The organism is Polynucleobacter sp. QLW-P1DATA-2 (genome assembly GCF_001870365.1).
Lineage (GTDB): Bacteria > Pseudomonadota > Gammaproteobacteria > Burkholderiales > Burkholderiaceae > Polynucleobacter.
On record NZ_LZMQ01000003.1, the window covers coordinates 168,427 to 226,097 of the forward strand.

Sequence of the window (57,671 nt, forward strand, 5' to 3'; positions counted from 1 at the left end):
ATAGTTTCCGTATACGCCTGCAGCAAGCATGCGCTCCTGAACATCAGGACGTTGCAAGATGGTCTTGATGTTAGCGCTCAATTTATCAATGATGGGTTTTGGGGTTCCAGCGGGTGCTTCAATACCAAACATACTCACCACATCAAAGTTAGGCAAGCCTGTAGCTTCGGTAATGGTTGGTACATCTGGTAATTGGCTGATGCGTTTAGAGGTGGTGACAGCGAGGGCTCTTAATTGACCGGCTTGAATAAATTGCAAAGCCGCTGGTACGGTTTCTGACATCGTTAGAACCTGTCCACCAACTAAATCTGTCATGGCGGGACCGCTACCTTTGTAAGGCACATGCAATAAGTCAAGACCTAGTTGATAGCGGAACATTTCCATTGCCAAGCGCTGAGGAGCGCCAGCACCAGAGGATGCAAAGGTCAGTTTTCCTGGATTGGCTTTGGCATAAGCAATGAACTCTTTCATATTCTTAACAGGGACAGAAGGATTTACAACAAAAACTAAGGGGACAACACCCACAACTGCCACTGGTGTGAAATCTTTCTCAAGGTTGTACTTAATTCGGTCTTTATCAAGAATGGCATTAATGGAGTGAGAGGTGAGTGCACCCATTAATAAGGTATAGCCATCAGCAGGTGACTTGGCAACCATATCGGCGCCAATATTGCCGCTGTCACCAGCACGGTTATCTGCGATTACCTGTTGCGTGAGGGTTTTGGAAAGCTCTTGCGCCATGATGCGGCCAATCACATCAGTTGCACCGCCAGGAGGATAGGGAATGACCAGGCGAATTGGCTTATCCGGATAATTTTTGATGGCTGCCTCACTTTGGGCAAACACGGGGCTAGCGATCAATATGGCGCTTATGATTGCGCCAATCCACTGCTGATATTGTTGTCTCATTTTGTATTTTTAGCTTTAAGTTGAACTGCAAGCATCCATTATGTACAGAAAATGCCTTCCTGCGCTAGATCAATGACTACCGAATTTCCTTAATTACAATCCAATGATGAGTCTTGAACCCCATCAAATAGAGATCATTGGCTATTGCGCCGCTTTTCTCACTACAGTCGCTTTTTTGCCTCAGGCGATCCGGTCCTGGCGTACCAAAGATCTCTCTGGAATCTCCCTGGGGATGTATGCCTTGTTTACTGTAGGTGTAGGTTTATGGTTAGTCTATGGTCTTATTATTGAGAAGTGGCCCTTGATAATGGCCAACGCCCTGACTTTTGCTTTGGCTCTCAGTATCTTGCTACTCAAATTGCGTCATACTTCTAAAACAGAAATACAGCAACACCAAAATCCATTGAAAGGTAAGTCATGAGTTCAGCTTTTGTTATCGATGCCCCAGTTCAAATCTCTTTGCCGGTGACTGGCGATAGTCGTCGCTTTGCAGTCAATCGCATTTATTGTGTAGGTCGCAATTATGCTGACCATGCGCGTGAGATGGGACATGATCCTGATCGTGAGCCGCCATTCTTTTTTATGAAGCCCGCAAACTCTATCGTTACTGATGGCAAAGACATGGCTTATCCTGCTTTATCAAATGATGTCCACCACGAAATCGAAATGGTTGTCGCCATTGGCAAGGGTGGCGCCAATATTGCTGCTGATAAGGCCTTAGATCATGTCTATGGCTACGGCGTTGGCTTGGATATGACTCGCCGTGACTTGCAGGGTGAGGCTAAAAAGATGGGGCGCCCTTGGGATACCGGCAAAGCGTTTGATCAATCTGCTCCCTGCGGTGAGATTACCCCTGTCAGTCAGTGCGGTCACCCAGCAAAGGGCCCTGTAAAGCTTTTGGTCAATGGTGAAGTTCGTCAAGAGGGCGATCTCAATCAGTTGATCTGGAATGTACCAGATACTATTGCCTACCTCTCAACACTATTTACTTTGGAGCCAGGCGATTTAATTTTCTCAGGCACTCCTGCAGGCGTAGGCCCTGTGAAAAAAGGGGATGTATTAGAGGGTAGTGTTGCTGGATTGAAAAATCTGAAAACTAAAATTATTTAATACCATTTAAATCTTACTTGCCCACCCACTTCGGTGGGCGCCCCTCCAAGAAGGCATTCACGCCTTCCTTAAAGTCCTGACTGTTATAGGTCTCACGCATGAGATCACTACAGTCAGGCAGATTGTTCTGCAACAAACGCGCGATGGTTAACTTGCTTGCTTTTTGAGTAATCGGCGCAAGAACTGCTAGCTTATGGGCTAGAGTATCTGCGGCACTGGTGATGTTCTGAGCATCCACTGTTTCATAAAGATAGCCTGTTGCGAGTAACTCTGGTGCTTTGATGAGTTCACTTGTCAGTAACATTTTTTTCACCATCGGTATGCCTAGGTGCGCGCTAATCCAAGCAAGGTTGCTTGGTGATAAACAGTTTCCTAAGGTGCGCGCAACTGGAATACCAAAGCGTGCTTCTGGTGTGGAGATGCGAAAATCACAAGCTGTCGCAATCAGAAGACCGCTACCCACTGCCAAGCCTTCGATCAACGCAATTGTAGGCATAGGTAATTGTTGTAATGAACTAAAGATCTGGTCGACAGCCACTTCATAGGCCTCATCTTTTTTCATTGCCACAAACTGCTCGATATCACTCCCTGATACAAATGCTTTATCGCCAGCACCCCTCAATATCATTACACGAATGTCATGATTGCTGGCTAGTGAATCACAGATGACTTTGAGTTCTTCATACATGGGCCATGTCATGGCGTTACGGGCAGCGGGATTATTAAAGGTAAGCCTTGCAATCGGTCCATCAAGAAGGAGGTCTAAGCAGGGTGGGGTGGAGTCTCTAGTCATTCTTGGCATTCTAAACATAAGACCACTTTCTAAGCCCTGAATTTACTGGTTTACCCATCCCCGGGAGTCCTGCGCTAGAATTCATTTATGTACATGTTCCTACCTTTTCTGACGGCTTTTATCGGATTAGCTTTAGTCTGGTTTGAGAAACGTCTTGCAGGCCTGACTGTCTTGGCCATCACGGTTGTCATATTGATGGTTTGGTTCCGCTTTCACGCAACAGATCACCTCAACATCAGTCTGTAATTCATCGTGAGCAAACATTCCTTTCCTACTTTAGCGGCGCTTGGCAATCAGTTCGCCTTATTGGCTGTCATTGGTACTTTGTCATATGCGTTTATGGATCAACTCTATTTTGGTGAGTTGCCTTGCCCGCTTTGTTTAATGCAAAGAGTCGGTTTTGTCATTATTGGATCGGCCTTAGTTTTGAACATTCGCTGTGGTGCGCACTCAGCGCATTATGGTTGGGGCATCATGGGTGGCTTAGTAGGGATGATGGTTTCACTACGTCAGGTGTTCTTGCATATTCTGCCGGGCGATCCAGGATTTGGAAAAACGTTCCTAGAGTTGCATTTTTATACTTGGGCCTTTGTTGGTTATCTGGGCTTATTGGGTGGTATTTCAATCCTATTAATGCTGCCTAATCGCGAAGTGCGTTCACGTTCGTGGTTTGCGAATGCCTTAATCATTATTTTTATTCTGATCGTGTTAGGTAATCTGGTATCCACTTTGCTCGAATGCGGTATTGGTCCCTGTGCCGATGATCCAGTCAAATATGATGGATGGCTGTGGTTGCGTTCCCGATTTGGTTTTTAAGGTAGTCCGCTCAATACTCTGTTGGGATTTTGGATGATGCGGGTTTCGCGGATGGCTAAGCGCCTACTTCTATTATTGTTCCTTAGCGTCACGACGCTAGCAGCCCAGGCCCAGGCCCTCACAAAGAGCAGTGCCAATAACAGCTGGCCAAAGCAAGCAATTCGGATCATTGTGAGTTTTACCCCGGGTGGTGCGCCCGATATATTGGCCCGCGTGCTTGCTGAAAGCTGGCAACAAAGTTTAGGTGTTCCTGTACTAGTAGAAAACCGTCCAGGTTATGGTGGCAACATTGGCGCAGATATCGTTGCTAAGAGTGAACCAGATGGCTATACCCTCCTCATTGGCACGGTTGGCATTCATGCGATCAATGGTGCCCTCTATGAAAAGATATCTTTTGATCCTATCAACGATTTCACGCCCATTAGTTTTCTAGCAAGCACTCCCAATGTGCTGATTGTCAATAAACAACTCGGCGTGAATAGTTTGCATGAGCTCATTCAACTTGCCAAAGCTAAGCCTAATCAACTGACTTTTGGCTCTTCTGGCGTAGGCACTTCATTGCATATGTCAGGTGAATTATTTAAAGAGATGGCTGGCATACAAATTCGGCATATTCCTTATAAAGGGCGCGCTCAATCACTACCCGATTTAGTAAGTGGCCGCATCTCCATGCTCTTTGATAACCTATCCTCTTCCTTGCCCTTAATTAAAGCCGGTGAAGTACAAGCATTAGGGGTGACTACCTTAAAACGTTCGCATGCCGCACCTGAGATTCCGACATTTGCTGAGCAAGGTCTGCCAGGATTTGAGGCAATTTCTTGGTTTTCATTAATGGCGCCAGCCAATTTGCCACCCTCAATTCAGAAGCGCTTGAATCAATTGACGCGCCGCACCTTAAATAACCCAGACGTTAAAGCTCGACTCCTGGCTGGAGGTTTGGAGCCCAGCCCAGGAAGCCCCAAAGAACTCTCCAAGCTGATCGCGCAAGAGTCTGCAAAGTGGAGTAGGGTGGTATTGCAGTCAGGTGCAAAATTGGAGCAATAGGCAGGCAACTAATTGCCTTAATAAATAAATCATTTTCTTGTCAGCCTAGTTCTATTTGAGGCGTTATTGATAGTAAAGCTAGAAAAAACTAGAATAGAAATTGAAGGTAGTAAAAGACCAAATATATGGGGGTCGATCATGAAACAAATCAATAAATTCAGCATCTTAGGCGTTGCTTTGGTGGCCTTATTAGCCACCTCACCGGTGATTGCCCAAGCGGGTAATGTTGGCTGGAATGTTTCGGTGGGTGGTGGCTACGGTGGTGGTTGGCGTCCAGCGGCCTATGGCCCTTATGGTGGAGGTTGGGGTCATGGTTGGGGTCCAGGATGGCGTGGTAATTGGGCCTATGGCGGTGCTTATTACGGTCCTTATGCTGGTTACTATGCTCCACCAGTAGCATATGCACCCCCAGTCGTTTATATGCCTCCTCCACAACCAATGGTGTTGGCAGCGCAAGCTCAGCCTACAGTTTGGTATTACTGCCAAGCTAGTGGAAAATATTTCCCTTATGCACAAGAGTGCCCTTCTGGATGGCAAGCGCAGCCTGCAACGCCACCCACAAGTAATGCACAGCCTAGAGGCCCGCAGTACTAAACTTCCAGAAGTTCAGAATAATTATTCAGGGTAATAAAGGATTAGATATGAAACGATTTGCTCGCACTGCAGTATTGACTGCATCCGTTCTTGCATCATTAACTGCTTGCGTATCTGCACCAACCGGCCCGACAGTGGCTATCATGCCGCGCGATGGAAAACCATTTGAGGTGTTCCAAAAAGAAGATCAGGTATGTCGTGAGTTCGCTGCCAATGCAGTGAAAGACACTAGTAATGCAGCGCTAAAAGAGGGTGTTACTAGTGCTGCTGTGGCTGCTGCTCTGGGCGCGGCTGCTGGCGCGGTGATTGGCGGCGGCAGTCATACAGGTGTTGGTACAGGTGCGGGAGTCGGATTATTGGGTGGCGCTGCAATTGGGGCCATGAATGCATCCGGAAAAGAAAATCAAGCGCAGAACCAATACAACATCGCTTATCAGCAGTGTATGTACTCTAAAGGTAATCAGGTTCCCAGCTATGCGACACCTGCTCCAGGCCCAAGCTATCGCTAAGACAGAGTAGCTCTCTAAGTCTCAAGCGGCGGATGCGTTTTTTCATAACGTTCCGCCGTTTTTCTAAATAGGAAGAGAAGCAGGCAAGCAGCCAATCCTAGACTGATGCTATTGCCAGCCCAAAAGCCATTTGCACCTTGCAAAAATGTTGGCGTATTACCCAATACATTAAAGCCCATCAGGTAGCCACCACCAAGGCCTACACCCCAGAGTGATCCTGCGTAAATCAGCATTGGCCAAAACGCAATCCGATAAGCGCGCAGAATAAATGCGGCAGTCACTTGCAGCGCATCAAAGATTTGATAAAAAGCAATGAACAAAAAAAGCGGCACTGAAAATACCTTCACTGCTGCTGGTGGATCATATAAATCCAACAACTTCAGACGGAACACCCAGACAGCAATACCAATCATGATGCACAAAGTAGTTGTAAAGAAGACGGATGACCAACCAATCTCTTCGGCACGTTCTGGTTTATTGGCGCCAATCGATTGCGCAACCAAAGTCATGGTTGCAATAGACAGAGATAGTGGCACCATATAAATCACAGTGCCCATATTTGCCACAATCTGATGACCCGCTAGGGCAGTGGTGCCTAAGCGTGCAATAAATAAAGACATGAAGGTAAACGAGGTCACTTCAATCAAATAGCTAAAACCAATAGGAGCGCCTAGCTTGAGTAAAGTCCAAATGCGATGCCAATCGGGCAAGCTAAAACGCTCAAAAATATTGAAAGGGCGGTAAAAGCGATCAAGTAAGACAAAGCTGAGTGTCATTAACAGCCAGGACCAGTTAATGATCACGGTGGCAACTGCGCAGCCAGGACCACCCATACCTTCGATGCCAAAACCACCATAGATAAAGAGTAGATTTAAAGGCAGTTTGAGCCCTAAGCCAATTAATTGCACTATGGTGATTACGGCAGGGCGAGAGACCGCGTTATGTAAGGCCATTAAGACGCGCATACCCATGCTGGCGGGCAAACCGAGCGCCAAGATGTTGAGATAGAGGCGAGCCTTACCCTCAATATCTGGGCTCATATGTGAGATCGCCAATAAATGATCTGCATTGAGCAAAATAAAACACCCAAGTACAGTTAGACCTAAAGCGAGCCATGTCGCTTGGCGCACCTCTTCTCCGATTTCGCTATAGCGTTTAGCACCGAAGAGTTGGCCGGCGATTGGGGCAAGCGCAGAGACCACACCAGTAAGACCCACATAGATACTAATAAAGATGGCGGAGGCCATTGCTAATGCCGCTAGATCCTCGGCAGAATAGCGCGCAGTCATTGCGGTATCTAAAACACCGAAAGTAATAACGGCCAATTGACCAATCAATAAAGGGCCAGCAAGCTTCAGTAATGCGGGGATATCTTCGCGCAGGCGCGATAGCTTAAAGTGCAACACGCCTTTATTCCGAAGTTACTTCGTAAAGTCGTAAGCGCTCATCTCGGTCAGCAGCACGACGATCTTCCCATAAGAGATGCAGTTTTTTATTATTCAGTTGTGCGTAAGCTTGTGCTTCTGATTGGTTATGTGTCAGCATCCAAGGGCAATTAGGATCATCAAGCAAAGTCAACTTAGTGAAGTAATCAAAGGAGGCTAGCTGAGCAGGACCGATATTGCTTGTGTTGATGCACCCCCCGCCAGTAGGAACCACTTGCGAAAGGCGTGCAGAAACAATGCGATATGTTTTGGCGTAGTTAATTGTTGGGAGCCACAAGGTCATCAGCAATACCCACATCAAAGTTGTACCTGAGGCGGAAATAATTAAGCAACGCCAGATTTCCTTAGGGGCGCGTGAAGTTCTCCAGCGAACAACGGAGAGCCAGACACCAGTAATCGCTAGCGCTACGATAAAAGCAAGCCAATTAAATTGACCTTCAAAGCCGGGGAGCAATCGAGCAATATTGGCTGCGGTGCTTTCTGGATAACCAGTGACTTTGGCCAACCAGATAATCCAAATGGCCAGCGCAATGAGCGTAAAGCTAAACATGGCAAACCAATCAATAAAACTAATCATGCTGCGCTTGAGGATCGGCAAGCTAAAGGCGGCAATAATCGAGAGACTTGGAATGAGGATCATTAGGTCATGCTCATTTGCCTCAAGGCGAAACAGCACATAAATTAAGCTACCAATAAATAAACTGAGCGGAATGCAAAGATGAGGAGCTCTCCAGGCGCCAGCAGATTTAGCGCGACCCCAGTGAGCTAAGGAGATGATTGCTAAGGGCCATACTGGCCAGGCATAAGCCCAAAAGTTCACACTCAGGAAACCCAAGGACTCAATTGAAGGGGTGGAGCGCATCTCTGGCATATTGCGCCAACCTTCTTCGGCGATATGACGCCATCCAATCGGCAGATCGGCGAGATACCAAAGTGCTGGCCATACTGCAAAACCGATTAAACCTAAAACAGTGCTCGCTAAGGTCCAGCGAAAACGAAGTTTTGCGTTGCTTGCAATGACGGCGATGATAGTGGAGCTAACAATGATGAGGCTTAAAGTCAGGTTGCTAGAGAGTGCCACAATCGCCATACCAAGGCCGGTCCACAAGCCACCTTGCCACGGTTTGTCTAAGCCCCGTACTGTGCCGTAGAGCACGATGCTGATGCCCATGAGTTGCGCCATCATTGGTGTAGTTTCATGAGCGCGCTGTGCAAGACCAACGCAAGCTAAGAAGATGAGAAGTGCGCCATCAGCCAGGGTCATGCCATAGCTCTTCATATCGGGCTGGCCACCAACAGCCAATGCCATGGGTTGCACTTCACGACGACGACCTAATAAATAAGTGGTGTACCAAATCGCTAGGGCTGCTGCAAAGAAGCAAATTGCAGAATACAAACGCGCAGCATTGGCAGCGCCAATGAAACCACCAAATAACTTAATCAGAGTAGCGCCCATCCAATAAGGGAGTGGAGTACCTAAGGAAATATCGCGACCAGCTAAGTGGGGAACGAGCCAATCAATGGAACTACCACGGAATAAGCTCCACATGCCGCCAAAGCCAATCGCATCCTCATTCTTCCAAGGGTCGCGAAAGAACAAACCGGCAAAACCATAAACCAAAGTCAGCGCAAAAATAATAATGCGCGGAATTGATTTAGTAGCGGCGGCGGTGAGTTTGACCATGAACTTAAGTTAAGTAAAACAAACAATAAAAAAGGCAGCAAACGCTGCCTTGATTATCTCGCAGAGAAGGGCATTTCCATACCCTGCGAATATGAGGTGTATTAAGCCTTCTTCTTAGCTGGCTTTTCAGCAGCTTTAGCTTCTGCAGCAGCAGCTTTTTTCTCAGCTGTTTTAGCAGCGCCATCTCCGGAAGCCTTAGCAACAGCTTTGGTACCGAATTTCTGACGGAATTTCTCAACACGACCAGCGGTATCCATGATTTTCTGGGTACCAGTGTAGAAAGGGTGTGATTCAGATGAAGTCTCGATCTTGGCTAATGGATACTCATTGCCATCTTCCCACTTGATTGTCTCTTTAGTAGACATTGTGGAGCGAGTCTTGAAGCTGAAGTTATTGGAAACGTCTACAAAGACGATTTCACGATATTCGGGGTGAATGCCAGGTTTCATTTTGAGTCCTATGAGCGGGTAGCCGTTTAAGTTAAAACAACCTAAATACTTACCCAAGTTAAAAGCAATAATTGGTGCAACAAAGGCGAAATTATGCCATGAAATCAACAACAAAGCGCATCTTTAGGGTCTAAAAAGGGCTAAAACAGCCCTCTAGACCTCTAAATTAGCCTCCGCGACGCATCAGGTCGAAGAATTCGCCGTTGTTTTTAGTCGATTTAAGCTTGTCTACGATGAAGTTCATCGCCTCGATATCGTCCATATCGGCCAATAACTTACGCAATACCCAGATCTTCTGAAGATTCTCAGCTTTAACCAAGAGCTCTTCACGACGGGTGCCAGACTTATTGAGGTTTATCGATGGGTAAACACGACGCTCAGCCAAGCGACGCTCAAGGTGAACTTCCATGTTGCCGGTACCTTTGAACTCTTCATAAATGAGGTCATCCATACGGCTACCAGTTTCAATCAGGGCGGTAGCGATGATGGTCAATGAACCGCCTTCTTCAATATTACGAGCTGCACCAAAGAAGCGTTTTGGACGTTGCAATGCATTGGCATCCACACCACCAGAAAGCACTTTGCCTGATGAAGGCACAACCGTGTTGTAGGCGCGTGCCAAACGGGTAATCGAGTCAAGCAAGATGATGACATCTTTACCCATCTCTACCAAGCGTTTTGCTTTTTTCAATCACCATCTCGGCAACTTGCACGTGACGTACAGCAGGCTCATCAAAAGTTGAGGCCACAACTTCACCGCGCACGGAACGTTGCATCTCAGTCACTTCTTCAGGGCGCTCATCAACGAGTAACACAATGAGAATAGCTTCAGGATTGTTGGCTGCAATCGCGTGTGCAATGTGCTGCATCATCACTGTCTTGCCAGACTTAGGTGATGCCACGATCAAGCCGCGTTGGCCGTAACCAATAGGGGAGATCATGTCGATGATGCGGCCAGTCAAATTCTCTTCGGCCTTGATATCGCGCTCGAGGCTGATTACGCGGTTTGGGTGCAAAGGCGTTAAGTTCTCAAACATGATGCGGTTCTTGAGGGCCTCAGGAGCCAAACCGTTGATCTTGTCTACCTTGACTAATGCAAAGTAACGCTCACCATCTTTAGGAGTACGTACTTCACCTTCCACGCTGTCACCAGTATGTAAGTTAAAGCGACGAATCTGCGCAGGGGAGATATAGATATCATCAGGTGAAGCCATGTAAGAGGCTTCAGGAGAGCGCAAGAAACCAAAGCCGTCAGGCAAGACTTCCAAAGTGCCGTCACCGAAAACAGTTTCACCCGCTTTCGCACGCTTCTTCAGAATGGCAAACATCAGCTCTTGTTTGCGCATCCGTTGGGTGTTTTCAATCTCCAGGCTAGCTGCCATTTCAAGCAGAGCGGATACGTGGAGGACTTTGAGTTCAGTTAATTGCATGTGGTTCTCGGGTGTTGATAAAGATAAAAATGAATAAGGGGATTGTGTTTTGGGGTATCGCTGCGCTGATTTAGATCACGCAGATATGGAAAAACAGAATTTTTGGAGTTTGCTAAAAGAAGGGGGAGGTAAATTGCTGGAAAGGAGCGCTTTAGAGAAAGCGCTGAACTACTGTTAAATGCAATAGTACACTAAAAAACGGGTCTGACAAGCATTAGAAACAGGTAAAAACCACAGGCTCAACTGGTGAACCTGTGGTCTGAGACTATTTACAGATGACTATCAATAAATGCAGTCAACTGGGATTTGGCCAAAGCGCCTACTTTTTGAGCAGCCACAGTGCCATTTTTAAATAGGATCAAAGTCGGAATGCCACGGATATTGAACTGGGCAGGTACGCCTTGGTTCTCATCAACGTTCATTTTTGCGATTTGCAACTTGTCGCCATACTCACCGGAAAGCTCTTCCAGGATTGGACCAATCATTTTGCAAGGACCGCACCACTCAGCCCAGAAGTCGAGTAGTACAGGTTTATCGGACTTGAGGACGTCTTGTTCGAAAGAGGCGTCAGTTACATATTTAATGCCGGCACTCATGAAAATTCCTTATTTAGGCTTATTTAGTTATTGCGTTACAGCGCTTATATTAGCAATAAGCGAAACATTCTGCTCAAAATAGATAAATTACTCAATTCATGCCGCAGCCATTTCCAACCATTTCGGATCAAAAGCAAGTGCAATCATGGGCAATCACGCCTGATGCAAGTGCGCTAGAGCAGTTAGCAATGGGTATTTGGAATTGTGCAATGCAAACCAAACAGCGCCCCTTAGTGGTGCTTAGCACTGCAGGTCCTCTAATTGGCATCAGGGCAGCACTTGAAAAATATCGTCCCCCAGATCTTGATCCGAAGATTGCCTTCTTACCGCAAGTGATCAGCTTTGCCGATTGGTTGGAAGCAGCACCAGGCTCATGGAAGTTTCCCAAGAAACAAACGGATTTAGAGAGATGGTTAGCAGTGTTTGTGAATTTGCGTAAACACAAAAAATTGCAAGCTTGGTTTAAAGCGGAGAGTGAAGCGGGTGCTTGGGGTTTAGCGCAAGCAGTCATTGATGCATGCGATGCATTGTCTGAATTAGTTGTGCCGCAGTTGCAAGGTGAACTCAATGACTTACTAAATAGCCATTCACTGGATACTGAAGTCTGGCTTAAAAAAGTAGAGTACGTTTTAGATCAAGCAGTCGCAAAAGCATATGTAGGTTTATCTAAAAATGTCGTGGATGAAGAGTCTGCAGTTCTTTTGGCGTTTTGGCGCTACCTCACCAATGTAGGCGACCCAGTCATTCGTAAACATCTAGCCATGTCCACTCATTTGCAAATGGCAAAAGACAATGCAAGTAAAGACACGACAGCAGTTCGTCCATTTATCTGGGTGCAGACTGCCGATCCAAAGCCGATTGATCAAGAGTTAATTGATCAGTATTTAGTCGACTACGCCCAATGGGCGCCAGTGTTTCGTGTCAATTTAGATTGGACTACGGTTGCCTTATGGGCTGAAGCCCTTAGCGGTCTAGACGCGGAAGGCGATATTTCCTCAGTTAACGAGGCAGAAGAACATCAAATAGAAGCCAATATCCAAACCAGCGTTCATGATGGTTGGCGCTTGCTTGCAGCAAACCGTTTTGAAGAGTTGGCATGGGCTGCAACCAAATCAATCGAATCTCATTTGATTGCTGACAAGAAAAATATTGCTTTAGTGGCGCAAGATCGCTTAGCCGCTCGCCGCGCTCGTGCGCTCTTAAGTCGCCTTGGCGGTTCCCTGCGTATTCGAGATGAAACGGGTTGGAAGTTATCAACCACTCGAGCTGCTGCAGCATTTGATAGTTTGTTAGAGCTGATTCGTGCGCCTAAAGAAGGGCCAAGTGCCAGCATCTTGCTCGAGTTTTTACAGAACCCTTACTTTGATCTTGCTCACAGCCTTCAAAAGACGCCTGAAGTTTGCGTTGGCTTGCTTGCGAAACTAGAAGATATTTTGGTCGCTAGCCAAGCAAAGTCCGGCTGGGAAACATTTATGGCAGCGATAGAGCGCGCTAATGCTTATGCAGTAAGTCATGGCGGCTCACCGAATGAGCAATTGATAGAGCTAATCCAGTTTGTCAAAAGGCTGCACTTCCAATGGCAACAAGCTCTCCTAGAATGCGCGGATGCCTATAGTCAGCTACAAGACAATCTCCAAGAGACGGGTATGTTTCAGCGATTGGAGAAAGATGCTGCTGGCAAGCAATTGCTCGAAGTTCTCCAGCGCTTTGATTTAAGTAATGGCCCATATCAAGAATTGAAGATGCGTTTGCCAGAATGGCTAAGCCTCTTGAAAACCGTAATTGAAGAAGCCTCTTACGAAGAGGCTGGTAAAGAGGCTCAGGCAACATTAAGTATTTTGCCCTTGAGCTCAACACGACTGCGTGAATTTGATGCCGTGGTGGTAGTGGGATGTGATGAGCAGCAATTACCTGCTTTTTCAGAGCCACCACTATTCTTTTCAGATGCACTAAATCGTTATCTCAAGTCCTCCACGATTGCTGCGCAATATGTACAACAAGCTAGAGATCTTTCCCAGCTGCTTGTCTCATGCAAAAACGTAGATTTACTTTGGCAAAGTAAAAGTAAAAGTGGCGAACCTTTAAGGCCATCAGCTTGGATACAACGTTTGCAAGTAGCGCTTAAGAAAACCCCGCTAGAAGTGTTAGAGCCAAAGCTAAAGCCTTATGAAGGCCAATCACAACCCATTCGAATGGCGGTGAGTACGCCCGATCAGGATTTAGCAATCCCAACGACTGTTTCACCAAGCGCCTACAAGGCTTTGCGCGATTGCCCTTATCGCTACTACGTCAGTAGTTTATTGGGTTTGCGCAAGGCGAAAGAGTTTGAAGAGGGCTTTGATGCTTCTTTGGCTGGTCAGACTTTGCATGCGCTGTTGAAAAACTTTTTTCAAGCTCTCAAAACGGAAGAGAAGAAACCCCATTCTTTCATTCATGCTGGTGATGATGCTAGACGTCAGTGGATGATTGATCAATTAATGCATTATTCCGAAAAAGAGTTTGAAAGACTCATAGCGGGTGATGCCAGGGTATTGGGCACCTTACGAGACTGGCAAAAACAGATCCCAAGCTTTGTAGACTGGCAGTTAAAGCGGGAGAATGCTGGCTGGCGCTATCACGATGCTGAGTTAACAGTGGGCTTTAACTTAATACTGACTGATCCTGATGGTGTGGAAAGAGAAATTCGGATTGCCGGACGTGCTGATCGATTCGATATTCACGTATCTGATAAGTCAGTAGCTGCAGTCATGGACTATAAAAATCAGAATATGAAGAAGATCACCAATCGTGCTGAAAACGTTTTGGATGATCCGCAATTGTTAATTTATGCCCGCGGTGCTAATGAGAATTCCATTGCGGCACATCTGCCTGGGCGCACAGTTGAGCAGGCAGAGTGGGTAACTCTGAAAGCTGAATTGAATAAGGGCGAAGAAAAGAATATTCGCGCTCATCCAATCGAGAATATGCCGGAACTGATGGAGCAATTTTCTGAGCAGATCGTTCAAGACTTAAATGCATTGTGGGCACGCAAGCCAATGCAGGCATTTGCGCCAGATAGTGTTTGTCAGTACTGCGAGGCACGAGGCATTTGCAGAAAGGGGATGTGGTGAACGAAGAGTTCGATAACGCCATCGCCTGTAATCCTGCAAGAACAGTGATTGTTTCTGCTTGTGCGGGCAGTGGTAAGACCTGGCTTCTAGTAGCCCGTATGGTTCGCCTATTGTTAGCAGGGGCTAAACCTCAAGAAATCTTAGCGCTGACCTTTACTCGCAAAGCTGCTCAAGAGATGCGTGACCGCTTGTATAAATTATTGGAAGAGTTTTCCGTTAGCGATGATGCAGCTTTAACCAAGCATTTAGTTGAAAGAGGGCTTAAGGAAATTGAAGCCAGTGCTTTGCTACCGCAAGCTAGAGGCCTCTACTTAAAGGTATTAGCAAGCCCACAAGCGATTGTGATTGACACCTTCCATGGTTGGTTTGGCCGACTCTTGGGCGCCGCTCCTGTATCGGCTGAAGTCCAGCCTGGCTTTAGCTTGCGAGAAGACGCCAAGCGCTTGCAAGAAGAATGCATGGCAGATTGGTGGGGAGATTTACCGAAAGATCTTCAAAAGCACTATGACGTTCTATTGGAGGAGTTTGGTGCAGTAGAAACACAGAAATTTCTAATGGGAAATTACAGCCTCTTCAAGCAAAGAGGCGCATGGACATTTTTTCAAGACGCATGCAATACGCAGGGCCTTACACCGATTCAGTGTCTAGATAAAATTCTTCCACATCTGGGGAAAGATAATCCCCTGGAGGAGTATTGGCAACAGCCGCAAACTAAAGCTAATCTTGAAATACTCTATAAATGCTTTAGCAATGGCACACCAACTCAAATAGGAAATGCACCTTATATAGAAGAGGTGATGAAGCATCATGCAGCTGGTGGATCCGTAATGGAGATCGCCGATCAATGGCAAAGTTATTTCCTGACTCAAAAACGTAGCCCCTTAGCTGATATTCAAAAGACTTCAGCTCCAATGTTGAAGTATCTCAATAAGATTGGTCAGGATCCTGCCGAAATTACCGCCATTCGTAATGGCTGGGTGCAGGCATATGAGGCCCTATTTGCATGGCAGAGCGAGCATTTGATTCATCAATTAAATGATGCTTGGTTTGCAATGAGTCAGGCGATGTTAGCCCATATGGAGAAGACTAAAGAAGCCATGCGCGTGCGTGATTTCGATGATTTGGAGATTGGCGTTAGCCAGCTCATGGCAAGCTCTGACAATGCAGCCTATTTGCAGGCGCGCTTAGATGCTCGTTACAAACATATTCTGATTGATGAGTTTCAAGATACCAATCCATTGCAATGGCAAATCTTGCGCTCTTGGTTAGCCGGCTATGGTGATGATGGTTCAATGCCAAGTGTCTTCATTGTGGGCGATCCGAAGCAGTCTATTTATCGCTTCCGTCGTGCTGATCCAAGATTGTTTGATAGTGCCCGAGATTTTTTAGAAGAAAAACTTGGAGCGGCAGCTTTGTATCAGAACAAGACTCGCCGCAATGCCCCTGAAATTAATGATGCAGTTAATCAGATTTTTCTATCTGGATCTTTGCCGGAGAGCTATCGATTCACAAAACAGTCAACAGCTTGGAAGCCCACCCTCCCTGGCCTGCCAGAACAAGAGTTTGCAGCTAAAGGCGAAGCCTATCTATTACCCTTAATTCCTCGTGTAGAGCCAGTGATTGCAGAGCGCTCTGGTTCAGCCTTGGAGGGGCCGATTGAAGATGCTGGTCAAACTACCGGTGTTCAGCAGCGTTATGAAGAGGGTAAAGCCATTAGTCGATTAATTCATCACATCATGGCCACGCGCCAAGTGATGGATAAGAAAGACGGAAAAGATATTTGGCGGCCAGCAAGAGGTAGTGATTTCATCTTATTGGTCAAGCGACGCCAATACCTACCTCAGTATGAAAAAGCCTTACGCGAAACGGGGCTTGCTTATGACAGCTCACGTTTGGGCGGGCTATTAAATACATTAGAGATTGACGATCTAATTGCATTACTAACAGTGCTGGTCTCTCCAAGACATGATTTGCCTTTGGCTCAAGTACTGCGCAGCCCCATTTTTGGTTTTACTGAAGCGCAAATGCAGGAGCTTGCTAAGAGCATTGGTAACGGTTGCTCAACTTGGTGGGACGCTTTGCAAACTAATCACGGTGTAGAGATTCAAAAGGCTGCGCGGTATTTAGAGCACTGGCGCGGCTTAGGTGAGGTATTGCCAGTACATGATTTATTGGATTTGATTTATCACGAGAGTAATTTGCGGGTTCGTTATGCAACTACTGCCCAAAACCTGGCACGTGCCCAAGTATTGGCTAATTTAGATGCTTTCTTAGAGCTTGCCTTAAATCAGGATGGCGGTCGTTACCCAAGTTTGAGTCGGTTTATTGATGAGATGAATGCGATGCGTCGTGGTGATGATGATGAAACGCCAGATGAGGGAGATGTAGAGGCGGAAGCCGAGTCTGATGCTAACGATGACATTGGGGATGTTGAGATTGATGGTGAGATGTCTGAGGAAGATCAACATCGCCGCGTTCGTTTGATGACGATTCATGGTGTCAAAGGATTGGAAGCGCCATTTGTCATCATGTTAGATGCCAATAATACGGAGTGGCGGGCGCCACATCGAGGCGTGCTCTTAGATTGGTCGCCAGAGAAAACTAGCCCAAGCCATCTTTCCTTGTATACCTCTAAAACATTAACGGGCGATCGAAGCTTGGTGTTTAAGAAGGAGGGCGAAGTTAGCCTAAATGAGAATTGGAACTTACTGTATGTGGCAATGACAAGAGCCAAGCATGGACTATGGATTAGCGGCGTTGCATCTAACTCCAATAACGGCATTAAGGAAAAATCTTGGTATGGCAAAGCATTGACCGCCGGCATCAAGGTGCTTGATCTAGAGGCGCTCAAGCTTGGGGACCTTGTGCCGAATACAGAAGAGGTCAAAGAAGAGCTCGGCCCCATGGCATTTAAGATGGATCACTTCCAGCTTGAGTGGGATAGAGCGGTAGGTGACCATCAAGACCATTTGGCCAAAATCGTTAGTGGCGAGTTAGCTAAAGAGCTTGCTGCAAAATCATTAGAGCAGGCAAGAGAAGAGCCTGATCCAGAGATTTTAGAAGAGGGTACCCACTTTCATAAGCTGCTAGAGTTCTTAATCCCAGACTCTAGCAATCAAACAAAAGCTCCCATACCTAGCGAACAAGAGCTCATGAATTGGCTTGGAATAGATCAGACGCATGCCCAGAAATTACTTGAGCGCACGAAGACAGTTTTGGAGTCAGTAGAGCTCAAACCCTATCTGACTTCAGGTGAATGGATTGCCGCCTGGAATGAATTGGATGTTGCCAGTGAAAAAGGCAAGAGCTTCCGTATAGATCGTTTAGTAGAGTTGGGCGATCACATTGCCATCATTGATTACAAGCTCACCATTCCAGAGGTGGGTAGTGAGAAGTATGAAAAATATCGTGCGCAACTCAAAAACTATCAAGTCGAACTGTCCCGCATCCGCAAAGACAAGCCCAATAAGGCTTACCTGATATCCTCAGAAGGCAGGCTCCAGGAAGTCATCTAGCCAAACCCTTGAATTTCCTCTAAAAGCCCCCATATACCTAGGGAATAGCAAAAATACCGAAACTGGCGATAATAAAAATCGCAGCAAAACATCTCACTAGGAGTCATGATGAAAATGCGTAATTTACTCAAGTTGTTTGTTGGCGTATTTGCAAGTGCGCTATTGCTGACAAGCAACCTTGCTTTTGCAGAACCTACTTTGCCTGAGGTTTATCAAGCAATTGAAGCAGGGCAGTTAGCTAAAGCCGATGCCATGATGCAGGAGGTCTTGAAAAATCATCCCAATAGCGGCAAAGCACATTACATCGCATCTGAGCTCTACTTAAAAGAAGGCAAATTAGATGCCGCGAGAAATGCGTTTACTCAAGCAGAAAACTTAGCACCAGGTTTGCCATTTGCTCAACCGGATTCAGTTCAGAGATTGCAAACACAGTTACGTGCTGGTACTGTGCCAGTACAAACGAATACAGGCGCAAGCTCTATCTTTACTAGCCCCATCTTTTGGATCCTGATTGCAATCTTGATCGCAGGCATCGTATTCTTTATGAGAAAGCGCCCGCAGCCGGTACAAGTCTATAACGCACCAACTGCTAATGGACCATATCCAGGAGCTCCTGGATATGGTCCAGGTTATCCAGGTGCACCATCCTCAGGCATGGGCGGCGGCTTGATGGGGAGCTTGGCAACCGGCGCAGCATTAGGTGCTGGCATGGTTGCAGGTGAGGCATTGGCAAGCCACCTGATGGGCGGTGGTAATCACATGAACCCTGGCGTCAATAACGATTTCAACCAAGTGGGCGGCCAAGTTCCAGATGCAACTAACTTTGGTGTGAACGATACAAGCTCTTGGGACGATGGCGGCTCCAGTTCTTGGGATGACAGTGGCGGTGGCGGCGGCTTTATGGACGACGTCTAATGGATTTAACTAGTCACTAAATACAGCATTACAAACAGCAACATCTACAGAAAGTAAGAATCACTATGGCAATGTCAATGTATCAAGCATCAATCCCGCAGCTCACTAAGATGCTGACCAATCTTTCCAATATTCTGAAGAAAGGCGAAGAGTTCGCTAAAGCTAAGAATGTGGATGGTGCAGTATTGGTAGGTGATCGCCTTTCCCCTGATATGTTTCCACTCTCAAAGCAAGTCCAAATTGCCTGCGATCAAGTGAAGAATGGGATGGCACGTTTGGCTGGTATAGAGCCACCGAAGTTTGATGATCAGGAATCTACTTTTGCAGAGTTGCAAGAGCGTATCGCCAAAACGATTGCTTTTGCTAACACTATTCAGCCTGCACAAGTGGATGGAACTGAAGCTAAGGAGATTAAGTTCTCTATCAAAGAATGGCACTTTGAATTTGTAGGTGAGCAATACCTATTAACTTGGATCATCCCTAATTTCTACTTTCATGTGACTACGGCATACAACATCCTGCGCCACAACGGAGTAGAGATTGGTAAGGCAGATTACTTGGGCGGTTAAGAGGGTATTACAATAGCGCTATGCAATATCTTTCAGAAATCGTTGAGGTAGTGAACCCCTGGCTTTTCCGAGCCAGCGTTTACATGTCTAACGCGTTTCTGGATGACCCTGCAATCTTGGCCTTTGCTTTTTGCTAGGCACCAATGAGAAAGAGCGAACGCTCAATAAAAAACCACCCTAGCGGTGGTTTTTTGTTGGCAGACAAAAAAGAAAACGTTACTTAATCATGCCTGCATTCCTAGCATCATCCATTGATTGGGCCGTTTTCTCTTTCATAAAAGCAGGCATCTTTGCCAAAGGAATATCCACCAATACGAATCCAGACTCCTCTAGTTTTTTCTTAGTCTCAGGATCGGCATTGAGCTGTGCAAAGTAATCAGACATCTTCTGCTGCAATACCAGTGGGGTCGCTTTGGGTACCGCAACACCACGATACGCACCGTCAACCCAGTTCAAACCAAGCTCTTTAAAGGTGGGTACGTCGGGTAGAGCAGGGTTGCGTTTCTCGGTAGCGATGGCTAGGGTGCGCACCTTACCTTTTTGCTGAATGGCTAGCGGTAGATAACCCATCGCGCCATCAACGTGCATGCCAATTAATGAGGTAACTAAATCACCAGTGCCTTTAAAGGGAACATAAGCAATTTTCACGCCCACCAATCTGTTTAAGCGCTCTACAGCCATGTGGTTGGCAGAGTATTGGCCCGAGCCAGCTAAGGTTAGCTTGCCTGGATCTTTTTTGGCTGCCGCAATAAATTCTTGGAAGGTTTTATAGGGGCTATCGGCAGATACCATTAAAGCATCAGGCGTGAAGTGATAGTAGTAGATCGCATTAATATCTTCGGTCTTGTACTGAATGCCTTCTTGTAATGGCTGCAAGATCGTATGTGGAACGTTGACACCCACTACCGTAGTGCCATCAGCGGGATAAGTATTGAGGGCGCTCCATGTAAGTGCGCCCCCAGCACCGGCGCGGTTGATAACGATCATTGGCTGCTTAAATTTCTTGGCAGAGATCTCGGCTTGATAGCGTGCGACTAAATCAGACTCCCCAGCTGGGGGGAAAGGGATGATGTACTGAATAGTCTTGTCTGGAAAGGGCTGCGCCTGAGCTATAGATAGTAAGCCCAAAGATAAGGCGCTGATAACTAGTGAGCATAGAATTTTCCAGAGCAGCTTCATTTAGAGATCTCCTCAATGACAGCATCGGTAACGTCGCTCATCATGGCAGTGCCGCCTAAGTCGCGGGTATGTAGCTTGGGATTGGCCGTAACTTTTTCAATGGCAGCCATCAACTTAGCGCCTAGCGCTTTTTCACCTAGGAAGTCGAGCATCATGACAGCCGACCAGAACGTGCCGATCGGATTGGCAAGACCTTTGCCCATGATGTCAAAAGCAGAACCATGAATTGGTTCAAACATGGAAGGGTAGCGACGCTCGGGATCAATATTGCCAGTGGGTGCGATACCTAAACTGCCAGCGAGTGCGGCTGCTAAGTCGCTGAGCACATCAGCGTGTAAGTTGGTAGCAACAATCGTATCTAAAGACTCAGGACGATTGACCATGCGTGCGGTAGCAGCATCAACCAATTCTTTATCCCAAGTCACGTCTGGGAAATCTTTTGCTACTTGCGTGGCAATCTCATCCCACATCACCATGCCATGGCGCTGCGCATTGGATTTAGTGATTACGGTAAGGTGCTTGCGAGGGCGTGACTGCGCTAGCTTAAAGGCATAGCGTTGCACGCGCTCAACCCCAACTCGGGTCAAGATGCTCATATCCGAAGCAACCTCAATGGGGTGGCCTTGATGGGCTCTGCCACCTAAGCCAGAGTATTCACCTTCGGAGTTCTCGCGCACAATGACCCAATCAAGCTGATTGGGTTTGCAATTACGCAGTGGGGTTTGGATCCCAGGAAGGATGCGCGTAGGACGCACGTTGGCATATTGATCAAAGCCTTGGCAAATCTTTAAACGCAATCCCCACAGCGTAATGTGATCCGGAATCTTTGGGTCACCAGCCGAACCAAACAAGATGGCATCTTTAGAGCGCAGGGGATCAAGACCATCTTCAGGCATCATGATGCCGTGCTTACGGTAGTAGTCGCCGCCCCAATCGAAGTGCTCAAACTCAAAAGCAATCTCAGGATGTTTTTTTGCTTAAGGCGTTTAATACCTTCTCGCATTCAGGAATTACTTCTTTGCCAATTCCATCGCCTGGAATTGAAGCAATCTTAAATAGCTTCATTTGTCTCCCCCACCGTGATCGGTTGTATTGGAATTTAGGTAAATTGCTAGAGCTATTATGGGGGCGCTTATCTAGAAAAAGAGGCTCAGGAACTCGGGGTTTATGAGTAGAGAGGTTCTGCTAGCAAGCCTCAAAATACCCCCTCAAGGCATCAAAACAACAAAATCAGGCTCATTTTTGCGGTTTTTACATATACTGTATAAACATACAGTATATTAATGACTATGAACCAGCAAATGAACGAGCAAAAAGTAACCCTAAGTCAGGCACCACAAGCCTTGGCAGGCCATTTTGCCGCCTATGAGCTCAAACTGCTGAGCCACCGAATTTCTGCTGGATTCCCAAGCCCGGCGGCAGATTACGCTGAAGACGGCCTGGATCTGAACCATTACCTCGTTCAAAACAAGCCAGCGACCTTCATGTTCACCGTGAAGGGGGACTCGATGTTGGGCGCAGGGATTTGCGATGGCGACAAGGTGGTTGTAGATAAAGCCCTCAAGCCAAAACATAAAGACATCGTAGTGGCAGTAGTAGACGGCGAGTACACGATTAAGCGCCTCTATCAATTACGTGGTCGCATCGAACTGCAACCAGAGAACTCGAACTATCAACCCATCACTTTTAATGAGGGTAGTGAGTTGCAAATCTGGGGAGTAGTCGTTGGAGTTGTGCGTAAGTACAGTAATGCCAGCACAAGATATAACAAAGGTGGCAAGCAATGAGTATGCAGTCACAAAACCCATCAAGCTCAACGAATGCACTATTCGCTTTAGTCGATGTAAACAACTTCTACGTTTCTTGTGAACGGGTATTTCAGCCTAAGTTAGAAGAGGTACCTATGGTGGTGCTATCGAACAACGATGGTTGCGCAGTAGCACGTAGCGCAGAAGTTAAGGCGCTTGGTGTGAAGATGGGTACACCCTGGTTTCAGATGCAAGCACTTGCCAGAAAGCATGGTATTCAAGCTTACTCGTCTAACTACACACTCTATGGCGATATGAGTAACCGCGTAGTCCAGGTATTACGCGGCTTTACACCTAATTTAGAGGTCTACAGTATTGATGAGAGTTTCTTGCAAATCGAGACGGTCTTAAAGCAACATCAAGATACGATTGAGTTGGGGCAGAAGATCAAACAGCAAGTGAAAGATACCACTGGCCTGCCGGTATGTGTTGGTATTGGTGCTAGCAAGACCTTGGCTAAGCTGGCTAATCACTTAGCCAAAAAGCACAAACAGTTTGCTGGTGTATGTGACGTCAATGCCATGGATAAGGAAGAGCTCTACCAATGGATGAGCGAGACCGAGGTTGCAGAGGTGTGGGGTATTGGTAGGCAGTTAGCTAAAAAACTCAAAGCCCAACATATTCATAGCGTATTTGATCTGTTGCAGGCCTCACCACAAGCGATGCGCCAACAGTTTGGCGTGGTGATGGAGCGTCTCTGCTATGAGTTACGCGGCGTGTCTTGTCTGCAACTAGAAGAGGTAGCGCCAGCCAAACAGCAAATCATTGCCTCACGTAGCTTTGGCAAGCTTGTAACTAGTCATGTAGAGCTGGCTGAGTCGGTAGCCACCCATGTTGCGAGAGCAGCAGAGAAGTTAAGGGCTCAAAGCGGCGTAACGGGCGCGCTTACCGTGTTTATTCAGACAAACCCTTTTAAGGTAAATGAGCCACAGCATCATCAAAGCGTCACCATCCCACTGGCAGATGCAAGTGATAACACGCTGACATTAACCAATGCCGCTTTAGCAGGCCTTAAGCAAATTTATCAGCCTAACTTTCGTTATAAGAAAGCTGGTGTCATTCTGAATCTCATCAGCGATAAGCCTACCGTGCAGCAATCCCTCTTTGAGGACATGGAAAGCAAAGGTAAGTCAGCTAGCTTAATGAAGGCGGTTGATCAGATCAATACACGCTTTGGTAACGCCGTGATTCGATCAGCAGCGGCAGGAACCAATGGCACCAAACAAGAATGGCAAATGCGATCCAACAACAAGTCACCGAACTACACCACACAGTGGGATGAGTTACCGGTGGCGAGGTAGAAGGATCAAATAAGAACATCATGAAAAAACAACAAAACAATACAAATCAACAGCAATTTTTTACTAGCTCATTTTGTGAGCTTTTGACTCATTAATCTGAACACATAACAGCAAATTCAATAGCAAAGAGGAGAAACAAATGAACGTAATTAATAACTTAATGAACAACTTTAACGGCATCTCATTAGCAGTCATCATGATTTTGTCTTACTGCGCTGTGTTGAAAAATACGAAGCGTCATGACAGTGAAATAAAGCAGATCTTTAATCGTCGATATCAGTAATGCAGTAAGGGCAGCAGCCCCACAGAATACGCAGTAGGCCTAGAAGGGGAATAAGGAAATCACGGATTCCTTATTCCCTAGTAAAGGCTATATCTAGTCTAGATTCTCTAGCGTAGATTCAAGCTCTTAGCGATCTGACTAAACGCCGCATACTCTTGATTCAGTTTGTCTTGTAGCTCTTTGCCGGTCAGTACGGCAGAAGATTCACCCACCTCATCTAAGTAACGCAAAGTATCGGGTTCTTTCATGGCCTGGCTATAAGCCTTGGCAATTTGATTAATGCGCTCAGGCTTCGTGCCTTTTGGTGCCAAGACTACTCGCCAAAGTAATGTCTCTTCTTTAGCTAAGCCAATATCCTTTAAAGAGCTGGCATTGGGGAACTGGGCATTTCGATTAACCGAAGAAACCAAGAGGCATTTAGCTTTGCCAATATTGGCATGCTGCAGCACGGGTGGAATAGATCCCACATAAATATCAATTTGATTAGATAGGAAGCCAATAATAGTTTCACCGGCACCTTTGTAAGGAACATCAACCGCCTGAATGTTTTGTGGTCTAAAGATGCGCTCAGTGGCTAGCTGTGCAGGGCCTCCAAGGCCATCAGTACCATAGGTATATTTCTTGGGATTCTTGCGTAACTCTTCCATGAAGGATTTGCCATCGTTAGCTGGAAAGTCTGGATGAACGCAAAAGACATAGGGTGCGGTAGAGAGCTGTATCACCGGAATGTAATCACTAGGGGTGTAAGGCACCTTGGTGGTTTGCGGAACAACAGTAACTGGAGAGGGCCAAACACCAGCAAGCGTATAGCCATCAGGAGTAGAGTTCACGACTTGGGCAAGACCAATGGTGCCGCCCGCACCCGGAACATTCTGAATACTAATCGGGCCTCCAATAAAACGTTGTGCATCTTTTGAAACAACCCGAAAAAGACCATCGGTGCCACCGCCAGGAGCGGTTGGAACAATGAGCTTCGTCACCGTTTGGGCAGACAAAGGATTTTGCAATAGACAGATTACGCCAAGACTAAATAGGCTCTTTGCGATTTGTTGAATAAGTGAGTAGCGCATTGCAGAACCTTATCTTAGAAATGAAACAATGTTTTTGGGTTATGAATCAAGATGTCTTCCCATACTGCAGGATCAGTAATGCTCGATTTAATCCAGTCAATACAGTCGGCATACGTAAATTGGTTTTCATGGCTCAGCCAAGGCCAGTCACTAGCCCAGACTAACTGTTGAGAGTTGGCAGCCACTAAAGCATCTATATAGGGCTGTATCTCAACACCATCTAAATAGCCGAGGCGGTAGGGCGCAGATAGCTTGACCCAGGCATTGCCATCAGCAAGAGCCCTCAAGGTATTCTGAAAAGACGTACTGTTAATGCCTAGCTTGGGATCGGGATTGCCAAAGTGATCCAAAACCAAGGTGGCACCACTAGCCAAAATCTTCGGAACCACATGTTCTTGTAAATGGTCCTCTAGAAACAATTCAATATGAAGATCAAGATCTTTTGCCAAGCCTAGCAGGATTCGATATTGCACGCTGTCAATATCAGGAATGGTTTTCTTCTTAATCCAGTTAAGCCGAATACCCACAACACCTTGCTCACGCATTGCCAAGAGTTGCTGCTCTAATAGGAGTTGCTCTACATTCGGATCGGCAATGACAGTGCCGCGTAATTGATTCGGATAAGTGCGCAGCGCATCCAATAAAAGGGCATTGTTAGAGCCATAGAAACTCGGCGCTGTTAAAACTCCATGAGAGATGCCATGTGCACCCAGTACCGCAAGATATTCTTGGGTAGTCACATCTCTAGCTGGGCGGGAGTGAATTTCAGGGGCTAAAGGAAGATCTATGGCCATGATATGAGCATGACAATCGATTCCAGTGACGACCTGTTTTTCTTGCATCTGTCTCTCGGTTCATCTTTATAATTCTGTAAAAAGGAGACTACCATGCCCATGCACTTAGGCACGAGATTGCGCAAGCTCATTAATGAGAGACGGGGGCTACTAGTTCCTGGAGCAGGCAACGCCCTAGCAGCTAGAGTGATTGAAGATGCTGGCTTTGAGGCAGTCTATTTAAGTGGTGCAGGGCTTACCAATCAGTTTTACGGTATTCCGGATTTAGGCTTCATTAGCCTCAATGATGTTGCAGCGCACACTGCTGCTATACGCGATGTCATCCAACTTCCTTTAATTGTGGATATCGATGTCGGCTTTGGTAATGCCGTCAATGTGCATCACACAATTAAAGTACTCGAGCGCTCTGGTGCAAATGCTGTCCAAATAGAAGATCAAGCAATACCTAAGCGTTGCGGCCACTTTGCCGGTAAGACCATCATTAGCAAAGAAGAGATGTGCGGCAAGATCAAGGCTGCGGTCGATGCACGTACTCATGATGACTTTTTGATTATTGCTAGAACCGATGCGCGCACCATTAATGGATTAGAGGATGCGCTTGATCGAGCACAAAGCTATGCGCAAGCAGGCGCTGATATGACTTTTATCGAAGCCCCGGAGAGCGTAGAAGAGATGAGGATCATTGCAGCGCAAACGTATTGCCCTCAGCTGATTAACATCGTAATTGGTGGTAAAACACCATCATTGCCATTAAAAGACTTATCAGAAATGGGCTTTGGAATTGTGCTCTACGCAAATGCCGCACTACAAGGAGCAGTAAGAGGCATGACAAATGCCCTAGATCATCTGAAGAAAACGGGTGAACTTAAAGAAGACCCAGCATTAGTTGCTACCTTTGCAGAGCGTCAGAGCGTAGTGAAAAAAGAAGACTTTGATGCGCTGGAGAAGAAGTTCTCCTAAAAAGCAAAAATAAATCATAGACAAAAATGAATACAGAAGAAATAAGCAAAAAGACCAATATGAAACTATCCAAAATTCTCCTTCCCTTCATCCTTGTAGCAATTGGAGCAAGTGCTATGGCTGCAGATCCTTGGCCCAATCATCCGATTAAGTTTGTAGTAGGCTTTGGTCCTGGTGGCGCCAATGATTTAGTGGCGCGTGCCGTAGCGGAAGGGGTAAGTAAGCAATTAGGGCAGCCGGTGATTGTGGAGAATAAGCCGGGTGCTGGTTCGGTGCTAGGGGCAGACTATGTTGCTAAAAGTGCACCTGACGGCTATACCTTTTATGTCTCTGCTGCTGGCGGTGTAGTGACTATCCCGATGCTTCGAAGCAATATGCCTTATAAGGTGGATGACTTAGTGCCTGTTGGCATGATGGCAGTCAGCCCGTCAATTATTGTGGTCAACGCTGATTCACCAATTCAGAGCTTTAAAGAGCTGCTAGCCAAAGCCAAAAATAAACCAGGCGTAACATTCGCAACGGCAGGTTCAGGTAGCACCCCACACTTTGTCGCTGAAATGCTCAAGATGTATACGGGCGGTGGCAATTATGAAATCATTCCTTACAAGTCTGGGTCAGAGGGTGTATTTGCAGTGGTGTCCAAACAAGTCGATGCCACATCAGAGGCTAGTGTAGTAGTGCTTCCACAAATTGAGGGCGGCAAGCTAAGACCGCTGGCATCTACATGGAATAAACGCATTACCCGCTTACCAAATGTACCAACGACTAAAGAGCTGGGTTACCCAAACATTTTCATTGGTCACTGGGCAGGTCTCTTTGCACCGAAAGGTACACCTCCAGAAGTCATTCAAAAGATGAATGCAGCAATTCAGACTGCCTTAGATACTAATGCACTTAAATCTAGACTCATCCCGCAAGGTATTGAGCCAGCACCAGGTTCACAAGCAGACTTCATCAAGTTCCTCAATGATGAAAGAAAGCGTCTGCAGCCAATTGTGAAGAGTGCCAATATGAAGGATGAGTAGACTAATGATGAATAAAACACTCTCTAGATTAGGTTTTTTGATTCCACCAGGTAATCCCAATACCGAAGGGGAGGTCATCAAGATGACAGCACCAGAGTTTTCTATTCACTTTACGAGGATGGTGGCTCATGGAGAAACTGGAAGCCTTGAAGGGCAGGATGAGCGCAATCAAACACAGATTGATCATTTGCCGGAAAACATTGAACTTCTTAAGTTAGTAAAGCCTGCTGTGATAGCCATGGCACATACTGCTAGTAGCTACACTCTTGGTAAATCAAATGAGGCTCACTTGATTGAAAAGCTAGAGGATCAATATGAGATTCGGGTTTATTACTGCTTTTGGTAGTGTCGTAAAAGCGCTCAAGCACCTAAAGGCAAAAAAGATTGCTTTTGGCACGCCTTATAGCGAACAGAATACCTTGCGCTGCAAGAATCTTTTAGAAGCATATGGATTTGAGGTGGTGAGTTTTGGTAATTTGCCGGGCGTTAACAATATCTATGATGAAACTACGGAGCGCGCATTACAACTGGTACATCAGGTTAATAGTTCTGCTGCAGATGCTGTATTTGTGAGCGGTGTTGGGATGCCTACCGTTGATATTCTCGCGCAAGGCGAAGCCGAAATAGGTAAGCCTGTAATCTCGAGTATCGCAGCAACAATGTGGAATGCGCTTCAAGTGGCTAAAGTCGATAGCAGGATTGAGAATTTTGGTGGCTTACTTTCTGGAAAATATTAAGAATGAAATTCTTGAAATACTTATTAGTTGCTCTATCGCTCAGTATTGCTGCTTCAGCAAATAGCGCTCCATTTCCAGATAGACCAATTCGCTTGATAGTGCCATTTACAGCAGGCGGTAATGTTGATAATTCAGCGCGTACGATAGGGCAGGGTTTGTCTGAGCAAATCGGTCAAGCCGTCATCATTGAAAACAGGCCTGGTGCAAACACCGTGATTGGTGCTGAGTATGTGGCCCGCTCTAATGCTGACGGTTACACATTGCTTTTAGGTGGCCCAGAAAGTATTGCTATCAATCCCCATGTTTATAAAAAACTTAATTACGATCCGCTCAAAGACTTTACTGCCGTAGGTTTAGTTGGAACATTTCCTTTTGCATTGGTTGTTAATCCAAAGCTACCGGCAAAAAACCTCAAGGAGTTTGTTGCGTTAGCGAAAAGCAGCCCTGGAAAAATGAATTACTCCTCATGGGGTATTGGCAGCACATCCCAAATTACTTTTGAAAAATTCAATCAAGTTGCAGGCATTCAAATGGTTCATGTGCCATTTCAAGGTGCGGCTCCTGCGATTACGGCGATTGCTGCTGATGAAGTGCAGGCAATGATGGTCCCTTTATCTGTGGCGATCCCGCAGGCTGCTGGTGGGAAAGTAAAGATCCTCGGCATTACTACAAGTCAACGCTTTGCTAGCGCTCCAGAGATTCCAACATTTCAAGAGCAAGGTTATGCGGTTGTAATGAATGGGTGGCATTTAATTGTTGCACCCAAGAAAACCAATGCTGTAGTTTTGCAAACACTCAATCAAAGTCTAAATAAGGCGCTTGAAACTCAAGCTACTAGAGATGGATTAACGAGAATTGGAATTGACCCAACCCCAAGCTCAATCTCACAGGCCAATAAGCTTATGCAATCCGAATCAGAGCGCTGGGGAAAAACCGCCAAAGATGCTGGGTATTGCAATTGAGAAGGCGGAGTAGTGGTTTTGCATGCTTAATCTTGAGCTTTGCTAGAGTAATATTGTTGTTTCAAATAACTAAAACAATGATGAACGGAAAGTAGATGTTTTCAAGCCCACCGTCTGTTGAAGCAAAAATATTTACAAGAGTGCCCGACCTACTTCGAAAGCCAGGTCAGGTCTCCCAAGAGAGAATTGCAGCTGGTAAAAATTCATTGGCGACCGATTGCTATATTGAGGGGCCTGCTTTTGATCGCGAAGGTAATTTATATTTTGTCGATATTGCCTTTGGCAGAATCTATAGAGCCGATCCTGCTGGTGAAGTCAGCTTGATTGCTGAGTATGACGGAGAGCCCAATGGATTGAAAATACATCGGGATGGACGAATTTTTATTGCAGATCATAAATATGGATTGATGCTCTTAGATCCAAATCAAAAGACAGTCATTCCTTTGCTTACGAGACACAAAACAGAGTCATTCAAAGGTCTAAATGATTTAGTGTTTTCTGATTCGGGTGATCTGTACTTTACTGATCAGGGCCAAACCGGGCTCCAGGATCCTAGCGGTAGGGTATATCGTATGGATGCCCAGGGACAGACAACGTGCTTATTAAATAATGTCCCAAGCCCCAATGGGATTGCGCTGAGCTCAAATGGGCGGCATCTCTATATTGCTGCCACGCGATCTAATAATATTTGGCGAGCAATGTTGTTGGCCGATGGTTCAATTACCCGAGTCGGTAACTTCATTCAGATGTCAGGAGGCTCCGGTCCAGATGGCTTGGCTTTAGATCAGGAGGGCAATCTGTATGTGGCCCACGCAGGTCTTGGTTCCGTTTGGAAGTTTTCCCCCAGGGGGGAGCCAATATTAAGAATTCACTCTTGCGCGGGCAATATGACAACCAACATTGCTTTTGGTGGCAAAGATCACCGCGATCTCTTTATTACAGAATCCGATACGGGCTCAATCATGGTGTGTCGTATGGATGCGCCCGGCCAAATTCTTTTTTCTCATCGCTAATATATGACCCAAGCCAATCAATACATAGAGCATGAGCGACTAACGCAATTTGCCAAGGCGGTATATCAAAGTACCGGGATGAATGAGGAAGATGCACTACTCGCTGCCGATACGCTGGTCCAGGCTGAATTGTGGGGCCACTCCTCACACGGCTTATTACGTTTAGCCTGGTACTATGCCCGACTTCAATCTGGCGCGATGAAGCCCATATCGAATACGAGCTTGCTAGTCGATTCCAATGCTATTGCTTTGATGGATGGCGCTGATGGTGTAGGTCAGGTAGTGGCCAAGCGCGCAATGTTGGAGTCGGTTGAGCGCGCCAAAAAACATAGCGTTGGAATTGTGTCAGTACGAAATTCAAATCATTTTGGTACTTGCATGTATTTCACGCGCATGGGCGCTCAAAATGGATGCATCTCCATATTAATGAGCAATGCAGGCCCTAATATGGCTCCTTGGGGTGGTCGTAAGAAAAAAATCGGCACCAATCCATGGTCTATTGCAGTGCCTGCTGGTAAGCATGGTGCCGTGGTTATGGATATGGCAAACTCAGGTGTAGCCAGAGGAAAGATTTATTTGGCTCAAAAAAGACGCCAAAGCATTCCGAGTGATTGGGCGATCGATAAAGACGGCAAACCAACTACCGACCCTCAGGCTGCAATTGAAGGGTTTATTCTGCCTATGGCTGGCCACAAAGGCTATGTCATGGGCGTGATGGTCGATATTTTGTCTGGTGTGCTTTCTGGAAGTTCATTTTTAGATCAAGTGCACGGCCCATATGATCCAGTCAATCGAAGTGGTGCTGGACACTTCATTGTTTCTTTAAATGTTGCGGCTTTCCAGCCACTCAAAGAGTTTGAACTTCGTATTGACGAGTACATTCGATCGCTTAAAGATGTGCCTTTGGCCGAAGGGCATGAGCAAGTTTATTTCCCAGGCGAGATGGAAAATCAAGCGGATATACGAAACAGGAATTTAGGCTTGCTGTTGCCAGAAGACACCAAGTTGAGTTTGATTCAGGTCGCAAAAGAGTCTGGTCAAGAGCAGCATTTGCCTTTTTAAGTACCCCTCCATTTTCTTGCTATTTTTTTGGGTTTAAAAACGATGAAAATCATATTAATGCTTTTTGTATTTGCAATTGGCATGGGTAATGGCATTGCTCAAACTTCACCTAGTACTTGGCCTAATCGTCCTGTAAAAATTATTTCTGGACTAGGTCCTGGTAGCAGTATGGATTTGGTGGCGAGAACTATTGCACCGTCCTTATCTGAAATCTGGGGGCAGCCCGTGATTGTTGAGAATAAAACAGGAGCCGCTGGAAACGTAGCAGCATCTTATGTGTCTGGTGTGGAGGATGATCACACCATCTTGATTGCTCAAAACGCTATCACGATTAGCGCTTCGTTTTATCCAAAGCTTGGATATAACCTGAAAAAGGATTTAAAGCCAGTTTCGCAAATTACTTCAATGCCCTTAGTCCTGATTGTCAACAAGGATCTTCCGGTTAAGAACTTAAAAGAGTTTATTGAATATGCCAAAAAGAGGCCGGATCAATTGAACTTTAGTTCTGCGGGGGTTGGCAATGCGGACCATATGGCTGCCGAGCTATTTAATGCCAAGGCGGGCATTGCGATGACCCACGTCCCCTTTACCAGTGGAGCCCTGGCATTAAATGCGCTCATGGCAGGAGATGTGCAGATGTACTTCCCAGGACTGCCAGTCAGCCTAGCCAACATTCAGGCGGGTAAAGTCAGAGCGCTGGCAGTGACTACCGCAAAAAGAGCATCTGCATTGCCTGATGTCCCCACGATCGCTGAAGCCGCGATACCTGGCTATGCCATGCCCCTTTGGTATGGATTTTTTGCAAATAAATCGATGTCTGACGCCGTTGTTGCCAAGGTCTCTCAAGACGTTGCTAGGGCTTTGAAGTCTCCAGAAATGCAGAGTAAGGTTTCGGCAAATGGGATTGATTTAGTTGGAAGTTCCCCAGAGACGTTCCGAAGCTTTGTAAATAATGAGGTTGATCTTTGGGCGCAGGTGGTGCGCGCTCGCAATTTAAAGCCCGAGTAATTTCAATAAAATAATTACCAAAAATAATCACTATGTTGACAGCGACTCATAGATTTTATAAATTGTCGTAGGAAGGCTGACTGCTTTCCTACACTGAATTCATCTTTATTCCCTACCCATCATCATCTCAATTCTCTACGCTGAACTCTTCTATTTAGAGGAGGTCAGCTTTGCGAGTATCTATAGAGTGTTCACATAGACAATTACAGCTATTTAAGATCCAGCTAGACGCACGCACTGTACTAGTCCTGGGAATTATTTGGATGATCTGGGGAATATTAAGGATTCTGAAGGTCTTTTAAACCCTTTGTTTAACTTGATCTAGTCTTAATGTTGCTTAAAAAGCTACTATAGTTGCTAATAAAGCAACATTAGTGCAATATCTAGGCTATGTCGACACTCTCATCCGTACTTTTCACTGAATATCGTGGCCGCGTATTAGGCTTGCTATTACTTCATCCTGAGCGTTCTTACTACTTACGTGAAATTGCTCGCCTCACTGCAACCCTGCCAGGTACTCTTAAACGGGAAATGGATAAGTTATTAGAAGTAGGTTTGCTGACGGTTAAAAAAGTAGGCAATCAAAATCATTACCAAGCAAATCGAGAGTGTCCTATCTATGAAGATCTCTCTAATATTTTACGAAAGACAAGAGGCCTAAGTGATGTGTTGATTAATGCTTTATTACCATTGAGCGATAAATTGCAAAGTGCATTTGTATTTGGATCGGTAGCCAGTGGAAATGTAAATGCCAGAAGTGACATTGATCTAATGTTGATAGGTGATGTGAGTTACGCGGAAGTTGTTCCACTATTGCATCCATTGCAAGAGCAATTAGGAAGAGAGATTAACCCTAAGATCTATGCCGATAAAGAGTGGAATAAGTTGATGAAAGATAATGGAGCTTTCGTGCATGATGTATTGAGTAAACCAAAACTCTTCATCATCGGTAACGAGCAACAACTCCACACTAACGAGGCCTCAGATCACTCTACAAAACCTAGTCGGAATCAGTCTTGATGCAATAGAAATCGATCACTTCATGATTCGCAGGCTCATAGAGGCTGCACAATCGAGCTTGAAAGATGCCAAACTAAAGTCGCTTAGTAATGAAGGCCGTTTCGATTTAGCTTACAAAGCGATCATGCAATCAGCTAACGCAGCATTACAAGCCAAAGGCTATAGGGTACTTACCAGCAAGCCAGGACATCATCAGCTCATGTTGCAGGCTTTGCCCCTTACTATTGGTTTAGATAAAGATAGTCTCATCTTGCTCGATCATTTACGTAAGCAAAGAAACGCAATTGACTATTCAGGAGATCTTGTTTCTGATGCTTTGACAATAGAGGTGATTGCACAAGCTGAAACTGTATTGAAGCTTGTTCAGAAAAGCGTAATCCAGATATGAATGCAGGTAATTTAAACCCTAAGTGGGTTGATCCCGATGATGCTCCTGAAATAACGGCAGAAGATTTAAAGCGTGGCATATGGACGATCGATGGAAAGATAGTTTCTGAGAATGAAGGTCGCGACGCATTTGTAAAAAGATTACGGGCAGACCCTAATCTTCTAGATCATTGGGAGGCTGATGTTTAGCGAGTTTTTCTAATAAGGAGGTTGGTAAAACTTCTTTCGCTGACTTAAATTGCCTGATGTCCTCAGAGGTCAAATTGCGAACTTCACCGCTCTCATCAATTAAGGTCATTTTTGCATTCATCTCTTTTTTGAAGGCTGGTCTTTGAGGGTTATAGACTGAATTAAGGGTGGATGAGCCAAACCCCCGGCACTGGCAGAAATTGGGTTTGGCTGCTTCGTTCCCGACCTGACCAGGTTATCCAACCCACCATGCGGGGAGGCCCATCCAATTCCATTTTAGCTTGTTAGAATGTAAGACATGACAGCATTGGCATTAGCCCGTTCGTGGCGCCCCAAAACATTCTCTGAGTTAGTAGGACAAGACCATGTGGTTAAGGCCCTAACCCATGCCTTGGATCAGGGTCGTCTTCACCATGCATGGCTCTTTACGGGGGTACCCGTGGGGTAGGTAAGACCACCATTGCCCGCATTATGGCAAAAGCACTCAATTGCACCGGATCTGATGGTTCGGGCAAGATGACTTCCGAGCCTTGCGGAAAATGCCCAGCTTGTATGGAAATCGATGCAGGTCGTTTTGTTGACTATATAGAGATGGATGCTGCAAGTAATCGTGGTGTAGACGACATCGCCGCTCTCCTAGAAAAAGCAGCATATGCACCAAGCAATGCTCGCTACAAGGTTTACATGATTGACGAGGTGCACATGCTCACCAATCATGCCTTTAATGCCATGCTCAAAACTCTTGAAGAGCCTCCAGAGCACGTCAAATTCATTCTCGCAACAACAGATCCCCAAAAGATTCCAGTAACCATCTTGTCTCGCTGCTTGCAGTTCAATCTCAAGCAAATGCCAGTACCGCTCATTGTTGAGCACTTGGAAAAAGTACTCGCTGCTGAAAAGGTGGAATACGAAGTCAATGCCTTGCGTGTCTTGGCGAAAGCAGCGCAAGGATCCATGCGTGATGCTTTATCACTTACTGATCAAGCCATTGCATACGCCGCAGGAAAAGTGACAGAAGAATCCGTACGCGGCATGCTCGGTACATTAGATGATGCTTATCTCATACGTATTTTGGATTGCTTAATTGCTAAAGATGGTGCAAGCCTCTTGGCAGTTGCCAATGAAATGGGTGAGCGCAGCATGTCTTTCTCATTAGCATTGCAAGACTTGTCTAGCCTGTTGCAAAAGATTGCAGCAGCACAAGTTGTTCCAGAATCCGTACTAGAGGATTGGCCTGAAGCCCCTGAAATTCGTCGCTTGGCCACTCAACTAACAAAAGAAGAAACCCAGCTCTTCTACCAAATCACGATTACTAGCCGCCCTGACTTATCGCTTGCCCCAGATGAGCAAACCGGTTTTGCGATGACACTTCTGCGCATGTTGGCATTTCGTCCTGGCAATGGCGGAGGGAGTTCAGCTCCAGCACCATCAGCACCACCAGTTAATAGCGCTCGACCTTCATCTGTAGCCCCAGCCGCTAGAGCTGCCGCACCTACGCCTGTAGCTAAAGCAGCGCCTGCAGCTACAGCCACAACTCCACCTCCAGCAGCCTCAGTTGCTGCGCTTGGTAATCCAGCAGACCGCCCTGATTGGCACAGCTTGATGCGTCAATTACCAGTGCGTGGTCTGGTGCAGCAGTTGGCATTTCAGACAGAATTACAAGATTGGGTAGATTCAGCGGCGGGAGTTAAAGCCACTGTTGTAACGCCCATGCCACAACTCGCTTCCGAAGCATCCGTCGGACGCTTAGCTGATGCACTGACTGCTCACTTTGGGAAAACTGTGAAGGTCCTGATTGAAAAGGGCGAAGTAGAGGGCAAAACTGTTGCCAAAGTTGATGCCGCTATTCATCAAGAAAAGAAAATGAATGCTGAGCAAATGATCGCTGCCGATCCCTTTATTCAGCAATTAGAAAAAGAGTTTGGCGCCAAAGTGGTTGGTGGCTCAGTCAAGCCACTCTGATGAATAAAGCCTTAAATACATATTTAAAAAATACAGTAACGAATTAAATTTCACTCTATATAGATAAGCTCCAAAGGAAATAAAGCAATGATGAAAGGTGGACTTGCTGGCCTCATGAAACAGGCTCAGCAGATGCAAGAGAAGATGAAAGTAGCGCAGGAGCAATTGGCTGCGCTCGAAGTTACTGGCCAAGCAGCTGGTGGCTTAGTAAAAGTAACGGTCTCGGGCAAATACGAACTCAAGCGCGTACAAATAGATGCAGGTGCGATGGATGATCACGAAATGCTCGAAGACTTAATCGTGACTGCTTACACAGAAGCATTTAAACAAGTTGAAGCAGCAAGTGCGCAAATGATGTCTGGTGCTACCGCTGGTATGCCAATGCCTCCTGGCTTCAAGCTACCTTTTTAATTGATTTTCAATACTGAATTGATAGTCTCTAGATGGCACGCATAGAAGCCCCTCAAGATGCACTTGGTCGATTGATCGAGGCATTGCGGGTATTGCCGGGAGTAGGGCCTAAGTCTGCTCAGCGCATGGCTTTCTACTTATTGCAGCATGATCGTAATGGGGCAGCAGTATTGGCTCAATCATTGGGTGAAGCAGTAGAGACTGTCGGTCACTGCGCACGTTGCAATACCTTCTCAGAAACCCAAATCTGCAGCACTTGCTCCGATGAGCGTCGTGATCCATCACTGCTGTGTATTGTGGAAACGCCTGCCGACCAAGTGATGGTTGAGCAAACCCTCAGCTTCAAAGGCAATTACTTTGTACTGATGGGCCGCATCTCACCACTGGATGGTATGGGTCCGAACGAAATTCATTTTGATCGCTTACTGACTCGCATTGAGAGTCCCGACACTGGTGTATCTATTCGGGAAGTAGTGCTTGCTACCAACTTCACTAGTGAAGGCGAAGCTACTGCGCATTACATTGGCGAAGTTCTCAAAGCCAAAGGCATTAAGGTCACTCGTATTGCCAGGGGCATCCCAGTAGGGGGTGAGCTTGAATACGTTGATGCTGGTACCCTGGCCCGCGCCTTGATGGATCGTCGTTAATCTGTCACTACAGCGACATAAAATCTAGGTATATTGCCCCTTTTTGGGGATAATTTGGGTTGTGGCACCCCTTGGGCTTCAATCTCAGGCTGTGTTTACCCGATTTTTTCTTTCAATCCGTTGCCTTGAATGCTTGTTTGGCAGCCCAATCAGAAATTGTGAATGACCCGCAAGTTACTGCTCATATTCCTGCTGAGCTTGATGACTGCTACTGCGTATGCGCAGAGGGCGGGGTCTGGTGCTGACCAAATTTCTAGTGTCGAGCAATCAATCGAAGGTTTGCCAACGGAAGGCGAGGTATTGGGTTTGCCAATGAATGTGCATGGTCAAACTACCTATGTCAATCAACGCTATAACCCCTTTAACTCTCCTTATCAAGGCCAAAATAGTTTATTGCCGCAAAAGTCCATGAGTTACACCTGGTCGGGCACTTTATTCTTTGGCGCTCGCCTAGCTTCTGATACCGATATTTATTTCAATCCAGAAGTAGTTTCAGGCGTGCCGTTTTCAGGATTAAATGGTTTAGGCGGTCCAACCAATGGGGAAGCCACTCGTGCTCAAGGAGCGCAAGCCCACTTTTATTCTGCGCGTGCTTTTTTACGCCAAACCATCAATCAAGATGGTAGCAAAGTTGAATTAGATAACGATGCGAACCAAATTAGCCAAATTGTTAGTAGCAATCGCTTTGTCATTACAGCGGGTCAATTCTCGACCCTGGATATCTTCGATGACAGTAAATACGCTAAAGATCCTCGCGTTCAGTTTATGAACTGGGGCAATATGACTTATCTTGCTTATGATTACGCTGCAGATGCGCGCGGCTACAGCTGGGGCTTGGCGGGTGAGTGGTATCGCGATAATTGGGTGTTTCGAGCTTCACGCATGTTGGCACCAAAAGATCCTAATGGGCGCGATTTAAATTGGCAAATCTTTAATTCCTACGGCGATCAAATTGAAGTGGAGCGTCAACACACTATTGGTGACTTGCCGGGCAAGGTGAGCGTGCTTGCTTATCGCAATCGGATGGTGATGGCGCGCTACACCGATGCCACAGCTTACCTGTTGGCAAATAATGCCCAGGGCACGCAAGCCATTTTTAACGTGCGAAATGGTGCGCAGATTAAAACGGGTATTGGTTTAAATGCCGAACAAGCACTGACTAAAGATATGGGTATCTATATGAGAGCCTTCACATCGGATGGCCACACTGAAACCATGGCATTTGCTGAGGCAGATCAATCCTTGTCGGTTGGTATGGGTATTAATGGCGAGAGCTGGGGTAGGGCAAGAGATACGATAGGTATATCTGCAATGCTCAATGGTATTTCTTCGGATAGAAGGGCCTACTTGCAAGCTGGAGGTATTTCAAACTTCATTGGTGATACGCCTTATCCCTATGCTGGTCCTGCGCAAACGATTTCTTACAAGCCAGAGCAAACTAGTGAGATTTACTACAACGCCTTGGTAGTTAAAAATGTATTGCTTGGCGCTAACTTCCAGCACATCATTAATCCTGCTTATAACTCTGCTAGGGGCCCGGTCAATGTCCTTTCTTTTAGGGTCCATGCCGAGTTTTAGATCGCTGATGCTTTTATTGGTTGACACGGTCTGCAATGTCATTGAGAATGGCCGCAGCTTTCCAATTGCACCATAAATGTGCAGCATTCGAAAAGTGTAATTTTTAGCGGTTAATTTAAAGGTTTTTTGGTAGCCCTACTGAGAAACCCTATAAAATCAGTCCGGCATTTACGTATCGGTTCAAGGGTTCCTGTGGATCCAATTAAAGCGGTAACAGAAAAATGAATTTATCCAAAATATCCTGCGCACTTTTCAATGCATTAAAGAGTTTTTATACCAAATACTTGGGTAAATTTATTAATCCCATCTACGCCAAGTATTTGCAAAAGTACGTTGACTATATTTACTTAAACCATCTTAAGTACAACAAATATTTTGAAGAGACTGTTTTCCTCCTTAAGAGTGCACCAGGGTATATCGGCGGCATCTATACCAAAGTAGCTAGCGCATTTAAAAGCAAAACATCTCCCAAGCAGCGTAAATGGCTTGCACTAGCAATCATTGTTTGGATTTGTGTCAAAGTTGGCTTTGCAGGTTTTGATTACTGGAATGAAGTTTCTCAACCTAAAACGGAGTTAGGTCCAAATGATTCTCTGATCATTACTCCAGAGCAGGTTCAGCAGGTTACGCCGGGCCCAGTGATTGAGAGGGATTTCTCGCAAGATAGTTCAGCGGTAGGTATTGTGGATTTCAATCAAGATCAAACTGTCCCGGTATTTGGTCCTTACCAAGGGCGTATTGGCAAAGTATTGGTTCAAGCTGGTGAAGACGTCAAGGTAGGCCAAGCTTTGTATACCGTCTTGAGTCCAGATTTGGCTCAAGCTGCTTCTACATTAGTCTCTTCAGCCGGTGTCTTAAAGATGAGTAATGAGACTTTGAAGCGTGCAAAGAGCTTGTACGATACAAAGGCAATTTCACTCAAAGAGTTAGAGCAAAATATTTCAGATCAGCAGACTGCTGATGCTAATTATCAAGCGGCCCTAAAGACGATTGTCTTATTTGGTTTGACTGATGCGCAAATTAAGCAAATCTTAGCGGGCCGTAAGATCGATAACGAAACGATTGTGGTGAGTCCCTGTTGCAGGCAAGGTGGTTGCTCGTAATGCCGCCCCCGGTCAATTGGTGCAGCCGGGCACTGCCCCAGCTCCCGTGACGGTTTCTGATACCACGAGGTTATGGATGGTAGCTAGCGTCCCCGAAGGTGAGATTGCTCGTTATCGTGTTGGACAAACCCTGTATGTCAGAGTTCAGGCATACCCCGATAAAACCTATTCAGGCAAAGTCTTTTTTGTAGGCGAATCATCGGATCCAGTGACGCACCGCATTCAATTGCGAGCAAACTTGACTGACGACAACCATGAACTGCGCCCGCAAATGATTGCTGACTTTAATGTTGTATTAGGCGACCCTATTTTGTCCCCAGCAGTTCCTGCCAAGGCTTTGGTAAGGGAGGCAGATGGAACCTTTGTCGTTTGGGCGACTAATTCCGATAAGTCAACTCAATACTTCAAGAGAGTGGTGAAGGTGGGGTTAATGCAGGCTGATTATGTACAAATCTTGGATGGAATTAAACCAGGTGATATCGTCGCGCAATCGAATGCGCTGTTCTTGAGCAATCTCTTTATTAATTTGCATTAATTTTTATACGGCATTGCTCTAGGCCTCATGTTCAAATCAATCCTTGCATTCGTTCTTACCCGCAGACCCCTGGTCTTGATGGGTTTAGCCGCCTTTATGGTGGCGGGCGTATTGGCATTTTTAAAGCTTAACGTCGAGGCTTACCCCAATCCGGCGCCAGTGATTTTAGAAATTACCGCGCAATCAGCGGGTTTATCCGCGGAGGAGATGGAGCGCTATTACACCAGGCCAATGGAAATTGGTTTGGCAACTACACCTGGTGTTGACAATATACGCTCCACCTCTTTTTATGGACTTTCTTTTGTCCGGATTACTTTTAAATACGGTGTTGATTACTATTTTGCGCTTACCCAAGTTGCTAATAACTTAGCCCAAAATGTCAGCCTACCAAATAATGTTCAGGCCCAGATTCAGGCATCTAGCTTGGTTGGAGAAATTTTTCGCTACCAAGTGACGGGGCCGCCTGGTTATAGCCTGACAGATTTGCGCACCATTCAAGATTGGGTTGTTACGCGAAGAATGCTCACTGTACCTGGTGTGGTGATGGATGTGACTTGGGGTGGAACTACCAAGGAATACCATGTTGAGGCTGACCCTAAAAAACTAGAAGGCTACGGCATCAGCTTGCAGCAGCTCTTGACCGCGGTTGGGAATGCAAACTCTAACGTTGGCGGTCGTACTGTTAGTGTAGGTGATCAATCAGTCAATATTCGCGGCTTAGGTTTAGTGGGAAGTCTGGACGATATTCGCAATATTGTGATTACTCAGCAGGGCTCTCTCCCGGTTTCGGTGAAAGATGTTGCTACCGTTTCCGAAGGCTATGTACCCCGTTTGGGTGAGGCGGGCAAAGATAATGTCAACGATGTAGTGACTGGTATCGTGGTGATGAATCGCACGCTCCATACCAATGAAGTTGTTGATCAAGTGCAAAAAGCCATCAAGAAAATTAATATTGATGGAACGCTGCCACCCGGCGTAAAAGTAGTGCCGTATTACGACCGTTCAACCTTGGTCAATGTCACTACTCATACGGTTCTGCATAATCTGATTTTTGGTTGCCTATTGGTATTTTTCATCCAATGGATTTTCTTGGGTGATTTAAGAAGTGCGATTATTGTGAGTCTCAATATCCCAGTCGCACTATTTTTTAGCATCATGATTCTCGTCTTTACCGGTGAGTCTGCAAATTTGCTGTCTTTGGGCGCGGTGGACTTTGGCATCATCATTGATTCAGCGGTGATTCTTGTTGAGAACATTTTCCGCAACTTTCAGCAATCACCCGAGGATCGTATTCGCACTTTGAGGCAGCTAGCATTAGGCCCTCACGCTGATGTAACGGATCCTGTTTATGGCTGGACAAATCGGCTACGGATGATCTACTTGAGTGCGGTGCAGGTTGACACCTCCATTATCTTTTCAACCGCCATCACAATCGCCGCCTTCATCCCGCTCTTCACCATGCAAGGGGTTGAGGGGCAGATTTTCAGTCCAATGGCTAGAACCTACGGATATGCGCTCGCCGGTGCTTTGATAGCAACCTTTACCATTACCCCGGTTATTGCTAGTTTCTTATTGCCTAGAAAGGTGGAAGAAACTGAAACTAAGATTGTGAAGGCGATTCGTGAGTTCTATACACCCAAGTTGAAATGGGTTATGGCCAATACCCATCGCGTGATTGTGTTGGGCGTCTTTGCTTTGCTTATCGGTTTATTTATGGTGACCCGCTTGGGAAGCGAGTTTTTACCTGCTCTAGAGGAAGGCAATTTGTGGATACGCGCATCTATGCCGCCAACGATATCCCTAGAGGCTGGATCACCATATGCCAATCGTATGCGAGAGATTATTAAGAGCTACCCAGAGGTGATTACCGTTGTCTCCCAACATGGTCGCCCAGATGATGGTAGTGATGCATCTGGCTTTAATAATGTTGAATTATTTGCTCCGCTAAAACCATTTGATGAATGGGAGCGCGGAATGACAAAAGAGAAATTGGTTGCCGAACTACAGCAGCGCTTTGAGGCGGAATTTCCAGGGGTGGTGTTTAACTTTTCTCAATACATTCAGGATAACGTTCAAGAGGGCTTGTCAGGGGTGAAGGGGGCGAATTCAGTCAAGATTATTGGCCCAGATTTATTAACACTCGAGAAATTGGCAAATCAGGTCAAAGCTGAGATGGCAAGGGTAAAGGGTGTGGCTGACTTAGGTATTTTTTATATCATGGGTCAGCCCAACCTAAATATCAACATCAACCGCGAAAAGATTGCGCGTTATGGATTAAATACAGGGGATGTTAATACTGCAATCCAGACCGCTATGGGTGGTACCGTTGCCACGATGGTTCTCGAGGGCGAAAAACAGTTTGGCCTCTCGGTTCGCTTTATTAATAATGAGCGTAATAGTATTGAGAAGGTAAAAAATTTACGCATTGGTTTTACTACTAGCAATGGTGGTAATGGCTATATTCCCTTAAAAGATATTGCGGACATTACTCTGGATACTGGCGCAACCTATATTTATCGTGACAGTAATGAGCGTTATATTCCTATTAAATTTAGTGCGCGCGACCGTGATCTGGGTAGTACTGTGACTGAGATTCAGTCACGCATTGCAAAAAATATTCATTTGCCAGAAGGCTACCGCATTACTTATGCTGGTGAGTTTGAGGAGCTTGAGGCGGCTAAGTCACGTCTGTTGGTGATATTGCCAATCGCTATTGCTATGATCTTTGGACTTCTCTACGCGCTATTTAATAGTTTGACCTATTGCTTATTAACTGTTGCCGGTGTTCCTTTTGCCGTATTGGGTGGCATATTTGCTTTGTATATTAGCGGTCAAACAATGAGCGTTTCCGCCATCATCGGCTTTATCTCCCTGCTAGGAGTCTCGGTGATGAACGGTATTTTGATACTAAGTTACTACAAGGAGCTCATTGCTTCGGGTAAATCTGTTAGAGAGGCAATTTTTGAGTCCCATGAACACCGTATGAGACCGCTTTTGATGACAGCATTATCAGCGTGCATTGGTTTATTGCCAGCAGCCCTCTCTCATGGCATTGGCAGTCAAGTGCAAAGACCTCTGGCTACTGTCGTTGTCGGCGGCATGATTGTTGGCCCTATATTCTTGTTATTAGTCGTGCCAGCTTTATTGGTGGAAGTATTGCGTATTGAGAAGCCTAAAAAGTTGCGCAGGCAACGCAATGAAGACGTTGATCAATAGGGTATTTATGAATAAAGCTCGGGTCCTAGGTTCTCGTAGTGTATTGCTGGCACTGTTGGTGGCTGGCTTAGTTTCGTGCGCTGTTGGGCCTGACTTCAAAAAGCCCGAGGTGCCCAAGATCGATTCTTTTACTCGCGAGACTCCTGATTCGCAGGGTGGTCAAGCGAACGCAATTGAAGCTGACTGGTGGAGGGCTTATGGATCCCCTCAGTTAAGCGAGTTGGTGGATTTGGCATTAAAAAACAACCCCAATATTGATGCCGCGATTGCTAACTTAAAAATCGCCCAACAAAATGTTATTGCGCAACAAGGTTTCTTTTTCCCACAAATTGGTGCTGGATATGTGGCGAGTCGCCAGAATGTAGGCGCCACCTTAGCTCCTGCGATTAATGGAACTGCATCAGTTTATGGTTTGCAAACCGCAGCCTTGAGCGTTGGATTTACACCAGATATTTTTGGGGGAAATCGCCGCCAAGTTGAATCTCTCAAGGCAATTGCAAATGCCCAGCAGCTTCAGCTGGACGCTTTGCGTATTACTATTGCAACTAATGTCATTGCAACTGCAGTTCAAGAGGCTGTATACCGCGAGCAATTGCAAATGGCTAAAGAGTCAGTCGAGGCTGCGCGGATTCAATTGGGGCATTCTCAGAAGATGGCTCAATTAGGCTACATCAGTGGAATTGATTTAGCTAATCAAGAATCTGGCTATGCTCAAATGGCAGCCCAAGTGCCCGCCTTAAAGAAATTACGTGAGCAAACCTTAGACATGTTGGCGGTCTTGTGCGGTCAAGCGCCCAATAAACAGCTATTACTACCTAATTTAGACTCAATCCATATTCCTGAGAAATTACCGAGTGCGCTACCCTCAACCTTAGTTGAGCAAAGACCCGATGTGAAAATTGCAGAAGAGTTGGTGCGTGCAAGTAATGCCCAAATTGGTGTTGCAATCTCCAATATGATTCCGCAGTTTTCGATCACTGGTGTGCTCGGTGGATCAGCTACTGCTTTCTCTGAAATGTTTAACGGGGCAAATAATATTTGGGGTGTAGCGGGCGGTGTTGGTCAACCGCTATTTGCCGGCGGTTCTTTGTTTGCCCGTAAAGCGGCTGCTGAGGCTGGTTTAGAGGCCTCCTTAGCCCAATATCGTTCTACAGTGATTACCGCATTTCAAAACGTGGCTGATACTTTGTATGCCATTGATAGTGATGGGAAGTTATATCAATTGGCTCGCGATAGTGAAATAGCCAATGAAAAGGTCTATGAAAAGACCAAAATCCAGTTTGAAAAAGGGTATACCTCTGAACCTAGTTTACTGTCGGTCAAACAACAATATTTACAAGCCAAAATAAATGCTATTCAGGCTTACTCTGTATACATTGGAGATACAGCAGCCTTGTATCAATCTTTAGGTGGCGGTTGGAGAGATGAATCTAAGGCGGATATGGCTTCGGGCGCCCAATCTAGTGCTAAACCCGCCTCTTCCTTTAGCTCGAAATAGTCCGTTTTTGAGCTTATTTGGCTCTCATTGCATAATCGAGTCATGCATATTCTGATTTCAAATGACGATGGATATTTGGCCCCCGGCCTTTTGGCTTTGGTCAACGCCGTTCGTCCATTAGGTCGCATCACGGTCATTGCGCCTGAGCAAAACCATAGTGGAGCATCAAATTCTTTAACGCTCTCTAGACCGCTGTCGATTCATCGGGTAGCGGGTGGAGAGCGAGATGGCTTTTTCTTCATCAATGGTACCCCAACTGATTGTGTACACGTCGCCATGACAGGCTTTTTAGATGACAAGCCAGATCTAGTGATCTCCGGAATCAATCAGGGCGAGAATATGGGTGAAGACGTGTTGTACTCCGGTACGGTCGCAGCGGCGATTGAGGGAGTGATGTTTGGGGTTCCTGGAATTGCTTTTTCTCAAATTGATCGCGGTTGGAGCCGGATTGAAGATGCTGCAAAAGCAGCGCACGACATCGTGGCTCAAATGTTGATATCTAGTCTCAATCAAACCCATAGCGATGGGAATGCCAGTTTGCTCAATGTTAATATCCCTAATCGACCTTACGCAGATTTGTATCGCTGGCGCGTTACCCGCTTAGGTAATCGCCACCACTCACAGCCCGTAGTCGTACAAGATAGCCCGCGGGGTGAGAAGATTTATTGGATTGGCGCAGCCGGGGATGTGAAAGAGGGTTCTGAAGGCACTGACTTTCATGCGATTGCTGAAGGCTGTATTTCCATTACGCCAATGCAATTGGATTTAACGCACCACGCTCGCTTAGCGGCGATGCGTGCAAATGGTTGGGATCGCGGTTGAAGGCACCCACCGAGCGTTTCGCAGCCTATCGGCAAGCATTAGCAGCAAAAGTACATGCTGGTGGCGTAAAGCACGGCAAAACATTAGAGGCGATTGCAACAGTTCCGCGCCATGCGTTTATGGATCCCGGCCTTCATGCCCAAGCTTATGAAGATACGGCATTGCCAATCGGTCACGAACAAACGATTTCCAAGCCATCTGTAGTTGCTCGCATGATCGAGCTTTTGCATAAACCAAGACACAAGCTCGGTAAAGTGCTTGAGATTGGTACTGGCTGTGGTTATCAAGCTGCAGTATTGAGCTTGCTGGCTGATGAAGTCTATTCTATTGAACGCATTCGACCTCTGCATGATCTGGCTAGGGCAAAGTTACGACCCTTTCGAATTAACAATCTGCGCCTCATTTATGGTGACGGTATCTTAGGTTTGCCGCAGGCAGCTCCATATGATGGAATTATTCTGGCCGCAGCAGGTTTGGGTATTCCTGATGCCTTATTGGATCAACTGGCGATTGGTGGTCGTTTGGTTGCTCCAGTCGCTAAGAATGAAAAAGAGCAGCAGTTAGTGATGGTGGAGAGAATGAGCTCCCAGCGCTATCAAAGAACCGTGCTGGACGAGGTCTTTTTCGTCCCCTTACAATCAGGGGTAGTATGAGAATTACCGAGATTGTTACAAAGACTGCTGCCAACTCTATGATTAATTTATCCAAAAGCCTTCTGATTGCAACCTTTTCTGCATCTTTGATCCTCGTGTCAGGATGTTCTACTACGCCGCGCGCAAAACCAGCAAATGTAACTGACCGTACTAGCGGATCTTCTAGTTATGAGCCTGCTCCTCCTGGTTATTACCGTGTGAAGAAGGGTGACACCTTGGCGCGTATCGCTTTAGATCATGGTCAAGCACCACGTGATGTAGCGCAGTGGAATAGTACAGCTAATCCCAGTTTCAATCCGAATGTGATTGAAGTAGGTGATCTTATATTGGTCAAGCCGCCTGCAAGCGCAAAAGTAGCTAAGCCGGTCGAGAAAAAAGCAGCTCCAGCAACTGATAAGGCGGATGTGCCTACCACTACGCCAGAATCTGCCAAAGCAGATATCGTGGCTGAGCCTGGCATTCGTTTGTCTTGGCCAGCCAAGGGCAAGGTCACTGGTGAATTTAATGAAACCAACAAGGGAATCGACATTGCTGGCAAAGTCGGTGAACCTGTATTGGCAGCAGCAGATGGCAAGGTGGTTTATGCCGGCAATAGTTTGCGCGGCTATGGCAACTTAGTGATCGTGAAGCATGACAATACTTATCTCACAGCCTATGCTCACAACAGTAAGCTTTTAGTCAAAGAGGGCGATACCGTTCGCAAAGGGCAAAAGATTGCTGAGATGGGTGATACCGATACCACTGCACCTAAGCTTCATTTTGAATTGCGTGTGAACGGTAAGCCAGTTAACCCAACCCCTTACTTGCAGTAATGCTGCAGCGATAGGGCAGGACTCATGGCAACCGTTTTAGTTTTTTGATATCGAGACCATTCCAGATGTAGCAGGACTACGCCGTCTGGAAGACTATCCAGACTCCATGAGTGATACTGAGGTTGCCGCTAAAGCCATGGCTGAGCGCGCAGCTAAAACTGGTAGTGAATTTCTTCCGCTGTATCTGCAAAAGATTGTGGCAATTTCTTGCGTGATTCGTAGAACCACAAAAGAGGGCGCACCCCAAATTAAAGTGGGTACGCTCGGTACTCCACAAGACGATGAAAAAGTACTAGTACAGGCTTTCTTTGACCTAATCGAGAAGTACACGCCGCAACTCGTATCCTGGAATGGCAGTGGTTTTGATTTACCCGTCTTGCATTACCGCGCACTAGCGAACCATATTCAAGCACCGCGCTATTGGGAAATGGGCGAGAGCCAAGAAGCCGATAGTCGTGACTTTAAATGGAATAACTACATCAGCCGTTATCACATGCGCCATCTAGACATGATGGATCTCTTGGCTAAATTTAATGGCAGAGCTAATGCCCCCTTAGATGGTCTCGCGAAGCTCTGCGGTTTTCCGGGCAAGATGGGGATGGATGGCAGCCAAGTTTGGCCTGCGTATCAAGAAGGTAAGATTAATGATATTCGTCGCTATTGTGAAACGGATGTCGTCAATACCTATCTCATGTATTGCCGTTTTCAATTGCTGCGTGGTGGATTCTCGCTTGAGGAATACCAAGAAGAAATTGATTTCGTGAAGGCGTATTTAGAGAAGGAATCTAAAGAACCTAACGGTTCACAGTGGCAAGAATACCTCCAGGGTTTTACACCGGATGCGTAGAGGCGATAAGCCAGTCAATATTGAGGTGACTGAGCCCATCACAGTTGAATCCCTCGATTTAGATGCCCAAGGAATTGCTCGCTTAGCTCCAAATGAAGAAGAGGCTGCCCACGGCCAAAGCGGTAAAGTCGTTTTTATCAAAGGTGCATTGCCCACTGAGTTGGTCACCTATACCATCACCAGTGATAAAGCCCGTTTCAGTAAAGCAAAAGTACGCGAGATCTTAAAGCCTGCAGTTTTCAGAGCGCAGCCACAGTGTGCAGCCTTTGGGGTATGTGGCGGCTGCACCATGCAGCACTTAGACATTCGAGCACAGGTTGCTATGAAGCAGCGCGTGCTCGAAGATGACTTACGTCATATTGCTAAGGTAACTCCAGAAGAAATTCTTCGCCCCATGGGTGGCCCTGCATGGGAGTATCGCCATCGCGCACGCTTAAGTGCAGTGAACCGCTCGATTAAAAAAGGCACGGTACTGATAGGTTTTCATGAGGGCAAGAGTGCTTATGTTGCTGACATGCTGGCGTGCGAGATATTGCCAAAGCATGTCTCTAATTTATTGCCAGAAATGCGCAAGCTCGTCATGGGTTTATCCATTGTGGATCGAATGCCGCAAATTGAGATCGCAGTAGGCGAGCCAGAGGAGCCCAATTCAGATGATCTTAAGAAGGCTAAACCAGTCACTGCATTGGTATTTCGTAATTTATTGCCTCTAACTACTGCAGATGAGCAGTTACTCAGGGATTTTGCAGATCAACATCAGGTCTGGATTTGGTTGCAGTCCAAAGGCATTGAGACGGTTGCGCCGTTTTATCCGGAAACGGGAAAGCTATGTTATCGCCTACCTGAATTTGAGATCGAAATGCCATTTAAACCGGCAGACTTTACCCAAGTTAATCACATGATGAATCGTACGCTAGTGAGTAAGGCGATTCGATTATTAGAAGTAAAAGAAACAGATCGAGTTTTAGATCTCTTTTGTGGCATCGGCAATTTCACCTTGCCGCTCGCTAGAAGAGCAAAAACAGTTTTGGGAATTGAGGGTCTAGCTACCTTAACAACACGTGCTAAAGCGAATGCAGAACATAATGACTTAGCAAGCAAAGCTAGCTTTATGCAAAGTGATTTATTTGAAGTCACAACCGAAACCATCGCATCGTGGGGGAAGGCAGAGCGTTGGTTAATGGACCCACCACGAGAGGGTGCGATGGAAATTTGTAAAGCACTAGCTGATCTACATATTCAGGAGAGCCCATTGCTGCCGCAACGTATCGTGTATGTCTCTTGTAACCCTAAAACCTTAGCTAGAGACGCAGACCTGCTTTGCCATCAGGCAGGCTATAAGCTCAAAGGGGCAGGGATCGTCAATATGTTCCCCCATACCTCTCACGTTGAGTCTATGGCGGTTTTTGATAGAGCCTAGTCGATTTGATATAGTTGTTAGCAATAAATAAAAATAAGTATTAGGGGTAATGCATGAAAAAGTTAGCAATTTTGCTATGGGCTCTATCCATACCTATTGCCTATGGACAGTCACAAAACTTTGAAGGTTTTGGTCTCGCATTTGATTATTCCTTGAACTCTATTACTGATGTATCAACTCCAGGTGGATCCGCAACCAGTCGAAGTGGTATTCCCAGTATTACGGCTGATGCCTACAAAGCAATCAGTGATCAGTGGTTGGTTGGTGCATACGGAACTTATGATTTGGCAACAACGGATACATCCGGTTCTGATCCCGATGCTCAACATCCCATTGAAGCGGGCGGCAAGGTGGCTTATGCCTTTACTGAAAAAATCTTGGGCTATGTCAAGCTAGGTTGGTCATGGTCCAAGTTTTCATCACCCGGTTATTACCAGTGGATGAATGGCCCCAGTTATGGCATTGGAGCTGAATATTTACTCACCAAACAGGTATTTACTAGAGTTGAAGTTTCTCAGCAAAACTATAAAACCGTGCAGTGGAGTGATGGTTCAAGCGATAAGGTAGATATCAATTCTGCGACTATTTCTATCGGCTATCGTTTTTAGTCTTTGCTCCAAAGCCCCCAATCGAACCTAGATTTGCACCAAATTAGCACTGAGTGAGTGCCTTTTTGGTGATCCACCTGTTTTCGGGTGCATAAGCTCCCTTTGGCTGTCTTATAGAAGAGTAGATTGAATGTGTAGGGAATTGTTAGCAATCTCTGCATACTGATTAACTACTAGGAGAGCATCATGAGAGCCTCAGATAGTTTTGCAATCTTGTTGATTTTGATTGCGCTGTCTTATGCGGTCAGCATGTTTGTAGCGAACTAATTATTTAGTTACAAACAAGAGGGCAAGTAGTAAATAAAAAGGCGCCCGCAGGCGCCTTATGAGAGCGACAAGCTCAATTTTTAGAGTATCGGATCTCCCTTAATCTCACTTAGTCGCGATTGCCACCAAAGATACCCAAGAGGGCAAGTAAGTTGGTGAAGACGTTATACACATCCAAGTAGATTGATAAAGTGGCCATGATGTAGTTGGTCTCACCACCATTGATCACACGTTGCACGTCAACCAGGATGAACGCAGAGAAGATCGCAATCGCGAGCACCATCACGGCCAACATCAAAGCAGGTAGTTCCAACCAAATGTTTGCCAAGGAAGCTACGATCAAGAGCAGTACGCCAACCATCAGCCATTTGCCCATGCCGGCAAAGTCACTCTTGCTTACAGTAGCAATGGTTGCCATCGTGGCAAAGATTGCCGCGGTGCCACCAAAGGCCAGCATGATGAGAGCTGCACCATTGCTGTAGCTATTGAGCGTAAAGCCTACTAAACGGGACAACATAATTCCCATGAAGAAGGTGAAGCCCAAGAGTAATAAAACACCTAAGCCGGTGTCCTTGTTCTTTTCAATTGCCCAGAAGAAACCAAAAGCAATGGCCATGAAAACAATGAAGCCCATAAATGGACTGCCAGCAAATAGGCTAAGACCCATGGCTACACCCAGCCAGGCGCCAATGACTGTTGGAATCATTGAGAGTGCCAAGAGGGCATAGGTATTGCGTAGTACGCGGTTGCGTACCTGGACATTGCTAATCGAGCTAGATTGCCCAAAGCCGTAAGAGTTGAGATCACTCATATTGACTCCTTCTTTTAAATAAACACATGAGCCCACGCAGGGCTGTTGATACTAAGTATAGACAAAACACCCCAATTTCAAGCTCTGAGAATAAAGACCTACAAATTAAGGGCTTATGCCCTGTAAATTCAATAACTTACCCCTACATCTATAGGGGTAAATACGGTCAAGCAATGTATAATTCGGGGGTCGCTGGAGTGGGGTGCCATATTGACCTTACCTAGCAAATACCTTTGAAATCACTATTGGAGTCTTGCATGGCAATTGAACGCACCCTATCTATTATCAAACCTGATGCTGTAGCTAAAAACGTCATCGGCAAAATCTATGACCGTTTTGAATCTGCTGGTTTGAAGATCATTGCTTCCAGAATGGCACATTTGTCACAGAATGAAGCTGAGCAGTTTTATGGCGTTCACAAAGATCGTCCTTTCTTCAAGGACTTAGTGAGCTTCATGATTTCTGGTCCAGTCATGATTCAAGTATTGCAAGGCGAAGGTGCTATTGCTAAGAACCGCGATTTGATGGGTGCTACTGATCCGAAAAAAGCAGAAAAAGGCACTATCCGTGCTGACTTTGCTGACAGCATTGATGCAAATGCTGTACATGGTTCTGACGCTCCTGAAACAGCTGCTGTGGAAGTTGCATTCTTCTTCCCTGGCATGAATGTTTTCAATCGTTAATCTACAACCTATTTAATTTATAAGTAGGCGCATTGACCTCCCCGCGCGTAAATCTCTTAGATTTTGACGCTGACCAAATGGCGGCGTATGTCGCGGGGTTGAATGAAAAGCCCTTCAGGGCAAAACAACTCATGCAGTGGATACATCAACGCGGTGTATCTGATATCAACGACATGAGTGATTTAGCAAAAAGCTTTCGAGCTACATTGCTAGATAAAGCCGAAGTAGTCTCTCTTCCGGTAATTAAAGATGAGCATGCCAATGACGGCACACGCAAGTGGCTATTGGATGTTGGGGCAGGCAATGCGGTTGAATCCGTATTTATTCCCGAAGATGATCGCGGTACCTTGTGTATCTCTTCTCAGGCAGGTTGTGCAGTCAATTGCCGTTTTTGCTCAACAGGGCATCAAGGCTTCTCACGCAACCTCACTTCCGGCGAAATCATTGGACAACTCTGGTTTGCCGAGCATCTCTTGCGCAATGATCCGCAAGCGGTTCGTCGTATTGAAAAGTTTCCAACGCCAGGTTGGGAGCACACCGGTCGCGTCATTTCTAATGTGGTGATGATGGGCATGGGCGAGCCATTACTCAATTACGACAACGTCGTATCTGCATTGCGTTTAATGCTTGACGACAGGGCTTATGGTTTATCCCGACGTCGTGTAACCGTCTCAACATCAGGCGTAGTGCCGATGATTGATCGTTTGGCACAAGATTGCCCAGTTGCATTGGCCGTTTCATTGCACGCGCCCAATGATGCATTGCGTGACCAGTTAGTGCCACTCAATCAAAAATATCCATTGCGTGAACTCCTCGACGCCTGTGAACGTTACTTACCATTCGCACCAAGAGACTTTTTAACCTTCGAATATTGCATGTTGGATGGAGTAAATGATTCTGATATCCAAGCAAAAGAATTAGTGCGTTTGCTCAGAAACATCAAATGCAAAATTAACCTCATCCCTTTTAATCCCTTCCCTGAGTCTGGCCTGAAGCGTTCATCTGCCCAGCGGGTAAATGCCTTTGCTGGCATTCTGTTAGATGCTGGCATGGTGGCTACTGTCCGTAAGACTCGTGGCGATGACATCGCAGCTGCCTGTGGTCAGTTGGCGGGTGATGTTGTGGATCGCACTCGAGTGCGTGAGCGCGCAGTGCACAAGGCTGAGATTGAGGTAATGGAAGAAGAGTCCGATTTGCAGCCCAACGAGCACCCTATTGAGTGGCTCAAAAAGTTAACGTAAAGATTCAATTTCAATTAATAGATCACAATGCGCTCTAATAATTCACTGCCACCACTTCCCTTGGGACCATCTCCCAAGAGAGCAACACGCCAAGCAACGGTTGCCTGGAAAACCAACATCATTACGGTGGGTGGCGATGCACCGGTGCGCGTGCAGTCGATGACTAATACAGATACTGCTGATGCAGTAGGCACAGCGATTCAGGTGAAGGAGTTGGCTCGCGCTGGTTCAGAGATGGTGCGTATTACTGTTAATACGCCCGAAGCTGCAGCAGCAGTTCCTTACATTCGCGAGCAGTTAGATAAGATGGACGTCTTGGTGCCATTGATTGGCGACTTCCATTACAACGGCCACACTTTATTAAATGATTACCCAGAGTGCGCTAAAGCACTCTCAAAGTACCGCATCAATCCAGGTAATGTGGGTAAGGGCGCCAAGCGCGATCCACAGTTTGCTCAGATGATTGAAGCAGCCTGCAAATATGACAAGCCTATTCGTATTGGTGTGAACTGGGGCAGCCTAGATCAAGAGCTCTTAGCATCGATCATGGACAGCAATGCTGCATTAGCAGTTCCAAAGACTGCCCAAGAGGTAATGATTGAAGCGCTGATTCAGTCGGCATTGCAGTCTGCAGAAAAAGCAGTTGAATTGGGTATGAACCCCGATCAAATTTTGCTTTCTTGCAAAGTGAGTAATGTGCAAGACTTGGTTGCGGTATACCGCGATCTCTCACGTCGCTCAGACTATCCATTGCACTTAGGTTTGACTGAAGCCGGTATGGGTAGCAAAGGAATTGTGTCTTCAACAGCGGCAATGGGAATTTTGCTGCAAGAAGGCATTGGCGATACGATTCGGGTTTCTTTAACCCCGGATCCGGGTGCACCTCGCGAGAACGAAGTGATTGTCGCCCAAGAAATTTTGCAAACCATGGGTTTACGCAACTTCACACCCATGGTGATCGCATGCCCTGGTTGCGGAAGAACGACTAGTACAACCTTCCAAGAATTAGCTGCCAATATCCAATCTTACTTGCGCCAGCAAATGCCAATTTGGAAGAAAACCCACCCAGGCGTCGAAAATATGAATGTGGCTGTTATGGGCTGCATCGTCAATGGTCCAGGTGAAAGTAAGCATGCCAATATCGGCATCTCCTTGCCAGGAACCGGGGAAACTCCAGCAGCTCCTGTGTTTGTAGATGGCGTTAAAGTAAAGACATTGCGTGGCGACAATATCGCCCAAGAGTTTCAGGTGATCGTAGATGACTATGTCAAACACAACTACGCTGCCAAGGTTTAACAAGAAGAATAATAAAAATGACTGACCAGAATAAAGAAGCAAAAACGCAAGCTAAAGTCCAAAAAATTAATGGCGTACGCGGCATGAATGATTTGTTGCCTGCTGATGCTGCACAGTGGGCTCACCTCGAACATGTTTTGCGTGACCTAACGCGTGCCTATGGCTATGAATTTTTGAGAACGCCCATTGTGGAAGCGACAGCAGTGTTTCAGCGCGGCATTGGTGAAGTGACTGATATCGTTGAAAAAGAAATGTACTCCTTTGAGGACCGTTTAAATGGTGAGCAGCTCACATTACGTCCTGAGGGAACTGCCGCATTAGTACGCTCAGTCATTGAAAATAATTTGTTGTACGAGGGGCCAAAGCGTCTTTGGTATACCGGTCCTATGTTCCGCCATGAGCGCCCACAGCGTGGTCGCTATCGTCAGTTTCACCAGTTTGGCATTGAAGCACTTGGCTTTGCTGGTCCTGATATTGATGCAGAAATTATTCTCATGGGTCAGCGTCTGTGGGATGAATTAGGTCTCAAGGGTGTACGTCTGGAGATTAATTCATTGGGGCAAGCCAATGAGCGTGCTGAGCACCGCGCTGCCCTAGTAGCTTACTTTGAGAAAAATCAATCTCAATTGGATGAAGATTCTCAGCGTCGCCTATTGACTAATCCTTTGCGCATTCTGGATTCTAAAAACCCAGAGATGCAGGCTTTGATCGAAAGCGCTCCAAAGTTATTGGATTTCTTGGGAGAGGAGTCGCTTGCCCATTTCAATGCTGTACAAGCGTTAATCAAGGCAAACAATATTCCCTGCAAGATTAATCCGCGTTTAGTGCGTGGCTTGGATTACTACAATCTGACTGTATTCGAGTGGATTACTGATGAGTTAGGCGCACAGGGCACTATTGCTGGCGGTGGTCGTTATGATCCTTTGATCGAGCGTATGGGCGGTAAGGCGGCTCCTGCTTGTGGTTGGGCTATGGGTATGGAGCGTGTCCTCGAGTTGATGAAGATTTCTGAATCATTGCCTGAGGCACAAGCGCAATGCGATATTTTTGTATTGCATCAGGGTGGCGAAACTTTAACTACTAGCCATGATCATTGCTGAGCGCTTACGTAGCGCTGGAATCGATACTATCCTTTTCTGCCCCCCAGACGGTCAATCAGCTAGCTTTAAGTCTCAAATGAAGAAGGCTGATGCAAGTGGTGCAGCCTTTGCCGTCATCATTGGACCTGATGAATTAGCTAAAAATGAGGCTGGTCTCAAAGACTTGCGGGGTACAGGGGAGCAGAAGTCCATTCCTCTGGAGGGTGTACTGGAAGCAGTAATTGAGGCTTTAGTGGGCGCCTCCGAATAGAATGGCTTATTGCTAGTTAAATAATCAGTAATTACTTAGCAAATTGACAGAACACATTAACAAAGAAATCAGCTCGGATTGATATGCCTTTAGATCTAGAAGAACAAGAACAATTAGACCAATTCAAAGCGTTTTGGCAAAAGTACCGCAACCTCATTACGGGCGTTGTGACAGTCGCGTTATTCGCTTATGCCTCTTACAGTGGATATCAATGGTGGCGCAACAGCCAAGCACTTGAGGCGTCTAAGTTGTACGAGACGATGATCAGCGCCATTGCTAAGGGCGATAAAGATCAAACCCTACGCGCTGCAGATGATTTACAAAAAGATTATGGACGTACTCCATATGCACCCATGTCTAGTTTGATTGCTGCTCGTATTGCATCGGATGCTGGTGATAGCGCAAAAGCTTTGGATTATTTACGTTGGGCCGCTAAGAACTCTTCGAATGATGGCTACCTTGCTTTGGCTAAGATGCGTTTGGTATCCCAATTAATAGAGCAGGGCACTGAAAAAGATTTTGCAGAAGCGGATCAAATCCTGAAAGATAAGCCAGTTGCTGGCTATGATGCTTTGTGGCTTGAGCGCCGGGGTGATTGGTACTTAGCTCAGAAGAACAATGCGCAAGCAAAAGTAAGCTATCAAGAGGCTTGGAAAAAGCTGGATCAAGCAAAAGAATTTCCTGAAGAGGCGCGCCGCCTACTGAAGGTTAAGTTAGATGCTGTTGGAGGAATTGCGCAGTGAACCATACCGCGAAACGTTCTTTTAGGCTCGTGAGTAGCGCCTTGATCATTGGCATTGCTGCAACAGCCTTAGTTGCTTGTTCTGGTAATTCCAGGGTACGTAAACCAGCCGAGTTGGTTCCGGTAAGTAATCAATTTGATTTGCAGCCCGTTTGGACGAATAACATTGGCTCTTCAGAAGCCTTTAATTTCCACCCAGCGGTAGCTGGAGATGCCGTTTATGTTGCCTCTCATAGTGGAAACCTAGCCAAAATCGATTTGATGTCTGGCAAGACTGCTTGGGAAATTTCTGTACCTGAAAAGCTGGCGATCGGGCCTGGGTCTGATGGTCGGGTGACAGTGGCTGTAAGTAGTAAAGGTACTGTCTATGCCTATGACGACACAGGTAAGCCATTGTGGAACGTCAATGTGGGCAGTGAAGTATTAAGTGAGCCAATAGTTGCTGCTGGCATTGTGGTGATTCGTGCATTGGATAACCGCTTCATTGGCTTAGATGCTCAAACTGGTGCACGTAAGTGGATTTATCAGCGCCAACAATCAGCCCTGTCCTTGCGCGTGGGTTATGGCATGTTGCCTATTAATAATGAAGTGATCGTGACGGGTTTTGCTGGTGGTCGCTTTGGCATGATTGCGATTGCGAATGGTGGTTTGATTTGGGAAACGCCGGTATCCTTTCCTAAAGGCTTCTCTGAGATCGAGCGCTTAAATGATGTGACTGCTAAGCCAAGCATGGAGGGCGATGTCCTCTGCGCAGTTTCATATCAAGGCCGGATTGGCTGTGGCCAAGCGCGTACTGGCAATCTCTTGTGGTTTAAGGATTATTCAAGCTATACCGGCACTGCCCAAAGTGCTGACTTAGTTTTCTCGGCAAATGAAAAATCGT

52 protein-coding genes, 1 other RNA gene and 5 pseudogenes (2 of these 58 only partly in view) are annotated in these 57,671 nt (G+C 46.2%); 45 read left to right on the forward strand and 13 right to left on the reverse strand.

All coding sequences use genetic code 11. The annotated features are described in order from the left end of the window. Positions 1-909, reverse strand: partial view of a tripartite tricarboxylate transporter substrate binding protein gene (locus tag A9236_RS03455; protein WP_071465459.1) — the 5' portion only. The gene continues 90 nt to the left of window position 1, outside the view; 909 of the gene's 999 nt are visible here — the first part of the coding sequence; its start codon is at positions 907-909; its stop codon lies beyond the left edge, outside the window. Between the two features lie 106 nt (positions 910-1,015). Here A9236_RS03455 and A9236_RS03460 point away from each other — a divergent pair, with 106 nt between their 5' ends. Both A9236_RS03460 and A9236_RS03465 read left to right on the forward strand, forming a co-directional pair. Continuing rightward, the gene (locus A9236_RS03460; protein ID WP_071465919.1) at positions 1,016-1,330 is read left to right on the forward strand and encodes a SemiSWEET transporter; all 315 of its coding nucleotides are present in this window, start codon (positions 1,016-1,018) and stop codon (positions 1,328-1,330) included. Next, the gene (locus tag A9236_RS03465; RefSeq protein ID WP_071465460.1) at positions 1,327-2,019 is read left to right on the forward strand and encodes a fumarylacetoacetate hydrolase family protein; all 693 of its coding nucleotides are present in this window, start codon (positions 1,327-1,329) and stop codon (positions 2,017-2,019) included. Before A9236_RS03460 ends, A9236_RS03465 begins: the two co-directional genes overlap by 4 nt. Before the next feature lie 13 nt (positions 2,020-2,032). On the opposite strand, the gene A9236_RS03470 is transcribed toward A9236_RS03465, so the two are convergent. Continuing rightward, positions 2,033-2,812, reverse strand: coding sequence for an enoyl-CoA hydratase/isomerase family protein (locus A9236_RS03470; RefSeq protein WP_071465461.1), 780 nt, complete (start codon positions 2,810-2,812; stop codon positions 2,033-2,035). A gap of 87 nt (positions 2,813-2,899) precedes the next feature. On the opposite strand from A9236_RS03470, the gene A9236_RS11050 reads away from it, so the two are divergent. The 5 genes from A9236_RS11050 to A9236_RS03490 all read left to right on the forward strand — a co-directional run bounded on the left by A9236_RS11050 (position 2,900) and on the right by A9236_RS03490 (position 5,775). Beyond that, positions 2,900-3,058 carry a DUF5993 family protein gene (locus tag A9236_RS11050; protein ID WP_161485601.1) on the forward strand — a complete coding sequence of 53 codons (159 nt, stop codon included), beginning with the start codon at positions 2,900-2,902 and terminating at the stop codon, positions 3,056-3,058. Positions 3,059-3,064: 6 nt separating this feature from the next. Continuing rightward, positions 3,065-3,628: a disulfide bond formation protein B gene (locus A9236_RS03475; protein WP_071465462.1), complete on the forward strand. Its 564-nt coding sequence runs from the start codon at positions 3,065-3,067 to the stop codon at positions 3,626-3,628. A gap of 51 nt (positions 3,629-3,679) precedes the next feature. After that, positions 3,680-4,672 carry a tripartite tricarboxylate transporter substrate binding protein gene (locus tag A9236_RS03480; protein WP_236638685.1) on the forward strand — a complete coding sequence of 331 codons (993 nt, stop codon included), beginning with the start codon at positions 3,680-3,682 and terminating at the stop codon, positions 4,670-4,672. Positions 4,673-4,810: 138 nt separating this feature from the next. Then, positions 4,811-5,266 carry a hypothetical protein gene (locus A9236_RS03485; RefSeq protein WP_071465463.1) on the forward strand — a complete coding sequence of 152 codons (456 nt, stop codon included), beginning with the start codon at positions 4,811-4,813 and terminating at the stop codon, positions 5,264-5,266. Between the two features lie 47 nt (positions 5,267-5,313). After that, on the forward strand, positions 5,314-5,775 hold the full coding sequence (locus A9236_RS03490) for a hypothetical protein (RefSeq protein ID WP_071465464.1): 462 nt from the start codon (positions 5,314-5,316) through the stop codon (positions 5,773-5,775). Between the two features lie 14 nt (positions 5,776-5,789). Here A9236_RS03490 and A9236_RS03495 read toward each other — a convergent pair whose 3' ends face one another. From A9236_RS03495 to trxA, 5 genes and pseudogenes are all read right to left on the reverse strand, one after another. Then, positions 5,790-7,181 carry an MATE family efflux transporter gene (locus A9236_RS03495; RefSeq protein ID WP_071465465.1) on the reverse strand — a complete coding sequence of 464 codons (1,392 nt, stop codon included), beginning with the start codon at positions 7,179-7,181 and terminating at the stop codon, positions 5,790-5,792. 4 nt (positions 7,182-7,185) lie between these two features. Next, on the reverse strand, positions 7,186-8,904 hold the full coding sequence (locus tag A9236_RS03500; RefSeq protein WP_071465466.1) for a glycosyltransferase family 39 protein: 1,719 nt from the start codon (positions 8,902-8,904) through the stop codon (positions 7,186-7,188). Between the two features lie 101 nt (positions 8,905-9,005). Next, positions 9,006-9,353 (reverse strand): type B 50S ribosomal protein L31, encoded by a 348-nt coding sequence (locus A9236_RS03505; protein WP_068948267.1) that lies wholly within the window; start codon positions 9,351-9,353, stop codon positions 9,006-9,008. Positions 9,354-9,519: 166 nt separating this feature from the next. Then, positions 9,520-10,783, reverse strand: a pseudogene (gene rho, locus A9236_RS03510) (transcription termination factor Rho). A 269-nt stretch (positions 10,784-11,052) separates the two neighbouring features. Further along, on the reverse strand, positions 11,053-11,379 hold the full coding sequence (gene trxA / locus A9236_RS03515; protein WP_068948270.1) for a thioredoxin TrxA: 327 nt from the start codon (positions 11,377-11,379) through the stop codon (positions 11,053-11,055). 98 nt (positions 11,380-11,477) lie between these two features. Between trxA and A9236_RS03520 the strand changes: the two genes are divergently transcribed. From A9236_RS03520 to A9236_RS03535, 4 genes are all read left to right on the forward strand, one after another. Continuing rightward, positions 11,478-14,489 carry a PD-(D/E)XK nuclease family protein gene (locus A9236_RS03520; protein ID WP_071465467.1) on the forward strand — a complete coding sequence of 1,004 codons (3,012 nt, stop codon included), beginning with the start codon at positions 11,478-11,480 and terminating at the stop codon, positions 14,487-14,489. Then, the gene (locus A9236_RS03525) at positions 14,486-18,004 is read left to right on the forward strand and encodes an exodeoxyribonuclease V subunit beta (RefSeq protein WP_236638686.1); all 3,519 of its coding nucleotides are present in this window, start codon (positions 14,486-14,488) and stop codon (positions 18,002-18,004) included. The genes A9236_RS03520 and A9236_RS03525 overlap by 4 nt, the downstream gene beginning before the upstream one ends. Before the next feature lie 108 nt (positions 18,005-18,112). Then, on the forward strand, positions 18,113-18,919 hold the full coding sequence (locus A9236_RS03530; RefSeq protein WP_071467789.1) for a tetratricopeptide repeat protein: 807 nt from the start codon (positions 18,113-18,115) through the stop codon (positions 18,917-18,919). A gap of 65 nt (positions 18,920-18,984) precedes the next feature. Continuing rightward, on the forward strand, positions 18,985-19,488 hold the full coding sequence (locus A9236_RS03535; RefSeq protein ID WP_071465470.1) for a DUF1993 family protein: 504 nt from the start codon (positions 18,985-18,987) through the stop codon (positions 19,486-19,488). 216 nt (positions 19,489-19,704) lie between these two features. On the opposite strand, the gene A9236_RS03540 is transcribed toward A9236_RS03535, so the two are convergent. Together A9236_RS03540 and A9236_RS03545 are read right to left on the reverse strand one after the other, a co-directional pair. Continuing rightward, the gene (locus A9236_RS03540) at positions 19,705-20,667 is read right to left on the reverse strand and encodes a tripartite tricarboxylate transporter substrate binding protein (protein WP_071465471.1); all 963 of its coding nucleotides are present in this window, start codon (positions 20,665-20,667) and stop codon (positions 19,705-19,707) included. Continuing rightward, a pseudogene (locus A9236_RS03545) lies at positions 20,664-21,732 on the reverse strand (tartrate dehydrogenase). Before A9236_RS03545 ends, A9236_RS03540 begins: the two are co-directional and overlap by 4 nt. 218 nt (positions 21,733-21,950) lie before the next feature. Here A9236_RS03545 and A9236_RS03550 point away from each other — a divergent pair. The 3 genes from A9236_RS03550 to A9236_RS11150 all read left to right on the forward strand — a co-directional run bounded on the left by A9236_RS03550 (position 21,951) and on the right by A9236_RS11150 (position 24,059). Further along, positions 21,951-22,454 (forward strand): LexA family transcriptional regulator, encoded by a 504-nt coding sequence (locus tag A9236_RS03550; RefSeq protein ID WP_083393482.1) that lies wholly within the window; start codon positions 21,951-21,953, stop codon positions 22,452-22,454. Continuing rightward, positions 22,451-23,776, forward strand: a complete 1,326-nt coding sequence (locus A9236_RS03555; protein WP_201721711.1) for a Y-family DNA polymerase — start codon at positions 22,451-22,453, stop codon at positions 23,774-23,776. Before A9236_RS03550 ends, A9236_RS03555 begins: the two co-directional genes overlap by 4 nt. A gap of 139 nt (positions 23,777-23,915) precedes the next feature. Beyond that, positions 23,916-24,059 (forward strand): hypothetical protein, encoded by a 144-nt coding sequence (locus A9236_RS11150; protein ID WP_201721712.1) that lies wholly within the window; start codon positions 23,916-23,918, stop codon positions 24,057-24,059. 107 nt (positions 24,060-24,166) lie between these two features. On the opposite strand, the gene A9236_RS03560 is transcribed toward A9236_RS11150, so the two are convergent. After that, positions 24,167-25,129 carry a tripartite tricarboxylate transporter substrate binding protein gene (locus A9236_RS03560; RefSeq protein WP_083393483.1) on the reverse strand — a complete coding sequence of 321 codons (963 nt, stop codon included), beginning with the start codon at positions 25,127-25,129 and terminating at the stop codon, positions 24,167-24,169. Between the two features lie 14 nt (positions 25,130-25,143). Continuing rightward, positions 25,144-25,971, reverse strand: coding sequence for an amidohydrolase (locus tag A9236_RS03565; protein WP_071465475.1), 828 nt, complete (start codon positions 25,969-25,971; stop codon positions 25,144-25,146). Between the two features lie 45 nt (positions 25,972-26,016). Between A9236_RS03565 and A9236_RS03570 the strand changes: the two genes are divergently transcribed. The 11 genes from A9236_RS03570 to A9236_RS10970 all read left to right on the forward strand — a co-directional run bounded on the left by A9236_RS03570 (position 26,017) and on the right by A9236_RS10970 (position 34,286). Then, positions 26,017-26,883 (forward strand): oxaloacetate decarboxylase, encoded by an 867-nt coding sequence (locus A9236_RS03570; RefSeq protein WP_369821178.1) that lies wholly within the window; start codon positions 26,017-26,019, stop codon positions 26,881-26,883. A gap of 59 nt (positions 26,884-26,942) precedes the next feature. After that, complete coding sequence (locus A9236_RS03575; RefSeq protein WP_071465923.1) at positions 26,943-27,908, forward strand: tripartite tricarboxylate transporter substrate binding protein; 966 nt, start codon at positions 26,943-26,945, stop codon at positions 27,906-27,908. Between the two features lie 7 nt (positions 27,909-27,915). After that, a complete protein-coding gene (locus A9236_RS03580) occupies positions 27,916-28,254 on the forward strand; it encodes a hypothetical protein (RefSeq protein ID WP_071467790.1) in 339 nt (112 codons plus the stop codon). Next, positions 28,223-28,645 carry a hypothetical protein gene (locus A9236_RS03585; RefSeq protein WP_071467791.1) on the forward strand — a complete coding sequence of 141 codons (423 nt, stop codon included), beginning with the start codon at positions 28,223-28,225 and terminating at the stop codon, positions 28,643-28,645. The genes A9236_RS03580 and A9236_RS03585 overlap by 32 nt, the downstream gene beginning before the upstream one ends. 11 nt (positions 28,646-28,656) lie before the next feature. Next, positions 28,657-29,607 (forward strand): tripartite tricarboxylate transporter substrate binding protein, encoded by a 951-nt coding sequence (locus A9236_RS03590; RefSeq protein WP_161485602.1) that lies wholly within the window; start codon positions 28,657-28,659, stop codon positions 29,605-29,607. 95 nt (positions 29,608-29,702) lie between these two features. Continuing rightward, complete coding sequence (locus A9236_RS03595; RefSeq protein WP_071465478.1) at positions 29,703-30,620, forward strand: SMP-30/gluconolactonase/LRE family protein; 918 nt, start codon at positions 29,703-29,705, stop codon at positions 30,618-30,620. A gap of 3 nt (positions 30,621-30,623) precedes the next feature. Continuing rightward, positions 30,624-31,682: an Ldh family oxidoreductase gene (locus A9236_RS03600; RefSeq protein WP_071465479.1), complete on the forward strand. Its 1,059-nt coding sequence runs from the start codon at positions 30,624-30,626 to the stop codon at positions 31,680-31,682. A 42-nt stretch (positions 31,683-31,724) separates the two neighbouring features. After that, a complete protein-coding gene (locus A9236_RS03605) occupies positions 31,725-32,690 on the forward strand; it encodes a tripartite tricarboxylate transporter substrate binding protein (RefSeq protein ID WP_083393484.1) in 966 nt (321 codons plus the stop codon). A gap of 390 nt (positions 32,691-33,080) precedes the next feature. Then, a complete protein-coding gene (locus A9236_RS03610; protein WP_071465480.1) occupies positions 33,081-33,710 on the forward strand; it encodes a nucleotidyltransferase domain-containing protein in 630 nt (209 codons plus the stop codon). A gap of 22 nt (positions 33,711-33,732) precedes the next feature. Next, complete coding sequence (locus tag A9236_RS03615; protein WP_201721713.1) at positions 33,733-34,098, forward strand: HEPN domain-containing protein; 366 nt, start codon at positions 33,733-33,735, stop codon at positions 34,096-34,098. Then, the gene (locus tag A9236_RS10970) at positions 34,095-34,286 is read left to right on the forward strand and encodes a hypothetical protein (RefSeq protein ID WP_071465482.1); all 192 of its coding nucleotides are present in this window, start codon (positions 34,095-34,097) and stop codon (positions 34,284-34,286) included. The genes A9236_RS03615 and A9236_RS10970 overlap by 4 nt, the downstream gene beginning before the upstream one ends. Positions 34,287-34,453: 167 nt before the next feature. Here the strand turns inward: A9236_RS10970 and ffs are convergent. Further along, positions 34,454-34,552: signal recognition particle sRNA small type (gene ffs / locus A9236_RS03620), an RNA gene on the reverse strand. A gap of 32 nt (positions 34,553-34,584) precedes the next feature. Here ffs and dnaX point away from each other — a divergent pair. From dnaX to A9236_RS03685, 14 genes and pseudogenes are all read left to right on the forward strand, one after another. Then, a pseudogene (gene dnaX / locus A9236_RS03625) lies at positions 34,585-36,248 on the forward strand (DNA polymerase III subunit gamma/tau). Between the two features lie 87 nt (positions 36,249-36,335). Continuing rightward, on the forward strand, positions 36,336-36,659 hold the full coding sequence (locus A9236_RS03630; RefSeq protein WP_071465484.1) for a YbaB/EbfC family nucleoid-associated protein: 324 nt from the start codon (positions 36,336-36,338) through the stop codon (positions 36,657-36,659). Between the two features lie 32 nt (positions 36,660-36,691). Then, complete coding sequence (recR, locus tag A9236_RS03635) at positions 36,692-37,306, forward strand: recombination mediator RecR (RefSeq protein ID WP_071465485.1); 615 nt, start codon at positions 36,692-36,694, stop codon at positions 37,304-37,306. Positions 37,307-37,468: 162 nt separating this feature from the next. After that, complete coding sequence (locus tag A9236_RS03640; protein WP_071465486.1) at positions 37,469-38,884, forward strand: carbohydrate porin; 1,416 nt, start codon at positions 37,469-37,471, stop codon at positions 38,882-38,884. A gap of 221 nt (positions 38,885-39,105) precedes the next feature. Then, positions 39,106-39,987, forward strand: coding sequence for an efflux RND transporter periplasmic adaptor subunit (locus A9236_RS11420; protein WP_255402238.1), 882 nt, complete (start codon positions 39,106-39,108; stop codon positions 39,985-39,987). Next, positions 39,974-40,522: an efflux RND transporter periplasmic adaptor subunit gene (locus A9236_RS11425; protein ID WP_255402239.1), complete on the forward strand. Its 549-nt coding sequence runs from the start codon at positions 39,974-39,976 to the stop codon at positions 40,520-40,522. The genes A9236_RS11420 and A9236_RS11425 overlap by 14 nt, the downstream gene beginning before the upstream one ends. A 27-nt stretch (positions 40,523-40,549) precedes the next feature. Then, the gene (locus A9236_RS03650) at positions 40,550-43,738 is read left to right on the forward strand and encodes an efflux RND transporter permease subunit (RefSeq protein ID WP_071465487.1); all 3,189 of its coding nucleotides are present in this window, start codon (positions 40,550-40,552) and stop codon (positions 43,736-43,738) included. A 7-nt stretch (positions 43,739-43,745) separates the two neighbouring features. Continuing rightward, complete coding sequence (locus tag A9236_RS03655) at positions 43,746-45,236, forward strand: efflux transporter outer membrane subunit (RefSeq protein WP_161485603.1); 1,491 nt, start codon at positions 43,746-43,748, stop codon at positions 45,234-45,236. Positions 45,237-45,278: 42 nt separating this feature from the next. After that, positions 45,279-46,058 (forward strand): 5'/3'-nucleotidase SurE, encoded by a 780-nt coding sequence (gene surE / locus A9236_RS03660; RefSeq protein ID WP_071465488.1) that lies wholly within the window; start codon positions 45,279-45,281, stop codon positions 46,056-46,058. 29 nt (positions 46,059-46,087) lie between these two features. Further along, a pseudogene (locus tag A9236_RS03665) lies at positions 46,088-46,711 on the forward strand (protein-L-isoaspartate(D-aspartate) O-methyltransferase); the annotation flags it as partial. Between the two features lie 38 nt (positions 46,712-46,749). Next, entirely contained in the window at positions 46,750-47,523 is a 774-nt protein-coding gene (locus tag A9236_RS03670) for a peptidoglycan DD-metalloendopeptidase family protein (protein WP_071465927.1), read from the forward strand. 106 nt (positions 47,524-47,629) lie between these two features. Further along, a complete protein-coding gene (locus tag A9236_RS03675; RefSeq protein ID WP_201721715.1) occupies positions 47,630-48,370 on the forward strand; it encodes a 3'-5' exonuclease in 741 nt (246 codons plus the stop codon). After that, the gene (gene rlmD / locus A9236_RS03680) at positions 48,363-49,790 is read left to right on the forward strand and encodes a 23S rRNA (uracil(1939)-C(5))-methyltransferase RlmD (RefSeq protein ID WP_071465491.1); all 1,428 of its coding nucleotides are present in this window, start codon (positions 48,363-48,365) and stop codon (positions 49,788-49,790) included. Before A9236_RS03675 ends, rlmD begins: the two co-directional genes overlap by 8 nt. Positions 49,791-49,843: 53 nt before the next feature. Further along, positions 49,844-50,398 (forward strand): outer membrane protein, encoded by a 555-nt coding sequence (locus A9236_RS03685; protein WP_071465492.1) that lies wholly within the window; start codon positions 49,844-49,846, stop codon positions 50,396-50,398. 376 nt (positions 50,399-50,774) lie between these two features. Here A9236_RS03685 and A9236_RS03690 read toward each other — a convergent pair whose 3' ends face one another. Beyond that, on the reverse strand, positions 50,775-51,476 hold the full coding sequence (locus A9236_RS03690) for a Bax inhibitor-1 family protein (RefSeq protein WP_071465493.1): 702 nt from the start codon (positions 51,474-51,476) through the stop codon (positions 50,775-50,777). Between the two features lie 257 nt (positions 51,477-51,733). Here A9236_RS03690 and ndk point away from each other — a divergent pair, with 257 nt between their 5' ends. The 6 genes and pseudogenes from ndk to bamB form a co-directional block, all read left to right on the forward strand. Next, complete coding sequence (ndk, locus tag A9236_RS03695; RefSeq protein WP_071465494.1) at positions 51,734-52,159, forward strand: nucleoside-diphosphate kinase; 426 nt, start codon at positions 51,734-51,736, stop codon at positions 52,157-52,159. 77 nt (positions 52,160-52,236) lie between these two features. Then, positions 52,237-53,400, forward strand: a complete 1,164-nt coding sequence (rlmN, locus tag A9236_RS03700) for a 23S rRNA (adenine(2503)-C(2))-methyltransferase RlmN (RefSeq protein ID WP_071465928.1) — start codon at positions 52,237-52,239, stop codon at positions 53,398-53,400. A 27-nt stretch (positions 53,401-53,427) separates the two neighbouring features. Then, the gene (ispG, locus tag A9236_RS03705) at positions 53,428-54,696 is read left to right on the forward strand and encodes a flavodoxin-dependent (E)-4-hydroxy-3-methylbut-2-enyl-diphosphate synthase (protein WP_071465495.1); all 1,269 of its coding nucleotides are present in this window, start codon (positions 53,428-53,430) and stop codon (positions 54,694-54,696) included. Positions 54,697-54,713: 17 nt separating this feature from the next. Next, a pseudogene (gene hisS, locus A9236_RS03710) lies at positions 54,714-56,046 on the forward strand (histidine--tRNA ligase). Between the two features lie 83 nt (positions 56,047-56,129). Next, positions 56,130-56,789 carry a tetratricopeptide repeat protein gene (locus tag A9236_RS03715; RefSeq protein WP_071465497.1) on the forward strand — a complete coding sequence of 220 codons (660 nt, stop codon included), beginning with the start codon at positions 56,130-56,132 and terminating at the stop codon, positions 56,787-56,789. After that, on the forward strand, positions 56,786-57,671 hold the 5' portion of the coding sequence (bamB, locus tag A9236_RS03720) for an outer membrane protein assembly factor BamB (protein WP_071465498.1). 272 nt of this gene lie beyond the right edge of the window; the window shows 886 of its 1,158 coding nt (coding positions 1-886); its start codon is at positions 56,786-56,788; its stop codon lies off the right edge, out of view. The genes A9236_RS03715 and bamB overlap by 4 nt, the downstream gene beginning before the upstream one ends.

Bases quoted from the DNA above. Each gene is read 5' to 3' on its own strand.
- A9236_RS03630 (WP_071465484.1), top strand. From the start codon at position 36,336: ATGATGAAAGGTGGACTTGCTGGCCTCATGAAACAGGCTCAGCAGATG.
- A9236_RS03540 (WP_071465471.1), bottom strand. From the start codon at position 20,667: ATGAAGCTGCTCTGGAAAATTCTATGCTCACTAGTTATCAGCGCCTTA.
- A9236_RS03485 (WP_071465463.1), top strand. From the start codon at position 4,811: ATGAAACAAATCAATAAATTCAGCATCTTAGGCGTTGCTTTGGTGGCC.
- trxA (WP_068948270.1), bottom strand. From the start codon at position 11,379: ATGAGTGCCGGCATTAAATATGTAACTGACGCCTCTTTCGAACAAGAC.
- A9236_RS03690 (WP_071465493.1), bottom strand. From the start codon at position 51,476: ATGAGTGATCTCAACTCTTACGGCTTTGGGCAATCTAGCTCGATTAGC.
- A9236_RS03520 (WP_071465467.1), top strand. From the start codon at position 11,478: ATGCCGCAGCCATTTCCAACCATTTCGGATCAAAAGCAAGTGCAATCA.
- A9236_RS03560 (WP_083393483.1), bottom strand. From the start codon at position 25,129: ATGCGCTACTCACTTATTCAACAAATCGCAAAGAGCCTATTTAGTCTT.
- surE (WP_071465488.1), top strand. From the start codon at position 45,279: ATGCATATTCTGATTTCAAATGACGATGGATATTTGGCCCCCGGCCTT.
- A9236_RS03460 (WP_071465919.1), top strand. From the start codon at position 1,016: ATGAGTCTTGAACCCCATCAAATAGAGATCATTGGCTATTGCGCCGCT.
- A9236_RS03480 (WP_236638685.1), top strand. From the start codon at position 3,680: ATGGCTAAGCGCCTACTTCTATTATTGTTCCTTAGCGTCACGACGCTA.
- A9236_RS03715 (WP_071465497.1), top strand. From the start codon at position 56,130: ATGCCTTTAGATCTAGAAGAACAAGAACAATTAGACCAATTCAAAGCG.
- A9236_RS03535 (WP_071465470.1), top strand. From the start codon at position 18,985: ATGGCAATGTCAATGTATCAAGCATCAATCCCGCAGCTCACTAAGATG.
- A9236_RS03570 (WP_369821178.1), top strand. From the start codon at position 26,017: ATGCCCATGCACTTAGGCACGAGATTGCGCAAGCTCATTAATGAGAGA.
- A9236_RS03595 (WP_071465478.1), top strand. From the start codon at position 29,703: ATGTTTTCAAGCCCACCGTCTGTTGAAGCAAAAATATTTACAAGAGTG.
- A9236_RS03670 (WP_071465927.1), top strand. From the start codon at position 46,750: ATGATTAATTTATCCAAAAGCCTTCTGATTGCAACCTTTTCTGCATCT.
- A9236_RS03575 (WP_071465923.1), top strand. From the start codon at position 26,943: ATGAAACTATCCAAAATTCTCCTTCCCTTCATCCTTGTAGCAATTGGA.
- A9236_RS03490 (WP_071465464.1), top strand. From the start codon at position 5,314: ATGAAACGATTTGCTCGCACTGCAGTATTGACTGCATCCGTTCTTGCA.
- rlmN (WP_071465928.1), top strand. From the start codon at position 52,237: ATGGCGGCGTATGTCGCGGGGTTGAATGAAAAGCCCTTCAGGGCAAAA.
- A9236_RS11150 (WP_201721712.1), top strand. From the start codon at position 23,916: ATGAACGTAATTAATAACTTAATGAACAACTTTAACGGCATCTCATTA.
- A9236_RS03650 (WP_071465487.1), top strand. From the start codon at position 40,550: ATGTTCAAATCAATCCTTGCATTCGTTCTTACCCGCAGACCCCTGGTC.
- A9236_RS03565 (WP_071465475.1), bottom strand. From the start codon at position 25,971: ATGCAAGAAAAACAGGTCGTCACTGGAATCGATTGTCATGCTCATATC.
- A9236_RS03530 (WP_071467789.1), top strand. From the start codon at position 18,113: ATGAAAATGCGTAATTTACTCAAGTTGTTTGTTGGCGTATTTGCAAGT.
- A9236_RS11420 (WP_255402238.1), top strand. From the start codon at position 39,106: ATGAATTTATCCAAAATATCCTGCGCACTTTTCAATGCATTAAAGAGT.
- A9236_RS03580 (WP_071467790.1), top strand. From the start codon at position 27,916: ATGAATAAAACACTCTCTAGATTAGGTTTTTTGATTCCACCAGGTAAT.
- A9236_RS03615 (WP_201721713.1), top strand. From the start codon at position 33,733: ATGATTCGCAGGCTCATAGAGGCTGCACAATCGAGCTTGAAAGATGCC.
- A9236_RS03550 (WP_083393482.1), top strand. From the start codon at position 21,951: ATGACTATGAACCAGCAAATGAACGAGCAAAAAGTAACCCTAAGTCAG.
- A9236_RS03605 (WP_083393484.1), top strand. From the start codon at position 31,725: ATGAAAATCATATTAATGCTTTTTGTATTTGCAATTGGCATGGGTAAT.
- A9236_RS03675 (WP_201721715.1), top strand. From the start codon at position 47,630: ATGAGTGATACTGAGGTTGCCGCTAAAGCCATGGCTGAGCGCGCAGCT.
- A9236_RS03610 (WP_071465480.1), top strand. From the start codon at position 33,081: ATGTCGACACTCTCATCCGTACTTTTCACTGAATATCGTGGCCGCGTA.
- A9236_RS03505 (WP_068948267.1), bottom strand. From the start codon at position 9,353: ATGAAACCTGGCATTCACCCCGAATATCGTGAAATCGTCTTTGTAGAC.
- recR (WP_071465485.1), top strand. From the start codon at position 36,692: ATGGCACGCATAGAAGCCCCTCAAGATGCACTTGGTCGATTGATCGAG.
- A9236_RS03465 (WP_071465460.1), top strand. From the start codon at position 1,327: ATGAGTTCAGCTTTTGTTATCGATGCCCCAGTTCAAATCTCTTTGCCG.
- A9236_RS11050 (WP_161485601.1), top strand. From the start codon at position 2,900: ATGTACATGTTCCTACCTTTTCTGACGGCTTTTATCGGATTAGCTTTA.
- rlmD (WP_071465491.1), top strand. From the start codon at position 48,363: ATGCGTAGAGGCGATAAGCCAGTCAATATTGAGGTGACTGAGCCCATC.
- A9236_RS03470 (WP_071465461.1), bottom strand. From the start codon at position 2,812: ATGACTAGAGACTCCACCCCACCCTGCTTAGACCTCCTTCTTGATGGA.
- A9236_RS03585 (WP_071467791.1), top strand. From the start codon at position 28,223: ATGAGATTCGGGTTTATTACTGCTTTTGGTAGTGTCGTAAAAGCGCTC.
- A9236_RS03555 (WP_201721711.1), top strand. From the start codon at position 22,451: ATGAGTATGCAGTCACAAAACCCATCAAGCTCAACGAATGCACTATTC.
- A9236_RS03655 (WP_161485603.1), top strand. From the start codon at position 43,746: ATGAATAAAGCTCGGGTCCTAGGTTCTCGTAGTGTATTGCTGGCACTG.
- A9236_RS03600 (WP_071465479.1), top strand. From the start codon at position 30,624: ATGACCCAAGCCAATCAATACATAGAGCATGAGCGACTAACGCAATTT.
- A9236_RS03685 (WP_071465492.1), top strand. From the start codon at position 49,844: ATGAAAAAGTTAGCAATTTTGCTATGGGCTCTATCCATACCTATTGCC.
- A9236_RS10970 (WP_071465482.1), top strand. From the start codon at position 34,095: ATGAATGCAGGTAATTTAAACCCTAAGTGGGTTGATCCCGATGATGCT.
- ndk (WP_071465494.1), top strand. From the start codon at position 51,734: ATGGCAATTGAACGCACCCTATCTATTATCAAACCTGATGCTGTAGCT.
- A9236_RS03640 (WP_071465486.1), top strand. From the start codon at position 37,469: ATGACCCGCAAGTTACTGCTCATATTCCTGCTGAGCTTGATGACTGCT.
- ispG (WP_071465495.1), top strand. From the start codon at position 53,428: ATGCGCTCTAATAATTCACTGCCACCACTTCCCTTGGGACCATCTCCC.
- A9236_RS03500 (WP_071465466.1), bottom strand. From the start codon at position 8,904: ATGGTCAAACTCACCGCCGCCGCTACTAAATCAATTCCGCGCATTATT.